At 67.4% G+C, this 54,965-nt stretch carries 65 protein-coding genes (2 of these 65 only partly in view); 12 read left to right on the forward strand and 53 right to left on the reverse strand.

Annotated elements, in window-relative coordinates; translation table 11 throughout:
• From rplO to rpsJ, 24 genes are all read right to left on the reverse strand, one after another.
• A protein-coding gene (gene rplO, locus DMB80_RS02830; protein ID WP_111508466.1) for a 50S ribosomal protein L15 crosses the window boundary here: on the reverse strand, positions 1-268 show its 5' portion. Its footprint begins 176 nt before the window's first position; only the first 268 of its 444 coding nucleotides appear in the window; its start codon is at positions 266-268; its stop codon lies beyond the left edge, outside the window.
• A 3-nt stretch (positions 269-271) separates the two neighbouring features.
• On the reverse strand, positions 272-451 hold the full coding sequence (rpmD, locus tag DMB80_RS02835) for a 50S ribosomal protein L30 (RefSeq protein WP_046362692.1): 180 nt from the start codon (positions 449-451) through the stop codon (positions 272-274).
• Between the two features lie 4 nt (positions 452-455).
• On the reverse strand, positions 456-1,118 hold the full coding sequence (gene rpsE / locus DMB80_RS02840) for a 30S ribosomal protein S5 (protein ID WP_048425044.1): 663 nt from the start codon (positions 1,116-1,118) through the stop codon (positions 456-458).
• 25 nt (positions 1,119-1,143) lie between these two features.
• Positions 1,144-1,557 carry a 50S ribosomal protein L18 gene (rplR, locus tag DMB80_RS02845; protein WP_046362690.1) on the reverse strand — a complete coding sequence of 138 codons (414 nt, stop codon included), beginning with the start codon at positions 1,555-1,557 and terminating at the stop codon, positions 1,144-1,146.
• Between the two features lie 3 nt (positions 1,558-1,560).
• On the reverse strand, positions 1,561-2,100 hold the full coding sequence (gene rplF / locus DMB80_RS02850; RefSeq protein WP_046362689.1) for a 50S ribosomal protein L6: 540 nt from the start codon (positions 2,098-2,100) through the stop codon (positions 1,561-1,563).
• Between the two features lie 15 nt (positions 2,101-2,115).
• On the reverse strand, positions 2,116-2,514 hold the full coding sequence (gene rpsH / locus DMB80_RS02855) for a 30S ribosomal protein S8 (RefSeq protein ID WP_011895861.1): 399 nt from the start codon (positions 2,512-2,514) through the stop codon (positions 2,116-2,118).
• A 108-nt stretch (positions 2,515-2,622) separates the two neighbouring features.
• Positions 2,623-2,808: a type Z 30S ribosomal protein S14 gene (locus tag DMB80_RS02860; RefSeq protein WP_011778599.1), complete on the reverse strand. Its 186-nt coding sequence runs from the start codon at positions 2,806-2,808 to the stop codon at positions 2,623-2,625.
• A gap of 3 nt (positions 2,809-2,811) precedes the next feature.
• Positions 2,812-3,378 carry a 50S ribosomal protein L5 gene (rplE, locus tag DMB80_RS02865; protein WP_043405794.1) on the reverse strand — a complete coding sequence of 189 codons (567 nt, stop codon included), beginning with the start codon at positions 3,376-3,378 and terminating at the stop codon, positions 2,812-2,814.
• Between the two features lies 1 nt (position 3,379).
• The gene (rplX, locus tag DMB80_RS02870; protein ID WP_111508467.1) at positions 3,380-3,697 is read right to left on the reverse strand and encodes a 50S ribosomal protein L24; all 318 of its coding nucleotides are present in this window, start codon (positions 3,695-3,697) and stop codon (positions 3,380-3,382) included.
• The gene (rplN, locus tag DMB80_RS02875; protein WP_024440402.1) at positions 3,697-4,065 is read right to left on the reverse strand and encodes a 50S ribosomal protein L14; all 369 of its coding nucleotides are present in this window, start codon (positions 4,063-4,065) and stop codon (positions 3,697-3,699) included. The genes rplX and rplN overlap by 1 nt, the downstream gene beginning before the upstream one ends.
• Before the next feature lie 180 nt (positions 4,066-4,245).
• Positions 4,246-5,130, reverse strand: coding sequence for a formylglycine-generating enzyme family protein (locus DMB80_RS02880; RefSeq protein ID WP_111508468.1), 885 nt, complete (start codon positions 5,128-5,130; stop codon positions 4,246-4,248).
• A 5-nt stretch (positions 5,131-5,135) separates the two neighbouring features.
• A complete protein-coding gene (locus DMB80_RS02885; RefSeq protein WP_111508469.1) occupies positions 5,136-5,750 on the reverse strand; it encodes a hypothetical protein in 615 nt (204 codons plus the stop codon).
• A 1-nt stretch (position 5,751) separates the two neighbouring features.
• The gene (locus DMB80_RS02890) at positions 5,752-8,109 is read right to left on the reverse strand and encodes an arylsulfatase (protein ID WP_111508470.1); all 2,358 of its coding nucleotides are present in this window, start codon (positions 8,107-8,109) and stop codon (positions 5,752-5,754) included.
• A 94-nt stretch (positions 8,110-8,203) separates the two neighbouring features.
• Positions 8,204-8,500, reverse strand: a complete 297-nt coding sequence (rpsQ, locus tag DMB80_RS02895) for a 30S ribosomal protein S17 (protein WP_046362684.1) — start codon at positions 8,498-8,500, stop codon at positions 8,204-8,206.
• A complete protein-coding gene (gene rpmC, locus DMB80_RS02900; protein ID WP_046362683.1) occupies positions 8,500-8,733 on the reverse strand; it encodes a 50S ribosomal protein L29 in 234 nt (77 codons plus the stop codon). Before rpmC ends, rpsQ begins: the two co-directional genes overlap by 1 nt.
• A complete protein-coding gene (gene rplP / locus DMB80_RS02905; RefSeq protein ID WP_046362682.1) occupies positions 8,733-9,149 on the reverse strand; it encodes a 50S ribosomal protein L16 in 417 nt (138 codons plus the stop codon). Before rplP ends, rpmC begins: the two co-directional genes overlap by 1 nt.
• Before the next feature lie 2 nt (positions 9,150-9,151).
• A complete protein-coding gene (gene rpsC, locus DMB80_RS02910) occupies positions 9,152-9,988 on the reverse strand; it encodes a 30S ribosomal protein S3 (RefSeq protein WP_111508471.1) in 837 nt (278 codons plus the stop codon).
• The gene (gene rplV, locus DMB80_RS02915) at positions 9,988-10,437 is read right to left on the reverse strand and encodes a 50S ribosomal protein L22 (RefSeq protein ID WP_111508472.1); all 450 of its coding nucleotides are present in this window, start codon (positions 10,435-10,437) and stop codon (positions 9,988-9,990) included. The genes rpsC and rplV overlap by 1 nt, the downstream gene beginning before the upstream one ends.
• Positions 10,437-10,718 (reverse strand): 30S ribosomal protein S19, encoded by a 282-nt coding sequence (gene rpsS / locus DMB80_RS02920; RefSeq protein ID WP_011739061.1) that lies wholly within the window; start codon positions 10,716-10,718, stop codon positions 10,437-10,439. The genes rplV and rpsS overlap by 1 nt, the downstream gene beginning before the upstream one ends.
• 11 nt (positions 10,719-10,729) lie before the next feature.
• Positions 10,730-11,569 (reverse strand): 50S ribosomal protein L2, encoded by an 840-nt coding sequence (gene rplB, locus DMB80_RS02925; protein WP_046362679.1) that lies wholly within the window; start codon positions 11,567-11,569, stop codon positions 10,730-10,732.
• A gap of 21 nt (positions 11,570-11,590) precedes the next feature.
• The gene (rplW, locus tag DMB80_RS02930) at positions 11,591-11,893 is read right to left on the reverse strand and encodes a 50S ribosomal protein L23 (RefSeq protein WP_046362678.1); all 303 of its coding nucleotides are present in this window, start codon (positions 11,891-11,893) and stop codon (positions 11,591-11,593) included.
• Positions 11,893-12,549 carry a 50S ribosomal protein L4 gene (gene rplD / locus DMB80_RS02935; RefSeq protein WP_046362677.1) on the reverse strand — a complete coding sequence of 219 codons (657 nt, stop codon included), beginning with the start codon at positions 12,547-12,549 and terminating at the stop codon, positions 11,893-11,895. Before rplD ends, rplW begins: the two co-directional genes overlap by 1 nt.
• Positions 12,546-13,202, reverse strand: coding sequence for a 50S ribosomal protein L3 (rplC, locus tag DMB80_RS02940; RefSeq protein ID WP_043405756.1), 657 nt, complete (start codon positions 13,200-13,202; stop codon positions 12,546-12,548). Before rplC ends, rplD begins: the two co-directional genes overlap by 4 nt.
• Positions 13,203-13,216: 14 nt before the next feature.
• A complete protein-coding gene (rpsJ, locus tag DMB80_RS02945; RefSeq protein WP_003883485.1) occupies positions 13,217-13,522 on the reverse strand; it encodes a 30S ribosomal protein S10 in 306 nt (101 codons plus the stop codon).
• 262 nt (positions 13,523-13,784) lie between these two features.
• Here rpsJ and DMB80_RS02950 point away from each other — a divergent pair, with 262 nt between their 5' ends.
• Positions 13,785-14,255 carry a hotdog fold domain-containing protein gene (locus DMB80_RS02950; protein ID WP_205538495.1) on the forward strand — a complete coding sequence of 157 codons (471 nt, stop codon included), beginning with the start codon at positions 13,785-13,787 and terminating at the stop codon, positions 14,253-14,255.
• 1 nt (position 14,256) lies between these two features.
• On the opposite strand, the gene DMB80_RS02955 is transcribed toward DMB80_RS02950, so the two are convergent.
• Positions 14,257-15,849, reverse strand: a complete 1,593-nt coding sequence (locus DMB80_RS02955) for a carboxylesterase/lipase family protein (RefSeq protein WP_420812111.1) — start codon at positions 15,847-15,849, stop codon at positions 14,257-14,259.
• Between the two features lie 14 nt (positions 15,850-15,863).
• Here DMB80_RS02955 and DMB80_RS02960 point away from each other — a divergent pair, with 14 nt between their 5' ends.
• From DMB80_RS02960 to DMB80_RS02965, 3 genes are all read left to right on the forward strand, one after another.
• Positions 15,864-16,841, forward strand: coding sequence for a dihydrolipoyl dehydrogenase family protein (locus DMB80_RS02960; protein WP_240430975.1), 978 nt, complete (start codon positions 15,864-15,866; stop codon positions 16,839-16,841).
• 30 nt (positions 16,842-16,871) lie between these two features.
• A complete protein-coding gene (locus tag DMB80_RS28480; protein WP_240430976.1) occupies positions 16,872-17,282 on the forward strand; it encodes a hypothetical protein in 411 nt (136 codons plus the stop codon).
• Positions 17,283-17,355: 73 nt separating this feature from the next.
• A complete protein-coding gene (locus DMB80_RS02965) occupies positions 17,356-18,609 on the forward strand; it encodes a cytochrome P450 (RefSeq protein ID WP_111508474.1) in 1,254 nt (417 codons plus the stop codon).
• On the opposite strand, the gene DMB80_RS02970 is transcribed toward DMB80_RS02965, so the two are convergent.
• Positions 18,575-19,192 (reverse strand): TetR/AcrR family transcriptional regulator, encoded by a 618-nt coding sequence (locus DMB80_RS02970; protein WP_111508475.1) that lies wholly within the window; start codon positions 19,190-19,192, stop codon positions 18,575-18,577. The two genes, DMB80_RS02965 and DMB80_RS02970, sit on opposite strands and share 35 nt — an antisense overlap.
• Positions 19,193-19,291: 99 nt before the next feature.
• Here DMB80_RS02970 and DMB80_RS02975 point away from each other — a divergent pair, with 99 nt between their 5' ends.
• The gene (locus tag DMB80_RS02975; RefSeq protein ID WP_111508476.1) at positions 19,292-20,848 is read left to right on the forward strand and encodes an MFS transporter; all 1,557 of its coding nucleotides are present in this window, start codon (positions 19,292-19,294) and stop codon (positions 20,846-20,848) included.
• Here the strand turns inward: DMB80_RS02975 and mftG are convergent.
• From mftG to mftA, 7 genes are all read right to left on the reverse strand, one after another.
• On the reverse strand, positions 20,838-22,262 hold the full coding sequence (gene mftG / locus DMB80_RS02980) for a mycofactocin dehydrogenase MftG (RefSeq protein WP_111508546.1): 1,425 nt from the start codon (positions 22,260-22,262) through the stop codon (positions 20,838-20,840). The genes DMB80_RS02975 and mftG overlap by 11 nt on opposite strands.
• Positions 22,263-22,270: 8 nt before the next feature.
• A complete protein-coding gene (mftF, locus tag DMB80_RS02985) occupies positions 22,271-23,686 on the reverse strand; it encodes a mycofactocin biosynthesis glycosyltransferase MftF (protein ID WP_073682529.1) in 1,416 nt (471 codons plus the stop codon).
• Positions 23,683-24,414: a mycofactocin biosynthesis peptidyl-dipeptidase MftE gene (mftE, locus tag DMB80_RS02990; protein WP_111508477.1), complete on the reverse strand. Its 732-nt coding sequence runs from the start codon at positions 24,412-24,414 to the stop codon at positions 23,683-23,685. Before mftE ends, mftF begins: the two co-directional genes overlap by 4 nt.
• A gap of 79 nt (positions 24,415-24,493) precedes the next feature.
• Positions 24,494-25,669, reverse strand: a complete 1,176-nt coding sequence (gene mftD, locus DMB80_RS02995; RefSeq protein WP_111508478.1) for a pre-mycofactocin synthase MftD — start codon at positions 25,667-25,669, stop codon at positions 24,494-24,496.
• A 6-nt stretch (positions 25,670-25,675) separates the two neighbouring features.
• Positions 25,676-26,863, reverse strand: coding sequence for a mycofactocin radical SAM maturase (gene mftC, locus DMB80_RS03000; protein WP_111508479.1), 1,188 nt, complete (start codon positions 26,861-26,863; stop codon positions 25,676-25,678).
• The gene (mftB, locus tag DMB80_RS03005) at positions 26,860-27,144 is read right to left on the reverse strand and encodes a mycofactocin biosynthesis chaperone MftB (RefSeq protein WP_111508480.1); all 285 of its coding nucleotides are present in this window, start codon (positions 27,142-27,144) and stop codon (positions 26,860-26,862) included. Before mftB ends, mftC begins: the two co-directional genes overlap by 4 nt.
• A 2-nt stretch (positions 27,145-27,146) precedes the next feature.
• The gene (mftA, locus tag DMB80_RS03010) at positions 27,147-27,239 is read right to left on the reverse strand and encodes a mycofactocin precursor MftA (RefSeq protein ID WP_073682527.1); all 93 of its coding nucleotides are present in this window, start codon (positions 27,237-27,239) and stop codon (positions 27,147-27,149) included.
• Positions 27,240-27,329: 90 nt separating this feature from the next.
• On the opposite strand from mftA, the gene mftR reads away from it, so the two are divergent.
• The gene (gene mftR, locus DMB80_RS03015) at positions 27,330-27,935 is read left to right on the forward strand and encodes a mycofactocin system transcriptional regulator (RefSeq protein WP_111508481.1); all 606 of its coding nucleotides are present in this window, start codon (positions 27,330-27,332) and stop codon (positions 27,933-27,935) included.
• On the opposite strand, the gene DMB80_RS28485 is transcribed toward mftR, so the two are convergent.
• A complete protein-coding gene (locus DMB80_RS28485) occupies positions 27,920-29,764 on the reverse strand; it encodes an HNH endonuclease signature motif containing protein (protein WP_240430977.1) in 1,845 nt (614 codons plus the stop codon). The two genes, mftR and DMB80_RS28485, sit on opposite strands and share 16 nt — an antisense overlap.
• A 138-nt stretch (positions 29,765-29,902) precedes the next feature.
• Here DMB80_RS28485 and DMB80_RS03030 point away from each other — a divergent pair, with 138 nt between their 5' ends.
• Complete coding sequence (locus tag DMB80_RS03030) at positions 29,903-30,568, forward strand: hypothetical protein (RefSeq protein ID WP_111508482.1); 666 nt, start codon at positions 29,903-29,905, stop codon at positions 30,566-30,568.
• Between the two features lie 4 nt (positions 30,569-30,572).
• On the opposite strand, the gene DMB80_RS03035 is transcribed toward DMB80_RS03030, so the two are convergent.
• A complete protein-coding gene (locus tag DMB80_RS03035) occupies positions 30,573-31,766 on the reverse strand; it encodes an NAD(P)/FAD-dependent oxidoreductase (protein ID WP_111508483.1) in 1,194 nt (397 codons plus the stop codon).
• Between the two features lie 43 nt (positions 31,767-31,809).
• Entirely contained in the window at positions 31,810-32,259 is a 450-nt protein-coding gene (locus DMB80_RS03040) for an Rv2324 family transcriptional regulator (RefSeq protein ID WP_046361142.1), read from the reverse strand.
• Positions 32,260-32,383: 124 nt separating this feature from the next.
• On the opposite strand from DMB80_RS03040, the gene ddaH reads away from it, so the two are divergent.
• Entirely contained in the window at positions 32,384-33,256 is an 873-nt protein-coding gene (ddaH, locus tag DMB80_RS03045) for a dimethylargininase (RefSeq protein ID WP_111508547.1), read from the forward strand.
• Complete coding sequence (rocD, locus tag DMB80_RS03050; protein WP_111508484.1) at positions 33,253-34,470, forward strand: ornithine--oxo-acid transaminase; 1,218 nt, start codon at positions 33,253-33,255, stop codon at positions 34,468-34,470. The genes ddaH and rocD overlap by 4 nt, the downstream gene beginning before the upstream one ends.
• On the opposite strand, the gene DMB80_RS03055 is transcribed toward rocD, so the two are convergent.
• The 10 genes from DMB80_RS03055 to DMB80_RS03100 all read right to left on the reverse strand — a co-directional run bounded on the left by DMB80_RS03055 (position 34,467) and on the right by DMB80_RS03100 (position 43,500).
• Positions 34,467-35,300, reverse strand: a complete 834-nt coding sequence (locus tag DMB80_RS03055) for a mycofactocin-coupled SDR family oxidoreductase (protein WP_046361140.1) — start codon at positions 35,298-35,300, stop codon at positions 34,467-34,469. The two genes, rocD and DMB80_RS03055, sit on opposite strands and share 4 nt — an antisense overlap.
• A 49-nt stretch (positions 35,301-35,349) precedes the next feature.
• Positions 35,350-36,177 carry an SHOCT domain-containing protein gene (locus tag DMB80_RS03060; protein ID WP_111508485.1) on the reverse strand — a complete coding sequence of 276 codons (828 nt, stop codon included), beginning with the start codon at positions 36,175-36,177 and terminating at the stop codon, positions 35,350-35,352.
• A gap of 23 nt (positions 36,178-36,200) precedes the next feature.
• A complete protein-coding gene (locus tag DMB80_RS03065; protein ID WP_046361139.1) occupies positions 36,201-36,989 on the reverse strand; it encodes a cutinase family protein in 789 nt (262 codons plus the stop codon).
• Between the two features lie 221 nt (positions 36,990-37,210).
• Complete coding sequence (gene tuf, locus DMB80_RS03070; protein ID WP_046361109.1) at positions 37,211-38,401, reverse strand: elongation factor Tu; 1,191 nt, start codon at positions 38,399-38,401, stop codon at positions 37,211-37,213.
• 83 nt (positions 38,402-38,484) lie between these two features.
• Positions 38,485-40,587, reverse strand: coding sequence for an elongation factor G (gene fusA / locus DMB80_RS03075; RefSeq protein WP_111508486.1), 2,103 nt, complete (start codon positions 40,585-40,587; stop codon positions 38,485-38,487).
• A gap of 78 nt (positions 40,588-40,665) precedes the next feature.
• Positions 40,666-41,136, reverse strand: coding sequence for a 30S ribosomal protein S7 (gene rpsG / locus DMB80_RS03080; protein ID WP_011895901.1), 471 nt, complete (start codon positions 41,134-41,136; stop codon positions 40,666-40,668).
• Positions 41,136-41,510, reverse strand: coding sequence for a 30S ribosomal protein S12 (rpsL, locus tag DMB80_RS03085; RefSeq protein ID WP_046361107.1), 375 nt, complete (start codon positions 41,508-41,510; stop codon positions 41,136-41,138). Before rpsL ends, rpsG begins: the two co-directional genes overlap by 1 nt.
• Positions 41,511-41,775: 265 nt before the next feature.
• A complete protein-coding gene (locus DMB80_RS03090) occupies positions 41,776-42,351 on the reverse strand; it encodes a TetR/AcrR family transcriptional regulator (protein ID WP_046361106.1) in 576 nt (191 codons plus the stop codon).
• A gap of 47 nt (positions 42,352-42,398) precedes the next feature.
• Entirely contained in the window at positions 42,399-42,929 is a 531-nt protein-coding gene (locus DMB80_RS03095; RefSeq protein WP_420812112.1) for a DUF3558 family protein, read from the reverse strand.
• 13 nt (positions 42,930-42,942) lie between these two features.
• Entirely contained in the window at positions 42,943-43,500 is a 558-nt protein-coding gene (locus DMB80_RS03100; RefSeq protein ID WP_111508487.1) for a DUF3558 domain-containing protein, read from the reverse strand.
• Positions 43,501-43,563: 63 nt separating this feature from the next.
• Between DMB80_RS03100 and DMB80_RS03105 the strand changes: the two genes are divergently transcribed.
• Together DMB80_RS03105 and DMB80_RS03110 are read left to right on the forward strand one after the other, a co-directional pair.
• Complete coding sequence (locus DMB80_RS03105) at positions 43,564-43,932, forward strand: DUF3060 domain-containing protein (RefSeq protein ID WP_046361104.1); 369 nt, start codon at positions 43,564-43,566, stop codon at positions 43,930-43,932.
• A 2-nt stretch (positions 43,933-43,934) separates the two neighbouring features.
• A complete protein-coding gene (locus DMB80_RS03110) occupies positions 43,935-44,336 on the forward strand; it encodes a DUF3060 domain-containing protein (protein WP_111508488.1) in 402 nt (133 codons plus the stop codon).
• 16 nt (positions 44,337-44,352) lie between these two features.
• Here DMB80_RS03110 and DMB80_RS03115 read toward each other — a convergent pair whose 3' ends face one another.
• From DMB80_RS03115 to DMB80_RS03140, 6 genes are all read right to left on the reverse strand, one after another.
• Positions 44,353-45,126: a crotonase/enoyl-CoA hydratase family protein gene (locus tag DMB80_RS03115; protein ID WP_111508489.1), complete on the reverse strand. Its 774-nt coding sequence runs from the start codon at positions 45,124-45,126 to the stop codon at positions 44,353-44,355.
• A complete protein-coding gene (locus DMB80_RS03120; RefSeq protein ID WP_111508490.1) occupies positions 45,123-45,833 on the reverse strand; it encodes a PaaX family transcriptional regulator C-terminal domain-containing protein in 711 nt (236 codons plus the stop codon). Before DMB80_RS03120 ends, DMB80_RS03115 begins: the two co-directional genes overlap by 4 nt.
• Positions 45,834-45,854: 21 nt before the next feature.
• Positions 45,855-46,793 carry a crotonase/enoyl-CoA hydratase family protein gene (locus DMB80_RS03125; protein ID WP_046361100.1) on the reverse strand — a complete coding sequence of 313 codons (939 nt, stop codon included), beginning with the start codon at positions 46,791-46,793 and terminating at the stop codon, positions 45,855-45,857.
• Complete coding sequence (locus DMB80_RS03130) at positions 46,790-48,415, reverse strand: acyl-CoA dehydrogenase family protein (protein ID WP_111508491.1); 1,626 nt, start codon at positions 48,413-48,415, stop codon at positions 46,790-46,792. Before DMB80_RS03130 ends, DMB80_RS03125 begins: the two co-directional genes overlap by 4 nt.
• A gap of 27 nt (positions 48,416-48,442) precedes the next feature.
• Complete coding sequence (locus tag DMB80_RS03135; protein WP_162938395.1) at positions 48,443-49,516, reverse strand: phosphatase PAP2 family protein; 1,074 nt, start codon at positions 49,514-49,516, stop codon at positions 48,443-48,445.
• Between the two features lie 113 nt (positions 49,517-49,629).
• On the reverse strand, positions 49,630-50,379 hold the full coding sequence (locus DMB80_RS03140) for a deoxyribonuclease IV (protein ID WP_111508493.1): 750 nt from the start codon (positions 50,377-50,379) through the stop codon (positions 49,630-49,632).
• A 65-nt stretch (positions 50,380-50,444) separates the two neighbouring features.
• On the opposite strand from DMB80_RS03140, the gene sthA reads away from it, so the two are divergent.
• Positions 50,445-51,860, forward strand: a complete 1,416-nt coding sequence (sthA, locus tag DMB80_RS03145; protein WP_111508494.1) for a Si-specific NAD(P)(+) transhydrogenase — start codon at positions 50,445-50,447, stop codon at positions 51,858-51,860.
• A gap of 53 nt (positions 51,861-51,913) precedes the next feature.
• Here the strand turns inward: sthA and DMB80_RS03150 are convergent, their stop codons facing one another.
• Positions 51,914-54,965, reverse strand: the 3' portion of a protein-coding gene (locus tag DMB80_RS03150) for a DNA-directed RNA polymerase subunit beta' (RefSeq protein ID WP_111508495.1). The gene runs 902 nt beyond the window's last position; 3,052 of the gene's 3,954 nt are visible here — the last part of the coding sequence; its start codon lies beyond the right edge, outside the window; it ends in the stop codon at positions 51,914-51,916.

Below are 54,965 nucleotides of genomic sequence, written 5' to 3' on the forward strand. Positions count from 1 at the left end.
CCTCGGTGAACGCCTTGGCGATGTCGCCGACATTGACGACGCCGTACTCGGTGCGGAACCGGTTACGGAAGCCCTTGAGCTTCGGCAGGCGCATGTGGATCGGCATCTGGCCGCCCTCGAAGCCCACCGGGACGTTCTTGCGGGCGCCGGTGCCCTTGGTGCCGCGGCCCGCCGTCTTGCCCTTCGAGCCTTCACCGCGACCCACGCGGGTCTTCGGCGTCTTCTCCCCGGGAGCCGGCCGCAGGTCGTGCAGCTTGATCGGAGCCATGGGTTAAACCTCCTCCACCGTGACGAGGTGGTGCACGGTCTTGATCAGTCCGCGTGTCTGCGCGTTGTCCTCGCGCACCACGGACTGGCGGATCTTGCGCAACCCGAGGGTGCGCAGGGTTTCCCGCTGCTTCCAGCGCGAACCGATGGTGCTGCGCACCTGGGTGATCTTGAGTTCTGCCATGTTCTTAAGCCGTTCCCTCACGGGCGGCGCCTGCAGCTGCAGCCTCGGCCTCACGACGAGCCCGGAGCATGCCGGCGGGCGCCACATCTTCGATCGGCAGGCCGCGGCGAGCCGCGACCTCTTCGGGGCGCTGCAACAGCTTCAGCGCGGCGACGGTCGCGTGCACCACGTTGATCGCATTGTCGCTGCCCAGCGACTTGGCCAGCACGTCGTGCACGCCGGCGCATTCCAGCACCGCGCGGCACGCGCCACCGGCGATGACGCCGGTACCGGGGCTGGCCGGACGCAGCATCACGACACCGGCCGCAGCCTCACCCTGCACGGGATGGGTCACGGTGCCGCCGATCAGCGGGACGCGGAAGAAGTTCTTGCGCGCTTCCTCGACACCCTTGGCGATCGCGGCAGGAACCTCTTTGGCCTTGCCGTAGCCGACACCCACCATGCCCTTGCCGTCGCCGACGATCACCAGCGCGGTGAAGCTGAACCGGCGACCACCCTTGACGACCTTCGAGACGCGGTTGATCGCGACGACGCGCTCCAGGTACTGGCTCTTCTCACGGTCGTCACGTCCGCCCCGGCCACCGCGATCATCGCGGCGGCCCCGGCCACCGTCACGGCCACCGCCGCGATTGTCCTGCGCCGAACCGGCGCCAGCCTGCTCGGCCATCATGCAGTCCTCTCGTTGTACGTCATCAGAACTTCAACCCGCCTTCGCGCGCCGCGTCGGCCAGTGCCGCGATCCGTCCGCCATAGGTGTTGCCACCGCGGTCGAACACGACCTGATCGATGCCGGCGGCCTTGGCGCGCTCGGCGATCAGCTGGCCCACCCGCGTGCTGGCGGCCTTCTTGTCACCCTCGAGGGCACGCACGTCGGCCTCGATGGAGGAGGCCGCCGCCAACGTGACGCCCTGGGCGTCGTCGACCAGCTGCACATGGATGTGCCGCGACGAGCGGTTGACCACCAGACGCGGCCGCTCAGCGGTGCCGGCGACCTTCTTGCGCAGCCGCGCATGCCGGCGCGTCCGCGCCGTCCGGCGGATCTGAGACACGTTCTTGCCGACCGGGGTGTGCCCGGTCGCTGCTGGGGTTTTGGTGTTGGTAGCCATCTACTACTTACCTGTCTTTCCGACCTTGCGGCGGATCTGCTCACCTTCGTAGCGGATGCCCTTGCCCTTGTAGGGATCGCTCTTACGGAGGCGACGGATGTTCGCCGCGATCTGGCCGACGGCCTGCTTGTCGATACCGGAGATCGAGAACTTCGTCGGCGTCTCGACCGCGAAGGTCACGCCCTCGGGCGCGTTGATCAGCACCGGGTGGCTGTAGCCCAGGGCGAACTCGAGGTCGCTGCCCTTGGCCACCACGCGGTAACCGACGCCGAAGATCTCCATCTTGGTGGTGTAGCCCTGCGTCACGCCGGTCACCAGGTTGGCGATCAGCGTGCGGGACAGTCCGTGCAGCGAGCGGTTGCGCCGCTCGTCGTTGGGCCGGGTCACCACGATGGCGCCGTCGTCGCCGCGGGACACCTCGATCGGCTCGGCCACGTCCAGGGTCAGCGTGCCCTTGGGGCCCTTGACCTCGACGTTGCGTCCGTTGATGGTGACGTCGACACCGGCGGGAACCGGGACCGGCTGCTTTCCAATGCGAGACATGTGACTAGTCCTCCCTCACCACACGTAGGCGAGGACTTCGCCGCCGACGCCCTCACGGGAGGCCTGGCGATCGGTCCTCAGACCGGACGACGTGGAAATGATGGCCACACCGAGCCCGCCGAGCACGCGCGGCAGGTTGGTGGACTTGGCGTACACGCGCAGACCGGGCTTGCTCACCCGGCGCAGGCCGGCGATGCTGCGTTCCCGGCTGGGCCCGTACTTGAGCTGCACGACGAGGGACTTGCCCACGCGGGCGTCCTCGGTGCGGTAGTCGCTGATGTACCCCTCGGACTTCAGGATCTCGGCGATGTTGGCCTTGATCTTGCTGTGCGGCAGGGTCACTTCATCGTGGTACGCCGAGTTGGCGTTGCGCAGACGTGTCAGGAAGTCTGCGATCGGATCCGTCATGGTCATGACAGCCGGTTCACCTTTCTCGCGGCGGTTCCCAGGTATTCGGGCCTACCGCAACATGTTTCGTGGGTTCTGATGACGAGGCTCTTCGCGCAAGCGCTCATCGCGGGCTTACCAGCTGGACTTCTGGACGCCGGGCAGTTCGCCGGCGTGCGCCATCTCGCGAAGGCAGATGCGGCACAGGCCGAACTTGCGGAACACCGCGTGCGGGCGACCGCAGCGGTTGCAGCGCGTGTAGCCCCGCACCTTGAACTTGGGCTTCTTGTTGGCCTTGTTGACCAGAGCCTTCTTTGCCATTGCTCAGTTCTCCTTGAACGGGAAGCCCAGCGCCCGCAGCAGCGCCCGACCTTCGTCGTCGTTGGTCGCCGTGGTGACGACGGTGATGTCCATGCCGCGCGGCCGGTCGATGCTGTCCACGTCGATCTCGTGGAACACCGACTGCTCGGTCAGTCCGAAGGTGTAGTTACCGGTGCCGTCGAACTGCTTGCCGTTGAGGCCGCGGAAGTCGCGGATACGGGGCAGGGAGATGGAGATCAGCCGGTCGAGGAACTCCCACATGCGGTCGCCGCGCAGCGTGACGCGGGCGCCGATGGGCATGCCCTCGCGCAGCTTGAACTGGGCGATGGACTTGCGGGCGCGACGGATCTCGGGCTTCTGGCCGGTGATCAGCGCCAGGTCGTTGACCGCGCCGTTGATCAGCTTCGCGTCACGGGCGGCGTCACCGACACCCATGTTGACGACGACCTTGACCACGCCCGGGATCTGCATGACGTTGGCGTAGCCGAATTCCTTCTGCAGCGCGTCGCGGATCTCTTCGCGGTAGCGCTGCTTCAGGCGGGGCAGGGCTTTGGTCTCAACAGTGGTCATGTCAGATGTCCTTGCCGTTGGTCTTGGCGATGCGGACCTTCTTGCCGGTCTCGTCGTCGATGCGGTAGCCGACGCGGGTCGGCTTGCCGTCGGAATCGAGCAGCATCACGTTGGACACCGCGATCGCGGCTTCCTGGGTGACGATGCCGCCCGACGAGGCGCCCCGCTCGTTGGCGGACTGCGCGGTGTGCTTCTTGATCCGGTTCACGCCCTCGACCAGGATCTTGTCGCGCTCGGGGTAGGCAACAAGGACCTTGCCCTTGGCGCCCTTGTCCTTGCCCGAGATGACGAGAACGGTGTCGCCCTTACGAACCTTCATCACAACACCTCCGGGGCGAGCGAAACGATCTTCATGAACTTCTTCTCGCGCAGCTCGCGACCCACGGGGCCGAAGATGCGGGTGCCGCGCGGGTCGTTGTCGGCCTTGATGATGACGGCGGCGTTCTCGTCGAACTTGATGTAGCTGCCGTCGGCGCGGCGGCGTTCCTTGACGGTGCGCACGACGACGGCCTTGACGACGTCGCCACGCTTGACGTTGCCGCCGGGGATGGCGTCTTTGACGGTGGCCACGATGACATCACCGATGCCGGCGTAGCGCCGCGACGAGCCACCGAGAACGCGGATGCACAAGATCTCCTTGGCGCCCGTGTTGTCGGCGACCTTCAGCCGCGATTCCTGCTGAATCACTCGATCTCCTCGACCTGGGTTTTCGTATGCACGCAGGATTACCGACCCTGACGTGCGCGGTCTGTGTCACCTAAAGAGCACGCAGGGTTTTCTCCGCCAGAATGAACGAGAGATAACCGAGGTCTGCCCTAGGCAACCCCTACATACTAGGTGAGCTCGGCGAATGCACCAAATCGCTGGTCAGAGGGGACCTGCGACGCACCGGAACCCGATGTGCGTGGTGGCGCTGTCCTGCGACTGCGGGGAGCGCGCCGTCGGCCGGTAGCGATGACAGTACTCCGGGGCGCACAGGTGGGACCCGCCCTTGAGGGCTTGGTTCACCGCCGGGTCGGGCACAGCATCCGGTCCTGTCGGACCACAACACGACTCCACCCGTCCGCCGAGCTGGTGGTGTCCGGTGAACCGAGTAGTGGTCCATTCCCAGACGTTGCCGATCATGTCGAGCAATCCGTAGGCGTTGGGTGCGTACGTGCCGACCGGGGTCGTGCCGATGCGGCCGGTGTGGCGGTACGGGAAGTCGCCCTGCCAGATGTTGGCCATGTGCTCCCCGCCGGGGGCCGCCTCGTCGCCCCAGGGATAGACGGTGCTCGCACCGCCGCGGGCGGCGAATTCCCACTCCGCCTCGGTGGGTAGCCGTCGGCCGGCCCAGCGGGCGTAGGCCAGCGCGTCGGCGTAACAGACCTGCACCACAGGGTGATCGAGGATGTTCTCGATGGAGCTGCCTGCGCCGTGGGGCTCCCGCCAGTTCGCGCCGGGCACCCACTCCCACCACTGCCGCCAGTCGCGCAGGTCGACCGGACCGCGCGTGGGCCGGAACACGAGCGCGCCGGGCACGAGATCGGCGGGCGTCGCACCGGGATACAGCGCCGCATCGGGGGCGATCTCGGCGACCGTGCGATAGCCGGTGTCGGCGACGAACGCGGCGAACTGGGCGTTGGTGACAGGGTGCCGTTCGATCGCGAACGGGTCGACGGTGACGGTGTGCGCCGGTGCCTCTTCGGGATAGAACTGCGTCGATCCCATCCGGAATCGTGCGCCGTCGAGCGTGACGAGCTCGGTCAGCATGGCGTTCAGGGTAGGCCGATCCTCAGTCCCCCGGTCGGCACCGCCGCCGCCGCATCGAAGTCGGGGGTGCCGGTCGGCGCCTCGGCGTACACCGCGATGAGATAGCCCGGCACGTGCACGATGCGAGCCTCGTAGACCACCTCGTCGAGCTGGCCCATCAGCTTCTGCCCGCTGAACCCGCAGGTTTGCGCGGGCAGGAAGCTCAGCGTGCTCAACTCGCTCTCGGCGGTCAGGTCGTCGGCGTATCGGCGAAACGCCTGCGCCGGACCCATCGGTGTCGCCGTGATCGTCACGGTGCCCGACATCCCTCGGCCCTGCAACGTCATCCCGTCCTGCGCCGGCGTCGTCGTCCACCCGTCAGGCACTCCGACCACGACGGTGGGCGCCTTCGGATCGTCGATGCGCACATCGACCCCGACACCCGCCGGCGCACAGTCCTCGTCGCTCGTCGCCGCAGGGGTCGGAGCGACACCCGGCACGTCGTCGGTCACCGCCGAAGATGCGGCGGCCGTTGAGGATTCGGCGAGCCGCATGGTCGGCGAGCCGTCACTGCTGTGGGCACACGACGGGGACAGCAGCGCCGTTCCCGCCACCAGCAGCGCCAGCGCACCGCGTACCACGTCAGTCCCTGGCGAAGGCCCGCGCGAAATCGCGCTCGAGATCGGCGTACGGGGCACCGGAGACGTCGATCTTCACCTGGGCGATGGTGCCGCCGGTGAACGGGAACGGCGCGGCGTACGCGCGCGTCACCGGTGAGCCGTTGTTGGCCCCCACACTCAGACTGGCGGCGGCCAGACCGAAGGTGCCTGGGTGCACGCGCATGTCGCGGTAGTCGGCCACCTGGGTGTCGTCGACGTAGAGGGCGCCGTCACCGATCGGGGTGTGGCTGCCTTGCGCGGTCCCGGTCCGCGTGAACGCGAAACCCAGCACGTGCTGCCCGGGAGTCAGCGGATCGGATGACGACAGGGTCTGCTCCTGTTCGCCGAGGAAGTTGTAGCAGAAGTGCAGCCGATGCCCCTGCACGTACATCACGTAACCGCCATGTGCTCCACCGTGTTTGACGACGACACCATCGGCATCGACATCGTCGGTATCGACGGTGACCTCCGCCATCACCGCGAACGATCGTCCGCGCAACTCCACGACGGCACCCATCCCGACGTCGGCGGTCCCGGGGTAGTAGACGTAGGAATCCCGTTCACCGGCGATGTACGGCCGCCACCGCGTCATGGTCTCGAGCATGTTGAGATCGCTGAGCGGCAGCCCGTTGTACTTGGCCGCCTCGGCAAACCACAGATCGACCATCTCCGAGAGCTTCTCGGGGTGCTCGGCGGCCAGATCCCGACATTGGCTCCGGTCGGCCTCGATGTGGAACAACTCCCAGCGGTCGGCGTCGAAGTGCGACCAGCCCGCGGGCGACGCGGCGTGCACGGTGTTGGCGAACCAGCCCCTGTGCCAGACGCCACGCGTGCCGAGCATCGTGTAGAACTGCGTTTCCTTACCCGTCGGCGCGTGCGGATTGTCCAGCGCCACTTTGAAACTCACGCCGTCGAGCGGCTTCTGCGGCACCCCGCGCACGATTGCCGGCGGAGTGATCTCCAGCAGGTCGTACACGGTGGGCGTGATGTCGGCGACGTTGACGTAGTTGTCCCTCACCTCGCCGTGCGCGGCGATTCCCTTGGGCCAGGACAGGATTGCGGTGTCGGCGATGCCGCCCTCGTGAGAGGCGTAGCGCTTGTAGAGCTTGTAGGGGGTGTTGAACGCCATCGCCCAGCCGATCGGGTAATGGTTGTAGGTCTCCGGCCCGCCGAGATCGTCGAAGTGCTTGAGGCTTTCCTCGACCGAATCGATGTACCCGTTGAAGAACTTGACCTCGTTGACCGATCCGTTCGGTCCGCCTTCCCCGCTGGCGCCGTTGTCGGAGATGACGACGATGATCGTGTTGTCCAGCTGACCCGATTCCTCGAGATAGTCCAGGACGCGGTTGATCTGGTCGTCGGTGTAGGACAGGAAGCCGGCGAACACCTCGGCCATCCTGCTGAACAACCGCTTCTCGTCGTCGTCGAGGTCGTCCCACGGCCGCACGGTGTCCTGCGCCGGCCACGGCTCACCGTTCGGACCCGTGACATCCGAATACGGGTTCATCGGGGAGAGTTCGGTGTCGGGTGGTACGATGCCGAGCCTCTTCTGGTTCTCCAGCACGATCTCGCGGTACCGCTCGTAACCCATGTCGAACACCCCGGCGTAGCGGTCGGCCCACTCGGCGAACACGTGGTGCGGCGCATGCCCGGCGCCCGGGCACAGGTAGGTGAACCACGGCTTGTCCGGCGCGATCACCTTGGCGTCCCTGATGAACTCGATCGTCTTGTCGGCCAGATCTTTCGACAGGTGGTAGCCCTCTTCGGGCGTCGCCGGCGGCGGAACCGGATGGTTGTCGTAGACCAGCTCGGGATACCACTGATCGGTCTCCCCGCCCATGAATCCGTAGAACCGTTCGAAGCCCCGCCCCAGCGGCCAATGCCGTTTTGTCGACGCGAGATTGGACTCCTCGAGTGGCGTGAGGTGCCACTTGCCCACGCAGTAGGTGTTGTAACCGTTCTCGGCCAGCACCTCCGACAGCAGTGCGGTGTCGAACGGAATTCGCCCGTTGCAGTTGGGGAAACCGTCGGTGAACTCCTCGATGGTGGCCATTCCGACCGTCGTCGCATTACGTCCGGTCAACAGCGAGGCGCGCGTGGGGCTGCACAGCGCGGTGGTGTGGAATTGGGACAGGCGCACACCCCGTTCGGCGATCCGGCTCATCGCAGGCATGTTCACCAGCCCACCGAAGCAGTCCCACGTCGCGATACCGGTGTCGTCCCACACCAGATACAGGACATTGGGCGCCTCGGGCTGCGCGACGGGCGCCGCGTACGGACCCCAGTCGGGTTCGGAATCCCGGATGTCGAGTTCGATCTTGCCGTTGAAGTCCGAGGTCATAGCGCCGGAGAGTACACCCAGCGAACCCCCCTAGCAGGCAGAAACCCCCGCAGCCAATTGGCGTGCGGGGGTTCTGACAGCTCGTGCCGTGCGGCTACTTGGCCCTCTCGAGGACCTCGACCAGGCGCCAGCGCTTGGTCGCCGACGTCGGCCGGGTCTCCATCAGAGACACGCGGTCGCCGATACCGGCGTCCCCGTTCTCGTCGTGGGCCTTGACCTTCGTCGTGGTCCGGATGATCTTGCCGTACAGCGGGTGCATCTTGCGGGACTCGAGCTCGACCACGATGGTCTTCTGCATCTTGTCCGACACGACGTAACCGATGGCGGTCTTGCGGCGACCGCGCGACTCCTCGGTCCGCGGGGTGTGCTTGTCACCCTTCGTTTCTGCCATTAGGAATCCTCACCTCCGGGTCCGGCGGCCAGACCCAACTCACGTTCGCGCAGCACGGTGTACACCCGTGCGATCTCCTGCCGGACGACACGCAGCCGGCGGTTGTTGGCAAGCTGGCCGGTCGCCATCTGGAAGCGCAGGTTGAACAGCTCTTCCTTCGACTCGCGGAGCTTGTCGGTCAGTTCGTCGTCGGTGAGCTCACGGAGCTCTCCCGTCGAAACTCCTACTGCCATCAGAAGGTCTCCTCTCTGGTGACGATGCGAGCCTTGATCGGCAGCTTGTGGATGGCGCGGGTCAGAGCATCCCGGGCGATCTTCTCGTCGGGGTAGCTCAGCTCGAACAGCACGCGGCCGGGCTTGACGTTGGCCACCCACCACTCCGGCGAACCCTTACCGGAACCCATGCGGGTCTCGGCGGGCTTCTTGGTCAGCGGACGGTCGGGGAAGATGTTGATCCACACCTTGCCGCCACGCTTGATGTGCCGGTTGATGGCGATACGAGCGGACTCGATCTGCCGGTTGGTGATGTAGGCGTGCTCCAGAGCCTGGATGCCGTAGTCACCGAAGCTGACCGTGGTGCCGCCGCTGGCGACGCCGCGCTGCCGCGGGTGGTGCTGCTTGCGGTGCTTGACCTTGCGGGGAATCAGCATGACTAGCTCTCCGTGCTTTCCGGGGCGGGTGCGCCCGCGGTCGCTTCGACGGCTGCGGGTGCTTCTGCTGGTCTCTCGGTGGCGGCCCGGCCGGCGTCGGTGCTCGTCGCCGTGGTGCCCGACGCGCCGCTGCGGCGCGGACGGGTACCCGACGGACGCTCGCGACGCGGGCGGTCCGCGGACGGTGCGGCGGCGGTCAGCTCACGCTTGCCACCGACGATGTCGCCCTTGTAGATCCAGACCTTCACGCCGATCCGGCCGAAGGTGGTCTTTGCCTCGTAGAGGCCGTAGTCGATGTCCGCGCGCAGCGTGTGCAGCGGGACTCGACCTTCGCGGTAGAACTCCGAGCGGCTCATCTCGGCGCCGCCGAGGCGGCCCGAGCACTGCACCCGGATGCCCTTGACGTTGGGCTGGCGCATCGCCGACTGGATCGCCTTGCGCATCGCGCGGCGGAACGCCACGCGGTTGCTCAGCTGCTCGGCCACACCCTGGGCCACCAGCTGGGCCACCGACTCGGGGTTCTTGACCTCGAGGATGTTCAGCTGGACCTGCTTCTTGGTGAGCTTCTCCAGGTCGGCGCGGATGCGGTCGGCCTCGGTGCCGCGGCGGCCGATGACGATGCCGGGGCGGGCGGTGTGGATGTCGACCCGCACGCGGTCACGCGTGCGCTCGATCTCGACGTCGGCGATGCCGGCGCGCTCCAGGCCCGTGGCCAGCAGCTTACGGATCGCGACGTCTTCCTTGATGTAGTCCGCGTACTGCTTGTCCGCGAACCACCGCGACTTCCACTCGGTGGTGATGCCGAGCCGGAAACCGTGCGGATTGATCTTCTGACCCACTACTCCGAGCCTCCCTTGTTGCTGGCGGCCTTGCTGGCCTGCGCGCGGCGTGCACGCGCTGTGGACGCGGACGCGCCGCCTCTGGCGGGCCGGCTCGGACGACTCTCCACGATCACGGTGATGTGGCTGGTGCGCTTGCGAATCCGGTAGGCGCGACCCTGCGCGCGCGGCCGGATGCGCTTGGCCGTCGGGCCCTCGTCGGCGTAGACGGTGGCGACAACCAGCGTGGAGGGATCGAGCCCCTCGTTGTTCTGCGCGTTCGCAGCAGCGCTGGCGATCACCTTGGCGACCGGCTCGCTGGCGGCCTGGGGCGCCCAGCGGAGGATGTCGAGGGCTTCCTCGACGCTCTTGCCGCGGACCAGGTCGATGACGCGCCGTGCCTTGGTCGCCGAGACGCGCACGAAGCGCGCCTTCGCGCTCGCGGACGGGTATTCAATCGCTGTAGTCATTACCGCCTCTTGGACTTCCGGTCGTCCTTGATGTGACCCTTGAAGGTGCGGGTGGGGGCGAACTCGCCCAGCTTGTGCCCGACCATCGACTCGGTGACGAACACCGGCACGTGCTTGCGACCGTCGTGGACGGCGAAGGTGTGGCCGATGAAGTCCGGGATGATGGTGGACCGGCGCGACCAGGTCTTGATGACCTGCTTGGTGTTCTTCTCGTTCTGCACGTCGACCTTCTTGAGCAGATGGTCGTCGACGAACGGGCCCTTCTTCAGGCTGCGTGGCATCGCTTTACTCCCTAGCGCTTATTCTTGCCGGTGCGCCGGCGACGGACGATGAGCTTGTCGCTCGCCTTGTTCGGCTTGCGGGTGCGGCCCTCGGGCTTACCCCACGGGCTGACCGGGTGGCGGCCGCCGGAGGTCTTGCCTTCACCACCGCCGTGCGGGTGGTCGACCGGGTTCATCACGACACCACGGACGGTGGGGCGCTTGCCCTTCCACCGCATACGGCCGGCCTTGCCCCAGTTGATGTTCGCCTGCTCGGCGTTGCCGACCTCGCCGACGGTGGCGCGGCAGCGCACGTCGACGCGGCGGATCTCACCGCTGGGCATACGCAGCGAGGCGTAGGTGCCTTCCTTACCGAGCAGCTGGATGCTGACACCGGCCGAGCGGGCGAGCTTCGCGCCGCCGCCGGGCCGCAGCTCCACAGCGTGGATCACGGTGCCGGCGGGGATGTTGCGCAGCGGCAGGTTGTTGCCCGGCTTGATGTCGGCGTTGGCGCCCGACTCGATGATCGTGCCCTGCTTGAGGCCCTGCGGCGCGATGATGTAGCGCTTCTCGCCGTCCAGGTAGTGCAGCAGTGCGATGTTCGCGGTGCGGTTCGGGTCGTACTCGATGTGTGCGACCTTGGCGTTGACGCCGTCCTTGTCGTGGCGACGGAAGTCGATGACGCGGTAGGCGCGCTTGTGGCCGCCACCCTTGTGCCGGGTGGTGATGCGGCCGTGTGCGTTGCGGCCGCCCTTGCCGTGCAGCGGACGAACCAGCGACTTCTCCGGATGGTCACGCGTGATCTCGGCGAAATCGGAGACGCTCGAGCCGCGGCGACCCGGAGTCGTCGGCTTGTACTTACGAATAGCCATCTTGTGTATCTCCCTGCCGGACTAGGCCGGCGCTCCGAACAGATCGATGGATTTGCTGCCCGCGGCGAGCGTCACGATCGCGCGCTTGGTGTCCTTGCGCTTGCCGAAACCGGTGCGGGTGCGCTTGCGCTTGCCCTGCCGGTTGGCGGTGTTCACCGAGGCGACCTTGACGTTGAAGATCTTCTCGACGGCGATCTTGATCTGCGTCTTGTTCGAGTCCGGGTGCACGACGAACGTGTACACGTTGTCCTCGATGAGCCCGTAGGACTTCTCCGAGATCACCGGGGCCAGGATGATGTCGCGGGGATCGGTCACGGTAGCCATCAGGCCGACACCTCACTATCCGTCTTCTTGGTTGCGCCTGCGATGTACGCGTTGAGCGCCTCGACGCTGAAGATCACGTCGTCGGCCTTGAGCACGTCGTAGGTGTTCAGCTGGTCCGGCGAGATCACATGCACGCCAGGCAGATTGCGCACGCTCAGTGCACTGGTCTCGTCGGTGCGGCCGATCACGACCAGAACCTGCTTGCGATCGGTCAGCGTCGCCAGGAACGACTTCGCGCTCTTGGTCGACGGCGCCTGGCCCTCGACGATCTCGGTGATCGCGTGGATGCGGTCGTTGCGCGCCCGGTCCGACAGCGCGCTGCGCAGGGCAGCGGCGATCATCTTCTTGGGCGTGCGCTGGCTGTAGTCGCGCGGCTGCGGGCCGTGCACCACGCCACCACCGGTGAACTGCGGCGCGCGGGTCGAGCCCTGGCGGGCGCGGCCGGTGCCCTTCTGGCGGTAGGGCTTCTTGCCACCACCGGAGACCTGGCCACGCGTCTTGGTCGCGTGCGTGCCCTGGCGCTTGGCGGCGAGCTGAGCCGTCACCACCTGGTGCATCAGCGCGATGTTGGGCTCGACGTCGAACAGCTCGGCGGGCAGCTCGATCGAGCCGTCCTTCGTGCCGGCCGGGGTCTGAACATCAATGTTGAGTGTCATGCCTTCTCGCCTCGCTTGATTGCGCTGCGGACAACGACCAGTCCACCATTACGACCGGGGACGGCGCCTTTGATCAGCAGCACGCCGTTCTCGGCGTCCACCTTGTGCACCTTCAGGTTCTGCGTGGTCACACGGTCACTGCCCATGCGGCCCGACATGCGCGTGCCCTTGAACACGCGGCCCGGGGTGGCGCAGCCACCGATCGAGCCCGGCCGGCGGTGCACTGCCTGCGCACCGTGGCTGGCGCCCTGCCCCTTGAAGCCGTGGCGCTTCATGGTGCCCGCGAAGCCCTTGCCCTTGCTGGTGCCGGTCACGTCGACGTACGCGCCGTCGGCGAAGATCTCGGCGGTCAGCTCCTGGCCGACCTCGTACTCGGCGGCCGCGGCTTCGTTCTCCAAGCGCAGCTCGGCGAGATGCCGGCGCGGGTTGATCCCGGCGGCGGCGAACTGACCGGTCACCGGCTTGGTGACCTTGCGGGGGCTGATCTCGCCGTAGGCGAGCTGCACCGCGCTGTAGCCGTCGCGCTCCGGGGTGCGGATGCGCGTCACGACGTTGGGCCCGGCCTTGACGACCGTCACCGGCACGACCTTGTTGTTCTCGTCGAACACCTGCGTCATGCCCAGCTTGGTGCCCAAAATGCCTTGTCTAGCCATTTTCCTGGGTTCTCCTACTGGATGTTGACGTCGACGCTGGCCGGCAGGTCGATGCGCATCAGCGCGTCGACCGTCTTCGGCGTGGGGTCGAGAATGTCGATCAACCGCTTGTGGGTGCGCATCTCGAAATGTTCCCGCGAGTCCTTGTACTTGTGCGGGGACCGAATGACGCAGTACACGTTCTTCTCGGTCGGCAGCGGCACCGGGCCGACCACACTCGCTCCCGTCCGGGTGACCGTCTCGACGATCTTGCGCGCAGAGGCGTCAATCGCCTCATGGTCGTAGGCCTTGAGCCTGATGCGGATCTTTTGTCCCGCCACGCTTCTCCTACCTCACTACTAACGGGCCCTCGAAGGGCCTGGCTGTGCCGCCGCTGTTTACCTGTCTGTGGTTCACCGGCCCCCGCGGTCGGGTGTGTCGCCCGTACACGGATGGGGGACCGGACGCGCCCCGCGAGGGGCGCCAGTCGCATGCCAGGGCCAGGCGAACCCGGCTCAAGGCAACCCGAACAGTATGCCTCAGATCGGCGCGTGCTCCAAATCCCTGGTCAGACCGAACTTACCCGAGAGTAAGGTCGCGGTCGTGACGAGTTCTCCGACCTATCGCGCATGGCAGCAGCTCGACCGGGTGCCCGGCGGATCCCGGCTGTTCTCGCTGGCCGCCATGGCCCGAGTGCCCTACTTCGCCTCCATCCTCCCCCACGTCCGACGGATGGAGCCGGGCGTGGCCGAGGTGTCGGTGCCCAAGTGGTTCTTCCTCCACAACCACCTGGGAACGGTGCACGCGATCGCGTCGTGCAACGCGGCAGAGGCCGCGATGGGGATGTTGATGGAGGCGACGGTGCCGACGACGCACCGATGGATCCCGAAGTCGATGACCGTCGCCTATCTGCAGAAGGCGACGACGTCACTGCGCGCGACGGCGCGACTGGATCCGCTGGATTTCACCCAGATCACCGAGGGTGTCGAGCTCGTGATCCCGGTGAGCGTCGTCGACGACGACGGCGTCGAGGTGGTGCACGCCGACATCACCTGCTGGGTCACTCCCGCCTGAGCTAGGAGATGCCGTCCCAGAAGTCGCACTGGTGGGTGGCACGGAACGTGTCGGTCATGCGGCTGCCGTCGGGTTGCAGCGACATCACCCGGTTGCCGTCACCGAACGCGTCCCACCGCGGCTGACCGTCGGTGTCGGGCGACGCCTTCTTCACGAACGAGGCCCAGTAGTCGATCATCTGGTCGGCCAGCTTCTGCTGTGCGGGATCGAGCGGCAGCGCGGGCCCCACGTCGAAGAGATATCGCAGTTCCAGAGAGTGGCTCGCGCCAACGGGGAACGGCAGGGTCTTCAGCGGTTCGGGGGCAGGGGCGGCGCGGTCGTTGAACTCGTAGAAGTAGACCGGGTCGTCGCGGATCGCGCGCGCCAACCGGTCACCGAGACACGAGAAGACGCCGTCGGTGACGGCCGCGGAGTACGCGAGCGGAACGTCCGGGTAGGCCGACAACGGATAGCGCTCCTCGACGGCGCGGGCGTTGCGCCCGAACGCGCCGGTCAGCAGCCGCGGGTAATCCTGCGGCCCGTAGCGCACCCCGTCACGGAGGTACTGCATGCCGACGAACAGGGTGAACTCGTCGCGGGTGGTGCCGATCAGCACCGGAACCCGCTGCGCGTCGGGACCGCCGATCGCCCGCACGGGGTCCACCGGCAGTGCGGCCGAACCGGTGACCGGGCCACTGAGCTGGTCGTCCCCTATGCCGTAGAGCCACACCGGCTCACGCAGCGCGTCGGCGGGCAGCGACCTCAGGCATTGCGCGGCCGCGGCGGGGGCGGCGCACCCGCGATCGGCCGCGTAGGCGAGCGACCGGTCCTGCCCGGCCGGCAGCACCGCCTGCGCCTGGCACGGCCCGCTCTGGATGATGGCCGCGGAGAACAGGCCCCGCGAGCCGGGTGCGACGAGGTGATCGCAGACCGACATTCCGCCTGCGGACTCCCCCGCGATCGTCACGCGGTCGGGGTCACCGCCGAACGCGGCGATGTTGTCGCGGACCCATCGCAGCGCCGCTTGTTGATCGGCGAGGCCGTAGTTGCCGACCTGACCGGGCGGGCCCAACGCGGGGTGGGCCAGGAAGCCCAGGGCGCCGAGCCGGTAGTTGAGGGTGACGACGATGATGTCGCCGCGGGCGGCCAGCCGGTGTGCGTCGTAGATGCGGCCGCTGCCGTTGACGAATGCCCCGCCGTGAATCCACACCATCACCGGTCGCGGCTGTGACGCCGGCGCGGGCGGCGTCCAGACGTTGAGGCTCAGGCAGTCCTCGTCGGTTTGGCGGCCGAGCTCGAGGTCCCCGCCCAGGCTCTGCATGCAGCGCGGACCGAACGTCGTGGCGTTGCGGATGCCCGGCCACGGGGCCGGGGGTTGCGGATCGGCGAACCGCAGCGGCCCGACGGGCGGGGCGGCGTACGGGATGTCGGCGACCAGCCGGTGGTCCGGGGCGACGACGCCGCGCAGGGTGCCTGACGCGATCTGCACCACGGCCGGGTCGGCGGGTGGAGGGGGCGCGGCCTCGCTCTGTCCGTCACTGCGGACGCAGCCGGCCAGCAGCACCACCACCGACAGAAGGGCTGTGATGCCGGCGAGCAGCCGCGTCCATCGCACAGCCGCGAGCCTAGATGGCGACGATGATGGACAACTCGACGAGAGGACCCGACATGGCGATACGGCGGTTGGAGGCCGACCTGGTGACGATCGGCTTCGGCAAGGGGGCCAAGACGCTCGCGGCCGCACTCGGGGCCCGGGGTCGACGCGTCGTGATGATCGAACGGTCAGCCCAGATGTACGGCGGCACCTGCATCAACATCGGCTGCGTGCCCACCAAGTCGCTGGTGTTCCAGGCCGAGCACCTTCAGCAGACGGGGGCGGGCGACCCGCCCGATCCGGGGATCTACACCCACGCGGTGCGCGTGACGGCCGAACTGACCGCCGATCTGCGCGCCAAGAACTTCGCGATGCTGGACAGCCTGCCGACCGTCGACGTGCTCACCGGCTCCGCCTCGTTCGTCGACGCCCACACCGTGTCCATACAGACCTCCGACGGGGAGGTCATCGTGACCGGTGAGCACATCGTCATCGGCACCGGATCGGAACCCGTCGTGCCCGACATCCCCGGACTGAGCGGCAACGAGCGCGTCGTGACGAGCACGGACCTGCTCGTGACCGAGGATCTCCCCCGGCGGCTCGTGGTCCTCGGCGGCGGATACGTCGGCCTGGAGTTCGCGGCGATGTACGCCAGGTACGGCGCGGAAGTGACTGTCCTGGAACGACATTCGGCCATCCTGGGCCAGGAGGACGACGATGTCGTAGCCACGGCCGCCGACCTGCTGGCAGACGCCGGGGTGAAGATCGTCACCTCGGCGGCCGTGACGGCAGTCGACGGTGCGACCGTGCACTACGAGGTGGACGGGGTCTCGGCCCGTGCCGACGGTGACCGGATTCTCGTCGCACTCGGCCGCCGCCCGGTCACCACCGAACTCGGGCTGGACCGGGCCGGGGTCGACACCCGCGCCGACGGGTCCGTCGTCGTCGACGAACACCTGCGCACGAACCAGACCCACATCTTCGCCGTCGGCGACGTCAACGGCGGGCCTTAGTTCACCTACGTCTCACTCGACGACTACCGCGTGGTCCTCGACCAACTCGACGGGACGGGTCGGCGTAGCACCGCCGATCGGGTGGCGGTGCCCTACGTGTTGTTCATGACTCCGCCGCTCGCGCGTGTCGGACTGACCGAGCGCGCGGCCCGCGCCGACGGCCACCGCGTGAAGGTCGCTGCGCTGCCGGTGGCGGAGATGGCCACCGTGCCGCGCGCACGGATCGTCGGACAGCCCGAGGGCATGATGAAGGTCGTCGTCGACGCGGACACCGACCAGCTCCTGGGCGCCGCACTGCTCAGCCACGATTCGCACGAGGTCATCAACGTCGTCGCGCTCGCCATCCGCCACCGCATCACGGCGAGCCAACTGCGCGATGAGATCTACACGCACCCCTCGATGACCGAGGCGTTCAACCAGCTTCTCGGCGCGCTCACCTGATGTGCCGTGGTGAGTGGCGCCCGTCACATAGAATGCTGAATTGACAGGCGTCAAGCACCCCGAGGAGATGCGAATGAGCGACCCACGCACGATGGACGACGCAGCGAAAGTCCTGGCCGACCCGACGGCGTACGCCGACGACGCCCGGTTGCATGCGGCACTCGCTCATCTGCGCGCCAACGAGCCCGTGGCCTGGGTCGACAACCATCCCTACCGCCCGTTCTGGGCGATCACCAAGCACGCCGACATCATGGCCATCGAGCGCGCGAACGATCTGTGGCTCTCCGAGCCCCGCCCGCTGCTGGCCACCGCTGCCGCCGACGACTACATGGCCCAGCAGATGGAAGCCGGCATGGGTCTGCGCACGCTGATCCACATGGATGATCCGCACCATCGCAAGGTGCGCTCCATCGGCGCCGACTGGTTCCGCCCCAAGGCGATGCGCGATCTGAAGATCCGCGTCGACGAGTTGGCCAAGCGCTATGTCGACCGGATGCGCGACATCGGTCCCGAATGCGATTTCGTCACCGACATCGCGGTGCAATTCCCGCTGTACGTGATCATGTCCCTGCTCGGGTTACCCGAGGAGGACTACGGCCGCATGCACGCGCTGACCCAGGAGATGTTCGGCGGCGACGACGACGAGTACAAGCGCGGCGTCAGCCCCGAAGAGCAGATGGCGGTTCTGCTCGATTTCTTCACCTACTTCTCGACGCTGACCGCCTCGCGTCGGGAGACCCCGACCGACGACCTCGCCTCGGCGATCGCCAACGGCCGCATCGACGGCGAGCCCCTCTCCGACATCGACACCGCGTCCTACTACGTGATCGTCGCCAGCGCCGGCCACGACACCACCAAGGACGCGATCTCCGGCGGACTGCTCGCGCTGATCGAGAACCCGGGCGAGCTGGATCGGCTACGGAAGAACATGGATCTGATGCCGACGGCGGTCGAGGAGATGATCCGCTGGACCACGCCGGTCAAGGAGTTCATGCGGACCGCCGCCGAGGACACCACGGTGCGCGGGGTGCCGATCGCCCAGGGCGAATCGGTCTATCTGGCCTACGTCTCGGGCAACCGGGACGAGGAGATCTTCGACGAACCGTTCCGGTTCGACATCGCCCGCGACCCCAACCGGCACGTGTCCTTCGGCTACGGCGTGCACTTCTGTCTGGGCGCCGCCCTGGCCCGCATGGAGATGAACAGCCTGTTCACCGAGCTGGTCCCCCGGCTCGAGTCGATCGAACTCACCGGGGAGCCCGAGCTCGCCGCGACCACGTTCGTCGGCGGCCTCAAGCACCTGCCGATCCGCTACTCCGTGCGCTGACCGCGAGAAAGCCGTCGACTGCCGCGACAGCCGTTGCGCGGTAGTCGAATTCGGCGAGTGTGCTGATCCGGCCGAAGACCAGCGGACCGATCAGCAGCGCGAATGCGGTGGTCCGGTCGACGCGCCCGAGACGCTGCACGGCGTCGGGGCTGTCGAAGATCGCATCGAACGGCGCCGAGTACTGCTCGGCGATGCGCTCCCGCAACGAGCCCACCGCGCCGCCGGCGGTGGGCACCTCGGTGATGTCGGGCCCCAGCGACAGCCACGCCATGGCCGTCAGCAGCGTCGGCGCCTCCGCGATCGCATCGGCCCACTCCCCGACGACGGCGATCAGCCGCTCCCGCAGCGAGCCCTCGGCCGGCGGCATGGGCGGCGTCGGGATCAGGGTCATGAACGCCGCTGCGACAAGATCATTCGAGCTCGGGAAGTGCCGGTACAGGGTGGCGCGCGCGACGTTGGCATGCCGGGTGACCGCGTCGATCGTCACTGCGCTCGGGCCTCCCGAGCGCAGCAGGGCCGTCGCGGCCTCCATCAATCGCGCGCGCGAGCGGGCCGGCCTCGGGTCACCACCGCCGGCCGTCATGGCATGTCCTTCCGCTTCGATGGGTATGGGGGATGGATACAGAGACTATCGGTCTTCCACCGAGACTGTTAGTCTCGAAATCCCGGCGAGAGAGAATCCATGACAGATACGAGCACGCCGCCCGACCAGGATATCGACGCCGGGATCGCCGCCCTGTCTTCGTGGGGACGACGCTGGCTGCTCACCGTGACCAGCCTGGCCCTGCTGCTCGTGATGGGCTCGATGGTCGCCCTCAACGCCGCCCTGCCCGACATCGCCGTCGAGACTGCGGCCAATCAGGCGCAGCTGACATGGATCGTCGACAGCTACACCCTGGCGCTGGCCTGCCTGCTTCTGCCCGCCGGAGCCCTCGGCGATCGCTACGGCAGGCGCGGCGCGCTGCTGCTGGGCGTGGTGATCTTCGGACTCGCCTCGGCTGCACCGACAGTCTTCGACACCCCCGTTGCGCTGATCGCTGCGCGGGCCGCCGCCGGCGTCGGCGCGGCCTTCGTCATGCCCGCGACACTGTCGCTCCTGACGGCCGCGTTCCCGAAATCGGAACGAACCAAGGCTGTCGGGATCTGGGCCGGAGTGGCCGGATCCGGTGCTGTCGTGGGCTTTCTGGGCACCGGCCTTCTGCTGCGGCACTTCTCGTGGCAGTCCGTGTTCGTCGCACTCACCATCGCCGCAGCGGCGACTTTCGTTCTCGCGCTGACCATCGGCAGCTCCCGCGATCAGACGGCGACCCCGATCGACTGGGTGGGCGCCGCGCTGATCGGCGGTGCACTCGCGGTGTTCGTCGTGGCGGTGGTCGAGGCTCCGATACGGGGCTGGACCGACCCGCTGGTGCTCGGCGGGTTCGCCCTGGGAATCGTGCTGGCCGTCGCCTTCGCTGTCGTCCAGCTGCGCCGTCGCCACCCTCTTCTCGACGTCCGATTGTTCGCCAGGCCCGATTTCGCGACCGGCGCCTTCGGTATCACGTTCATGTTCCTCGCCATGTTCGGCTTCTTCTACCTCGCCATGCAGTTCCTGCAACTGGTGATGGGCTACTCCCCGCTGTCCACCGCATTCGCGCTGTCGCCACTGGTGGCGCCCGTCCTGGTGCTGAGTGCGACAGCGCATCTGTACCTGCCGAAGTTGGGCCTGCGGTGGACGGTCACGATCGGCCTGCTGCTGATCGCGGTCGGGTTGCTCTGCATGCGGTTGGCCGGTGCCGATGCGGTCTATCTCGACGTGATGTGGCCCATGCTGGTGATCGCCTCCGGCGTCGGCCTGTGTACCGCCCCCACGACGACGGCGATCATGAATGCCGTTCCCGACGACAAGCAGGGCGTGGCGTCGGCAGTCAACGACGCGACTCGCGAGGTCGGCGCCGCCGTGGGCATCGCCGTTGCCGGATCGATTCTGGCCGCCTCCTACCGCAACGCACTCGCCCCGCAGCTGTCGGCATTCCCGCCACAGGTCCGCGACACCGCCACCGACTCGCTGGCCTACGCGCTCACCCTGTCGGATCGCCTGGGCCCGCAGGGCGCCGCGCTGCGGGAGGCGGCACGCTCGGCGTTCGTGCAGGCCTCTGACCACGCACTGCTGGCACTCGCCGGGGTCATCGTCTTCGCCGCCGTTGTCGTCGCGGCGTGGGCGCCGGGTCGCGACGGCAGGCAGTTGTTCAGGAGATGAACTCGGCCGCGCGGTGCGCGGCCATCACGATCGTCGCGTGGGGTCCGCGGCTGGGGATGGCGGGCAGGATGGAACCGTCGACCACCCAGAGTCCGTCGACGCCGAGGACGCGGCACCGACTGTCGAGCACCGCGGCGGGATCTCCGTCGCGGCCCATTTTGGCGGTACCGCACAGATGCTGCGACGTGGCCCACGACGGCTCGGATTGCACTGTGCCACCGGCGATCTCGGTGGCAAGATCAGCACCCCGGCGCAGCAGCTCGACATCGGCGGGCGCGGTGTCGTACCTCTGCTCGATGCGCGGATCGACGAACGGGTCCGCCGACATCAGCGTCACGCGGCCCCGCGAAGCCGGCCTCATGAGGGTCACTCCCAGGTGGGGGTGGTCGGTCGGGTCGTCACGCCCATCGCTGGTCATTGCACCGAAACCCGCTGTGTAGGGCCGGATCTCGATACCGTCCTCGGTGGTCAGCACCGCCTCCAGCGGTGGTACGCCATGGGTGGCGGACCAACTGACGGGGAGCACCCACTCCGGGTGGTCGACCGTGTCGACGCCCACCGGGAGGTCGGCCACGACCCGCACCCCGACCGCACTCAGCGGGGCCGCGGGTCCGATGCCGGAGAGCATCAGCAGGTGCGCCGATCCGAGCGCGCCGGCGCTGACCACCACCCGGTCCGCATCGAGCACCGCCGGACCGTCCGGCCCGATGCACTCGGCACCGATCGCGCGAGGTCCGTCGAAGCGCAGGCGCAGCACCCGGGTGTCGGTGAGCACCGTCAGGTTGGGCCGGCCCATCGCCGGTTCGAGAAATGCGCCGCCGGGCCCGACCCGGGTGCCCCGGTCGATGTTCAGCGGCACGGCGCCCACGCCGGGTGGCACCGGCGCCTGCGGGCTCGATCCGTTCAGATCCTCCACCCAGGCGTATCCCGCGTCCTGCGCGGACCGGACGAACGACGCTGTGCACCCGTCGAACTCAGCGACCCGGCGAACGGTGATCGGGCCGCGGTCACCGTGCAGACCGCCGGGGAAATCGAGATCTCGCTCGATCGCGGTGAAATGCGGGAGTGCGTCGCGCCAACTCCAACCCGGCAGCGCCCAGCCGTCGAGGTCGGCCGGCAACGCCCGGCAGAAGTAACCGCCGTTGACAGCGCCGGATCCCCCCACGACGGCACCGCGCATGATCTGCGCCAGGCGGCGCGGCTCCTCGGTGAGCACCGCCGTGTACCGCCGCACCACCCCGCTCGCCTCGCCGAGCGGCAGGCGCAGCGCATCGGTGATCTGCCGCCGCACCCGGGGATCGGTCGGCGCCGGACCGGTCTCGACCACGGTGACCGTGGTGCGTTCGTCGGCCGAGAGCCGTTCCGCCAGTACGGAACCGGCGCTGCCTGCCCCGATGATCAGAACGTCGGCCAACGCGGACGTCAGGTTCTGATCTGCGGCTTGAGCGCGCCGGCGTGGCGCTCCCGGATCACCCCGGTCCACAGGCCGAGGCCATAGGCGATGTCGTCGAGTCGCTTGAGCAACAGGAAGGTCAGAATGCCGACCCGCTTGACGTCGTCGTCGGTGCCACTGTGTCCGCGGGTGGCCCAGTCGAAGACGCCGTCGAGGACCGCGGCCACCACGACCACCTGGCGGCAGCGCCGCGAGCACACCGCGGCCAGCATGGCCACCGGCCAGTAGTGCCGGCAGATCGCAGAGGCCAGCTGCAGCGCCGCCGACCACAGACCGTGAGCCGCCACGACGGCCACCTCCATGGGTTCGGTGCGAACACTGGCCAGCGACCTGGCGATTCGCCGGCCCGTGAACACGGCCACCGCCACCGACCCCAGGTACCCGAGCCGCGATCCCAGAGCGATCAGGAGCCAGACCACCAGGGTCCACCCCGAGATCACCAGCGGCGCCGTCTTACCCGGATGGCGAATCGACAGCGGTGCCGCCGACCCGCCGTAGAAAGACTTGCGCGCGAACCACTTTCGTAGTTCCACCCGGTGGTCGTGGGCCACCAGCGCGATCGGCTCGTAGCGCAGCCGGGCGCCGGCCTCGTTGAGCCGCCAGCACAGGTCGACGTCCTCACCGGAGGTCAACGTCTCGTCGAAGCCGCCGACGTCGAGCAGCGCGCTGCGCCGGCAGATGATCGCGGCGCTGGGCACGTAGGACACCGTGCCGAACGGCACCACCGGCGCCTCGCGCAAGCCGAGGTCCAGCGATGACCGGACGGCCTCGTACCGCGCGACGGCGCTGTCGGATGGTTGCAGCGCGACGATGCGCGGTGCGGCCAGCGCGACCGCGGGATCGCAGAAATGCCCGAGCAGTGCTTCGAGCCAGCCGCGTCGCGGCACGACATCGGAATCCAGGAAGGCCACGAAGTCGGTGTCACATGCCATCAGGCCGGCGTTGCGGGCCGCGGCGGGCCCGCGGTTGCGGTCCAGCCGCAGCAGTCGGACGTCACAGTGGGCGTCCCGGAAGTCGTTCTCGTGCAGAGGAACTGCCGATCCGTCGTCGACCACGACGACTTTCAGACCGCGCAGTGCGCTGAGAAGGCGCAGAAGTCCGGACGGGTTGTCCCGCACCGGGATCACGACGGTGACATCGCGGTGAGACGGACCGCTCAGCGGGCGCGGATGAGCGACCGTGGCGTCGAGCAGGGTGCGCGCCAGCTGAGCACTGACCGCGTCGTGCACCTCGAGCCGGCCACCGTTGAGCATGGTCTGTGCGGCAGGCGCCAGCCGCAACAAGCGAGTCGGCGAGCCACCCAGGAGCGCCGCGCCCTCCCCCAGCACGCGCACGCGCCGATCGACTTGGACAGCGAAACCGTCGGGCAATCGCTGTCCCGTCACCTCAACATCCCCTCGCCGTCAGGTGCCCAGCGAGTGATCCGGTCAACCCCGGCGTCGACCATTCCAGCAAAGATCCTGCCCCCTTCTTCCGCCGTCGCCGTCGTCGGATCACCCAAGATACCCAGCGAACTGACGGCGGCCACCCCCCCTTGGCGCATCTGCGGCATCAACTCTGCCAGCGATGCCCGGTTTCCCGGTACCCGCAGATCCTCTCGCACTAAACCAGGTGAAATATGTAGCAATACAGATGTTTCCGTGTGGCCGGCGTGCGCGTCGCCGCCGGGCGTCACACACGCGCACCACGCGACGTCGCGGCCCTCGTAACGCAGCAGTGCGACGGCTTCCCGGAGTGCGGTGACGTTGCCCCCGTGACCGTTGACGAACACGACACGCGGAGTCCACCGACACGCCGATCGGGCGAACTCGACGAGAAGTTTTGTCAGAGCCGGTGTGCCAATGGAGACCGTTCCGGCGAATCCCTCGTGCTCACCGCTGGCGCCGTAGGCGATCGCGGGAGCAACCAGCCATGGTCCGGGTAACCGGTTGACGAGCGCGTCAGCCACGGCGGCCGCAATGCGGGTATCGGTGTCGAGCGGCAGATGAGGGCCGTGCTGCTCGGTGGATCCGACGGGGACGACGAGCGCGGACGCGGACTCCTGCAGTTGTCTCGACGTCGAGTTCCCGAGCTCGTGGGGTGAAGCCACGCGAGCATGGTAGGCCGAATTCACCTGCCGTGCGCCAGTTGTTGGCGCATGCGTGGCAAGAGATTTCCGCGATCGATCAGGGCATCACCTCGCGCCCCGTCCGTCACACCCCCAGTGTGCGAGTGAAACCCTCGGGAATCAGTACGTCGTCGCGGGTCAGGTCGTGGATCGACGACTTCCCCAGGCCCATCAACGCGGAGTCGATGCCGCCGCGCATGATGTCGAGGACGTTCTCCACACCGGCCTGCCCGTTGGCCGCCAGACCCCACAGATAGGCCCGCCCGATCATGACGGCCCGAGCCCCCAGAGCAACGGCCTTGACGACGTCGCTACCCCGCCGGATCCCGCCGTCCAGCAAAACCTCGACCTGGTCACCGACAGCGTCGGCGATCGCGGGGAGGCAGCGGATCGCGGCGGGCGTGCCGTCGAGGTTGTTGCCGCCGTGGTTGGACACCGTGAGAGCCGAAACGCCCGCATCGACAGCACGTTTGGCGTCGTCGACGCGCACGGTGCCCTTGAGCAGGAAGGGCCCGCCCCACTGTTCGCGCAGCCAGGCGACGTCCTCCCAGGTGGGGGGCGGGGTGCCCATCCACTGTCCGTAGGCCTCGAAGAACGTCGGGCCGGTCTCGCCGCGGCGGCCCTGGTTGGGAACGCGCAGGTCAGGGGGCCGCAGATGCTTGGCGAAGCTGTAGAACCAACGCGGCTTGGTCATGACCTCCGGAGACATCCGGATCATGGTCTTCAGGTCCATCCGCTCCGGGATCTTGGGGCTGCCCCAGTCCCGGCCGTGGGCGAAACTCCAGTCAGTGGTCAAGATGAGGCCCTTGGCGCCGGCGGCGCGGGCCCGCTCCATGCGGGCGAGGATCTCGTCGCGGCTGCCGAGCCAGTAGATCTGGAAGAAGATCTTGTCGTTGACCGCCGTCACCTCTTCCATGGGCTTGCTCGCGAAAGACGACAGACCCATGGCGGTGCCCCGGGCAGCGGCGGCGCGTGCGACGGCCACCTCACCGTCGGGATCGATCGCCTGCACCCCGGTCGGCGAGATGATCACCGGCAGCGAAATGTCCTGTCCCATCACGGTTGTCGCCATGTCGCGCTTCTCGGTGGCGCCGATGACGTGCGGCGCGAAGCCGAGTTCGGAGAAGGATTCGACGTTGGCGCCGACCGTCACCCCCTTCTCACTGGCGGAGATCAGCGACGAGTAAGCCGATTTCGGCAGACGCTTCTTGGCCCGCTGCTGGGCGATGGCGACAGTTTCGAACCAGGTATCACGAGCCATGATGAGCTAGACCGGACTTTCGTTGCAGAACTTCTTCGGAGGGGCGCTCAGCAGGGTGAGCGGAATGGGGCCCTTGGGGGTGCGGCCGCCGCTGCGGGAGTGGTCGACGCTGGACTTCGGCTTGGTCCGATCCGCGGCGAGGGCGGGTTCGCCGTAGCCCTGCACGCATTCGGGGTCGGGGCCGTCCAGAGGAAGACCGGTGAAGAACTTCGCGGCCATGCAGCCGCCGCGGCAGGCGTCGTAGTGCCCGCAGCTGCCACACGCGCCGGCCGACTGCGGCTCCCGGAGCTCACGGAAGAGCTCGGAGTTCTGCCACACACTCTGGAAACCGTTGCCGGTCAGGATGTTTCCGGCCAGGAACTGGTCGTGGATGGCGAACGGGCAGGCGTAGACGTCGCCGACCGGATCGATCAGGCAGACCACGCGGCCGGCACCGCAGAGGTTCAGCCCGGCAAGCGCGCCGGGCTCGCCGAGCCCGGACAGGTGGAAGAACGAATCGCCGGTGAGCACGCGTTCGCCGTGAGCGACCAGCCAGTCGTAGAGCTGGACCTGCTGCGCGGCGGTGGGGTGCAGCTCGTCCCAGACGTCGGCCCCGCGGCCCGACGGACGCAGCCGGGTGATGCGCAGCGTGGCGCCGTAGGAGTCGGCCAGAGCTTTGAACTCGTCGAGCTGGTCGACGTTGTGACGGGTCACGACGACGGAGATCTTGGCGTCGGTGAAGCCTGCCGCACGCAGGTTCTCCAGCGCGCGGGTAGCCATGGCGAAGCTGCCTGGGCCGCGGACCGCGTCGTTGACCTCGGCGGTCGCGCCGTCCAGCGAGATCTGCACGTCGACGTAGTCGCTGGCAGCCAGCTTCGCGGCCACCTCTTCGGTGATGCGCACGCCGTTGGTGGAAAACTTGACCCCGACATGGTGGGCGGTGGCGTAGTCGACGAGCTCCCAGAAATCCGACCGCACCGTCGGCTCACCGCCACCGATGTTGACGTAGAAGACCTGCATGCGCTCGAGCTCGTCGATGATGTCCTTGCACTGCTGGGTGGTCAGCTCGCGGGGATCGCGCTTGCCCGACGAGGACAGGCAGTGCACGCAGGACAGGTTGCAGGCGTAGGTGAGTTCCCACGTCAGGCAGATCGGGGCGTCGAGGCCACGTTCGAACTGGTCGACGAGCCGGGGCACGGGTGCGGTGACGGTCATCGGTCTTCTCCTGCGATGAGCATGTTCGACGAGACCAGCACACCCATGGCGTGCAGGTACGGCGTCAGTTGGTTGTCTTCGAGTCCTGCTGCGCGACAAGCGGATCGAACGTCGGGGTGATCAGACAGCGAGTTGATCACCTCGACGATCGTCCGGTTCTTCAGGAACGACAGCTTGCGGGTCCCGAAGTGGTAGAGCAGCGCGCCGAACGGCTCGGGCCGGACGGCCACCTGCGGATGCAGCCGCCAGCGCTGGTCCGGATCGAAAGTCGGCGCGGTCATGATCAGTAGACCCCGCACATCCCGTCGATGGAGACCTCTTCGACCAGGCTCTCGGTGACCAGTTCGTCGTTCTCGGTGTGCTGACTCGGCTCCATGGCGCTGCCTTTCTGTTCGGTGGGGCTCGACTTTTGTGACGCAGATCGCAACAATAAGGCACCGGGTGCCGAAATGGAAGAGGGGTGCCGATGCCAACCGAGAAGGCACGTGTCGGCCGTCGCCGGTCGACCAGCTGGGAGCACATCAGTGCGGTCGCGATCGACCTGTTCACCGAGCGTGGTTTCGACGACGTCAGCGTCGACGACGTCGCGACGGCCGCGGGGATCGCCCGCCGGACCCTGTTCCGGTACTACCCGTCGAAGAACGCCCTGCCGTGGGGTGACTTCGACGCTCACCTCGGTCTGATGCAGGGACTGCTGGCCGCCACCGATCCCGCCGCCCCGATTCACGAGGCGCTGCGCGAGGCACTCCTGGCGTTCAACGACTTCGACGATGCGGACCGACATCGGCAACGAATGCGGTTGATTCTGGAAACCGAAGCGCTGCAGGCGTATTCGATGACGATGTATGCGGGCTGGCGGGCGGTGGTCGCCTCGTATGTCGCGCGGCGCCTGCAGGTGTCCCCGACTGACCTCGTCCCGCAGACGGTGGCCTGGACGATGCTGGCAGTGGCGCTGACGGCTTACGAACAGTGGCTCGCCGACGAGTCGGTGTCACTTGCCGCCGCGCTGGGCGGCGCCTTCGACCTGTTGGCCGGCGGTCTCGCGGGCCTGGACGCTCAGAACGGGGGCTGACCCTCGCTGCCGTACCGCGGAGTCGCCATTGCTGCACGAATCTTGCGGTTCTGCGCGCGTTCGGCTTTCACGCGTGCGGCAACCTCGGCGCTGCGTGGGCGGCGCCGGGTGGGCATCTTGGCGGTTCGCGCCGCATCGTCCGGCGGCACGGGCGGAGGCGGTGGAAGCTCGGCCGTTGCCGCCGGGAACTGCGGGAAGAACAGCGTGCTGCCGGGATTGGTCGTGTGAGTGCGACCGCCGGGCGCGGTGAACGTCACTGCACCGTCGGCTGTTTGTACCTCGGTCCAGCCGTCGGGGCCGAAGCAGAACGTCTTCATGAGGTGATGCGTTCGGCACTTGCAATTTAGGTTCGACGGGTGCGTCGGCCCGTACGGCCACGGCACACAATGATCGATGTCGCACCGATCGGCGGGCACGTCGCAGCCGGGGAAGCGGCAGAACATGTCGCGGAGTCGGATGAACTGAGCGAGCCGGGCAGAGGGACGATAGTTCGGTTCAGGATCTGGCCCAGGTATCCACAGCGGCCGTACCTTCGCGCCGCCGCTGATGGCGTCGGCCAGCGCAACAGCCGGCATGACCTTCAGTCCGGGCAGCAGCGCCACTCCGGTGTCGCTCAAAGAGCGAGGCGCACAATCTGTTTCGCTTTCGCGAGCATGGTCTACCGACTCGTCGAACTCCGCGGCGGCCGGTTTTCCGGAGGCCTGCTCCTCTGAGGCGGGCTTTGTCGCGGCGTCGACCGTCGCATCGAGACCAACGTCTACCGACTCGTCGAACTCTGCGGCGCCGGATTTCCTGGGAGCCTGCTCCGTTGAGGCGGGCTTTGTCGCGGCGTCGACCGTCGCATCGAGACCAACGTCTACCGACTCGTCGAACTCTGCGGCGCCGGATTTCCCGGAGGCCTGCTCCGTTAAGGCGGGCTTTGTCGCGGCGTCGACCGTCGCATCGAGACCAACGTCTGACTGCTCCCCGGCGGCCTGCTGCGGTGACGCCGAGTGCTGCGGCGAGTCCTCCTTGGTCGCGGCGTCGACCGCCGCCTGATCAGCGATCACGTGAACCACTACATGCGATGCCGGCGCGGGTGCGTCAGCCTTCGGGCACGCCGGCGACCCGCAGCGGCAGGGCAGATGCTGTCGGCCGTTGAGCAGCGCGCCCGCGGCATCGGAACGGCGCTCCCCCACGCTGCGCGGATCGTTCTCGCAGACGCCGTTGATCATCGCGATGATGCGCCGCTCGGCCGCAATACCATCGGCAGCCATCAAACGGCCCCACGCCGACATGGTCTCCGCGCCGTCCTCGTGCGCCCCGACCTTGAAGTCACGCTCCTGCACAACATCTTTGGCCAACCGCACCGCGTCGGGGTCATAGCGTTCGATCAGAGCGTTGACGGCCCCGGTCAGCTTCTCCTCCGACAAGGCCCCCCACGACACCGCGCGCTCGGCGAGCGCCGCATCGATCTCGGCCAGCACCCGGTCGTCGTCGACCAGGTGCGTCCGCCACGTCAGTTCGCTGATCACGCGGATACTGATCCGCCCCTGGCAGAACAGCTCCGCGACCCGGGGCAGGCGGTCCCGCAACGCCATCGCGATGCGCATCTGGCTCGATGCGCGCCGCTGCCCGATGGTGAGAGCAGCGCCGATCCGCGCCGCGGTCAGAGCCCACAGATCGAACGTCCAGCGCGCGCGGTCGTCGTCGTCACCGACACTGCGGCGCGTCAATTCGGCGATGGCGGCCAACCGCCGCGCGCACGCCTGGCCCTCCTCGACCGCCGCCTGTTCGATCGCGCCCACCAGCGCCTCATCGGCGACATCGGCGAACATGTGTTCGAACATGACTCGAGTATGGCCCCTCACGCCGACGACCGAGCACGCCGAGAGCGCCCAGGACCGCCGCCTGTGGATGAATCTCGATGTGGGGATAACTCCGGCAAAACTGAGGCCCACCGAACAATCATGTGCTATTCCAAAACCATGGTGACGCGACTGCACCATGGGCGTCGAACGTGGCTGGTCACTCTCGCGCTGCTCGCCGTCGTCCCGGTGCTCTACTGCTCGATGTTCCTGCCCCGCGACGTGAACACCTGGCTCATTCGCGAGGAGCGCCCCATCGAACTCCTCGGCGTGGTCGGGCTTCTCGCCTGTTGCGTGGCCTGCGTGGCGCTGTGGCGCGCCACCCGCGGCGACCCGCAATGGCCGCGGCTGCGACGGGTGGCACTGCTCGGATTCGCGGCACTGCTGTTCTTCGGCGCCGGCGAAGAAGAGAGCTGGGGTCAACGCCTGCTCGGTATCGAGACGCCGAGCTCATACAAACAGATCAACGAGCAGGGCGAGACCAACCTGCACAACCTCTCGCTGTTCGACCACATCAACTCCGAGACTCTGTTCTCGCTGCTGTGGTTCACCCTCGGCGTGCTCGTGCCGGTACTGGCTCTGCTACCCGGACCCCGGCGGGTCTGCGAGCGCATCCTGCCGATCCTGCCGGTGCCCCTGGCGTGTGTCTTCGTCACCAATCAGGTGGTCTTCTGGGGGTTCGACGCTCTGTTCGCCCACAACCCCACGTGGTACGACTCGGAGTATCCCGCGGTCTACACCCTGGTCGAGATCAAGGAGACCGTCGCCGAGCTCGCCCTGGGATGAGGATTCAGCCTTCTCGCACTGCACTATCGCCGAGCAGATCGCTGATCGGTGCGCCCGCAGCGATCTTCGCCCGCACCTTCATGACCTTTCCGGGCATGCCGCCGCCGACGACGCCCACGACGACACCGTCGCGCTCGTAGTAGGCCAGGAACTTGCGGCCATCGTCCTCGACCACGTGCACGACATCGGTGGCCTCGGGCTCACCCAGGGCCTGGATCTTCACGTCGTACTGGTCGCTCCAGAAGTACGGGACGGAGACCGCGGCGGGCGCGTCCTCACCCAGCAGTGCGGGTACCAGAGCCCGCGCCTGATCGGCGACATTGCTCCAATGCTCGACTCGCACTTGACCTTTGGTCTCATCACGCCAGGACGCGACGTCTCCGATGGCCCAGACGTGCGGCGCACTGGCGCGGCCGACGTGATCGCACACCACGCCGTTGTCCACCGTGATGCCGCTGCCCTCGAGCCAGTCGGTGGCCGGATGGGAGCCGATGCCCACGACCACGAGGTCGGCGTCGATCTGCTGACCGTCCGACAGGGTCACCGAGCGCACCCGGGCATCCCCGGCCACGGAATCGACCCCGACGCCGCACCGCACGTCCACGCCCTCGGCCTTGTGCAACCGCGTCACCAGGGCGCCGATCTGCTCGCCCAGCACCGACGCCAGCGGGGCCGGTTGAGGTTCGACGAGTACCACGTCGACACCCAGCTTGCGCAGGCTCGCCGCGACCTCACAGCCGATGAAGCCCGCACCGATGACCACCGCGCGACGCGCGTCCGCCGCCTCACGCCGCAACGCGAGGCTCTCGTCGACATTGCGCAGCACATGGATGCCGGCCAGGTCAGGGAACGACCGAATCCGCCTGGGCACCAGACCCGTCGCGATCACCAGCTCGTCGTAGCCGAGCTGTGAACCGTCGGCCAGCGTCACCGTCTGCGCCGCAGTGTCCACCGAGCGTGCACCGTTGCGGAGAACGAGCGTGATGTCCTTCTCCGCGTAGAAGTCGGCAGGCTTCAGCGTCGTCTCGTCGAGCTCGGCCCGCAGCACCTCCTTGGACAGAGGCGGCCGGTCGTAGGGCAGGTGCTCCTCGTCGCTGACGATGGTCACCGGCCCCGCATACTCCGCCCGGCGCAGCTGCTCAGCCGTGCGAGCGGCAGCCAGACCGCCTCCGACGATCACGACACCAGAAGTGCTCATCAGGGTTTTCTACCGCATCATCGACAGCAGGTGAGCGCCACCCTCAGCTCAGGGCCCGCTCGATGATGTTCGACAGGACGACGATGCTCTCGCTGCGTTCGATGTCGGCACTGGACCGGATGCGCTCGAGCGCCTCTTCGAGATGACGCATGTCGCGGGCCAGAACGTGCAGCATGGCGTCGGCCGTGCCCGTGACCGTGGCCGCACTGACCACCTCGGGGATGTCCTGCCACGCGGCGCGCAGCTGGTCCGGCGCGATCGTGCCGTGGCAGAACACCTGCACGTAGGCCTCGGTCGTCCAGCCGAGCGCGGTGCGATCGACGACGGTGGTGAAGGTGCGGATCACCCCGCTGTCCAGCATGCGGTCGACACGTCGTTTGACCGCGGGCGCCGAGAGGTTCACACGCTGACCGATCTCGGCGAACGTCGCACGGGCATTGTCGGCCAGCTCCGCGAGGATCTGTTCGTCGGTCTCGTCCAACCGCTCAGCCACCGATTCACCTCCTCACGCAACAAAACGCCGCCGATACGAGTTTGGCACAACAGACAGCGCATAGACACGCAACATCTGAAGATTGATTGCGTCAGCCACCGCGAAATATCGTGCAGTCATGACGATGGACATCGCCGACAGTGCGATCCCACGGGCCCAGACCCGGCCTCACACCCGGCCTCACGAGAAGGCCGACCGCACCGCCCGGCACCGCCGCTTCGTGATGATCCGCCCCACCCACTTCGCCGTCGACTACGTCATCAACCCATGGATGGACCTGTCCACGCCCGTCGACACCGCACGCGCCGTTGCGCAGTGGGAAACGTTGCGGCAGGCCTACATAGACCTCGGTCACACCGTCGACGAGGTCCATCCGGCGCCCGGCCTCCCCGACATGGTCTACGCCGCCAACGGCGCCATGGCGGTCGGCGGGCGCGCTGTCGTGGCGCGCTTCGCCCACGCCGAACGCGCCGGCGAGGCACCGGCACACGCGGCCTGGATGCTCGATCACGGCTTCGTCAGCGTCCAGACCCGGCACACCAACGAAGGCCAGGGCGATCTGCTGCTCGTCGGGTCGACGATCCTCGCCGGCTACGGATTCCGCACCGATCGACGGGCCCACCAAGAGGTTGCCGACCATCTGCAGGTCCCGCTCGTCAGCCTGGAACTGGTCGACCCGCGGTTCTACCATCTCGACACCGCGCTGGCCGTTCTCGATGACACGAGCATCGCGTACTACCCGCCCGCGTTCGCCGACCACTCGCTGGCCACGCTGCGCAGGCTCTACCCCCACGCCATCGAAGTCGCCAGCGCCGACGCCTACGCGCTGGGCCTCAACGTCGTCTCAGACGGCCTCAACGTCGTGATGCCCGCCGCCGCGACCGGCTTCGCCGACCAATTGCGCCAGCACGGATTCCGGCCGGTGGGCGTCGATCTGTCCGAGTTGCTCAAGGGCGGCGGCTCGGTGAAATGCTGCACGCTGGAGGTTCATTCATGACCGCGATGCATGCCCCCACCCGCACCGAGGACGCCATTGCGCTCGACAGCCGCAATGTCGCGCACAATTACGCGCCGCTACCCGTCGTTGCCGCACACGCTGACGGCGCCTGGATCACCGATGTCGAGGGCAGGCGCTACCTGGACTGTCTGGCTGCGTACTCGGCGGTGAACTTCGGCCACCGCCACCCTGACATCATCGCCGCCGCACACGCCCAACTGGACCGGGTGACGCTGGTGAGCCGCGCTTTTCACGCCGAGCCTCTCGCGCCGTTCTGCGCCGCGCTGGCCGGACTGTGCGGCAAGGACATGGTGCTGCCGATGAACAGCGGCGCCGAAGCCGTCGAAAGCGGCATCAAAGTCGCCCGCAAATGGGGCCACGACGTCAAAGGCGTACCCGCGGACACGTCGAACATCATCGTCGCGCACAACAACTTCCACGGTCGCACCACGACGATCATCAGCTTCTCCGACGACGAGACGGCGCGGCGCGGGTTCGGTCCGTACACCCCCGGCTTCCGGTCCGTCCCGTTCGGTGACGCCGACGCCCTGGCCGCGGCGATCGACGACCACACCGTCGCTGTTCTGCTCGAGCCGATTCAAGGCGAGGCCGGCATCATCGTGCCGCCCGACGACTACCTGCCGCGGGTACGAGCGCTGTGCACCGAACGTGGCGTGCTGATGATCGCCGACGAGATCCAGTCCGGCCTGGCCCGCACCGGCGCGACGTTCGCCTGCGACCACTGGGGAGTCGCGCCCGACGTCTACCTGCTGGGCAAGGCACTCGGCGGCGGGGTGGTGCCGCTGTCGGCTGTGGTCGCCGACCGTGACGTGCTGGGTGTGCTGCACCCGGGCGAGCACGGGTCGACGTTCGGAGGCAACCCGTTGGCCGCCGCGATCGGCCACACCGTGGTGAAGCTGCTCGCGACCGGCGAATTCCAGCGTCGCGCAGCCGAACTCGGCGCAGTGCTGCATGCCCGGCTGGACGACCTGCTCGGCCGCGGCGTGCTGAGCGTGCGTGGCAAGGGGCTGTGGGCCGGGGTGGACATCGACCCGGTGCACGGCACCGGAAAGCAGATCAGCCTGCGGCTGGCCGAGCGCGGCGTGCTGGTCAAGGACACCCACGGTTCGACGCTGCGCTTCGCGCCACCGATCGTCGTCACCGAGGACGAGATCGCCTGGGCCATACAACAATTGGCCGAGGTGCTGGCCTAGTACTTGGCCGTGCCCCGGTCGACGGCGATCTGCGAGCCGGAGATGGTCGCCGACCCGTCGCCGGCCAGCCACGCGACCACGTCGGACACCTCCTCGGGAGTCATGAACTCCTTGAGACCCTTCTTGCCGTCGTGGTTCACCGGGTGATACGGCATCGGCGAAAAGCTGTGCAGGAAGGCGGGATATTTCCCGAAGATCTCCATCATCGCCTCCGGCTGCACCATCGGCGTGTCGATCGAATACGGATGGATCGAGTTCACCCGGATGCCGAACTCACCGGCTTCGATCGCGAGCGCGTTCGTCAGCGCCACCAGACCGTGCTTGGACGCCGCATAGTGGGCATTGCCCGGGGTCGCCTTCGTGCCGGCCGACGAGCTGACGACGATGATCGACCCGCCGTTGCCCGCCTCGATCATCGCCGGCACCGCAGCCTTGATGGTGCGCCACGTCCCATTGAGGTTGACGTCGATGACGGTGTCCCACTGCTCTTCCGACATCTCCCAGATCCGGCCCCAGCTGAGAATGCCCGCATTGGCCACCACGATGTCGAGCCTGCCGAACTGCTCGATACCGTCAGCGACCAGCTGCTGTTGCGCGGCGAGATCCCGGATGTCGACCTCGCGGGTCAGCACCTTGCGGCCGGCCTCTTCCACCAGCCGCGCGGTCTCGGCGAGATCCTCGGCAGTGGGCATCGGGTAGGTGACGGTGTCGGTGACCGCCTTGCAGACGTCGATCGCGATGATGTCGGCGCCCTCAGCGGCCAACCTGACGGCATGCGCACGGCCCTGCCCACGCGCGGCCCCGGTGATGAGCGCAACGCGCCCTTCCAGTGATGTCACCGGCTCAGGCTAACAGCAGAACTAGAACGCGTTCTAGTCCCTAGAGCTCGGCGATGATCTGCTGCCGTTTGGCGGTGTACTCGGCCTCGCTGATGGCGCCGGTCGCACGCAACGTCTCGAGTTCCTGGAGCCGCTGCGCGACGGTAGGCGCGGCGGGCGCCATGGGTTGAGCGGCCGGGGTGACCGGCACGGGCGGCGGCGCCTGCTGCGCGGCCGCCCGCCTCACGATGGCCTGCACCTGCTGACGCGCGGCAGGATTGGACCGCAGGTCGACCATGCTGTCGGTGCCGATCCCGTTGGCCTTGAGTACCTGCATGATCTCCATCAGCGGCTCTACCTGGCCGGTCAGGTCATAGGTCCGGTTGTCTTCGGCGATCGAGAACGTCGCCGGCATCAGGCCACTGATCAGGGCGCTTCGCTCCCAGTCGATCTGGTAATCGTTGGTGACCGGATCGACCAGCACCACGAGGTGGCGACTCATGATCATCGGCTGCCGACCCATCGACGCGACCACCTTGTCCTGGGTGGAGAACGGCGTGATCCCCGGCCCGGAGACCCGCAGATCCAGCTTGACCAGGGGCTGTTCGTTGATGCGGGTGTTCGTCTCGTGAATCCCGACGACCTGCGCCAGCGCCAGTACCCCGCTGGCCTCAAGCTCCTGGGTCTTGGCCGCAGCCCGAGCGCCGAAGCCGGTGATACCCAGCGCGATCAGAATGTCGACCGCGGTGATGAGCAGGCCTCCCCAGAACATCCAGCTCATCATCGGGTCGCGGCCCGAGACGAAATAGATCACCAGGAAGATCGGCCCGACGATGCCGCAGAGCAGCACGAATGCCTGGACCTTCAGATAGCGCCAGAATGTCGACACGGGTCAGATTATGACCCGATCGTTCACGCTCCGGGCGGGACCTGAACAGGATTGGCGTCGGGAACCGGGACGGGACGCTGCTGCACCAGCCGGTACAGCGGCGCCACCCAGGCGTCGACCGACGACTGCGAACGCGCGTAGCTCGTGTGGACCGCCACCGCGGCCGGGTTCTCGGCGTCCTCGGCGTCGGGGTCATAGTCGCAGACCGCATCCCCGAGATCGCAGACGCTGATCGTGCGGGCACCCATCACCGGGGTCAGCGGAGCCGGCGCATGGGCCAGGATCGGCCAGTCCTGCGCGACACCCTTGCCACGTCCCGGTATCGAGCTGACCGAACCCAGGTTCAGCGTCGGATCCGCAGGCAGGCGATCGCCGTCGGCGACCAGCAGGGCGGCGGCGAGGTTGGGGCTGGGTTCCAGTGCGGCCAGATTGCGGTGCACGACCATCGCGCCCTGCGAATAGCCGGCGAGCACCACCTGCGTCGTCGGGCACTGTGCGACGAACGCGGCGTACTGCGCGCCGAGCGCGGTCGCGCCGGTGTCGACGCTGCCCATGAAGCCAAGCCACTCCATCGCACCGCCATCGGCGGGCACGGGAACAGCCGGGTAGTTGACGGCCTCGGCGGTGATCGTGCGACCGCTCTGCTGGACGAGCTGGGCGAAGTCACGGTACGAGGAGTTCACGACGCGGCCCATGCCGTCGTCGGCGGCGATGTCGGCGGGAGTGCGCTCACCGGACCCGGCGGCACCAATCCAGTGCACGTCAGGACATCCCGGCTGCGCCGAGGCAGTGCCGGCGGACAGACCGATCATCGCGGCGCCGCCGACGAGCGCGGCGGCGGCTGCTGCAGCAACAGAACGAATACTCAAGAAACCGATCCCAACCTTCGACCAGAAAGTGAAGGCGGCGGACCCCTCGACCGCCGCCGTGAAGTACATCGTCACCGGGCGTCGAAGCGTTACGGCTGGTGGAGACACAAAAGTGGCGCCCACCCTTTCGGGTGAGCGCCACCTTCGAAGCTAGTGAACCTAGATCACTTGATGATCTTGGACACGCGGCCGGCGCCGACGGTACGGCCGCCCTCGCGGATCGCGAAGCGCAGGCCCTCGTCCATGGCGACGGGCTGGATCAGCTTGACGGAGATGTCGGTGTTGTCACCGGGCATCACCATCTCGGTGCCCTCGGGCAGGGTCACCACGCCGGTCACGTCCGTGGTCCGGAAGTAGAACTGCGGACGGTAGTTGTTGAAGAACGGCGTGTGGCGGCCACCCTCGTCCTTGGACAGGATGTAGACGCTGCCCTCGAACTCGGTGTGCGGGGTGGTCGTGCCGGGCTTGACGATGACCTGGCCGCGCTCGACGTCCTCGCGCTTGATGCCACGAACCAGCAGACCGACGTTGTCGCCGGCCTGGCCCTGGTCGAGCAGCTTGCGGAACATCTCGACACCGGTGACGGTGGTCTTGGTGACGCCCGGGCGAATGCCGACGATCTCGACTTCCTCGTTCACGTTGATCACGCCGCGCTCCACACGACCGGTGACCACGGTGCCGCGGCCGGTGATGGTGAAGACGTCCTCGACGGGCATCAGGAACGGCTTGTCGGTCTCGCGGACCGGGTCCGGGATCGACTCGTCGACGGCCTCCATGAGCTCCTGGACCGACTTGACCCACTTCTCGTCACCCTCGAGCGCCTTGAGCGCCGAGACGCGCACGACCGGGGCGTCCTCGTCGAAGTCCTGGGCGGCCAGCAGTTCGCGGACCTCCATCTCGACGAGCTCGAGGAGTTCCTCGTCGTCGACCATATCGGACTTGTTCAGCGCGACCAGGATGTAGGGCACGCCGACCTGACGGGCGAGCAGCACGTGCTCGCGAGTCTGCGGCATCGGGCCGTCGGTGGCGGCGACCACGAGGATGGCGCCGTCCATCTGCGCGGCACCGGTGATCATGTTCTTGATGTAGTCAGCGTGACCGGGGGCGTCGACGTGCGCGTAGTGACGCTTCTCGGTCTGGTACTCCACGTGGGAGATGTTGATCGTGATACCGCGCTGACGCTCCTCGGGCGCATTGTCGATCTGGTCGAATGCGCGCGACTCGTTCAAATCGGGGTACTGGTCGTGCAGCACCTTGGTGATTGCTGCGGTCAGCGTGGTCTTGCCGTGGTCAACGTGACCGATGGTCCCGATGTTGACGTGCGGCTTCGTCCGCTCGAACTTCGCCTTCGCCACTTCTGTGTCCTCCTGGACTTGTTGGTGCTCTTACTTAAGCAGTTGATGTGTTCAGTTGTGCGGTCCTCGCGAGAGGCTACCGGTTACTGCCCGGTGGCCTTCGCGATGATCTCCTTCGACACGGCCGCCGGAACTTCAGCGTACGAATCGAACACCATGGAATAGTTCGCCCGGCCCTGGGTCTTCGACCGCAGGTCTCCGACGTAGCCGAACATCTCCGACAGCGGCACGTGCGCCTTGACGACGCGTGCACCGCTTCGCTCCTCCATGGCCTGGATCTGACCACGGCGAGAGTTGAGGTCGCCGATCACTTCACCCATGTAGTCCTCGGGTGTCGTGACCTCGACGGCCATCACGGGTTCCAGGATGACCGGCTGCGCCTGCGCGGCGGCCTTCTTCATGACCTGGGAACCGGCGACCTTGAACGCCATTTCCGACGAGTCGACCTCGTGGTAGGCGCCGTCGAGCAGCGTCAGCTTGACGTTGACCAACGGGTAACCGGCGAGCACGCCGTACTGCATGGCGTCCTGTGCACCGGCGTCCACCGAAGGGATGTATTCGCGGGGAATGCGTCCGCCGGTGACCTTGCTCTCGAACTCGTACGTTGCGCCGTCTTCGCCGACGAAGGGCTCGATGCTGACCAGCACCTTCGCGAACTGGCCGGAGCCACCCGTCTGCTTCTTGTGGGTGAACTCGACCTTTTCGACTGCGCGCTTGATGGTCTCCTTGTAGGCCACCTGCGGCTTGCCGACGTTGGCTTCGACCTTGAACTCACGACGCATCCGGTCCACCAGGATGTCCAGGTGGAGCTCGCCCATGCCGCCGATGACGGTCTGGCCGGTCTCCTGGTCCAGGTGCACCTTGAAGGTCGGATCCTCTTCGGCGAGCTTCTGGATCGCAGTGCCCAGCTTCTCCTGGTCGCTCTTGGTCTTGGGCTCGATGGCGACCTCGATGACCGGATCCGGGAACGTCATCGACTCCAGGACGATCTGATGGTTCGGGTCGCTCAGCGTGTCACCGGTGGTGGTGTCCTTCAGCCCGATGACCGCGTAGATGTGGCCGGCAGACGCCGTCTCGACCGGGTTCTCCTTGTTGGAGTGCATCTGGAACAGCTTGCCCAGACGTTCCTTCTTGCCCTTGGTCGAGTTGACGACCTGCGAACCCGAATCGACCTTTCCGGAGTAGACCCGGACGTAGGTCAGCTTGCCGAAGAACGGGTGCGTGGCCACCTTGAACGCGAGACCCGAGAACGGCTCGTCGGCCGACGGCTTGCGCGAGATGATCTCGTCTTCCTTGCCCGGTGCGTGGCCCTCAGCGGCCGCGACGTCCAGCGGGGTCGGCAGGTAGTCGATGACGGCGTCGAGCATGGGCTGAACGCCCTTGTTCTTGAACGCCGAACCACAGAGCACCGGGTAGCCGGCGCTGGTGACGGTCAGCTTCCGGAGGCCACCCTTGATCTCCTCCATGGACAGCTCTTCGCCGCCCAGGTACTTCTCCATGAGATCGTCGTCGGTCTCCGCGATCGCCTCGATCATGGCGGTGCGGTACTCCTCGGCCTTCTCCTGAAGGTCCGCCGGGATGTCGACGACGTCGTACTTCTCGCCGAGCTTCGTCTCGCCGCGCCACACCTTGGCCTTCATCTCGACCAGGTCGACGACGCCCTCGAAGTCACCTTCGGAGCCGATCGGCAGCTGGATCGGGACGACGTTCGCGCCGAGGCGGTCCTTCATCGTCTGCACCGAGAAGTAGAAGTCGGCGCCCAGCTTGTCCATCTTGTTGACGAAGCAGATACGCGGGACGTCGTACTTGTCGGCCTGGCGCCACACCTGCTCGGACTGGGGCTCCACGCCCTCCTTGCCGTCGAACACGGCAACGGCACCGTCGAGCACGCGCAGCGAACGCTCCACCTCGACGGTGAAGTCGACGTGGCCGGGGGTGTCGATGATGTTGATCTGGTTGTCGTTCCAGAAGCAGGTGGTGGCAGCCGAGGTGATCGTGATACCCCGCTCCTGCTCCTGCTCCATCCAGTCCATCGTGGCCGCGCCGTCGTGCACCTCACCGATCTTGTAGCTGATGCCGGTGTAGAAGAGGATGCGCTCGGTCGTCGTCGTCTTGCCGGCATCGATGTGCGCCATGATGCCGATGTTGCGGACCTTCGTGAGGTCGGTCAGCACGTCCTGTGCCACGGCTAAATTCCCACTCTTTCGCTTGCTTGGTTGCTGTCGTCTTGCACCACCCTCGGCAGCACTGCCGGGGGTGCTAAATCACCAGCGGTAATGCGCGAAGGCGCGGTTGGCCTCAGCCATCTTGTGGGTGTCCTCGCGGCGCTTGACCGCGGCACCCAGACCGTTACTGGCGTCGAGGATCTCGTTGGCCAGACGCTCGATCATGGTCTTCTCACGGCGAGCCTTGGAGAAGCTGACCAGCCAACGCAGTGCCAGCGTCACCGAGCGGTCCGGACGGACCTCGACGGGAACCTGGTAGGTGGCACCGCCGACTCGGCGGCTACGCACCTCGAGCGAGGGCTTGACGTTGTCCATGGCCCGCTTGAGCGTGACCACCGGATCGGTGCCGGTCTTCTCGCGAGCCTGTTCGAGCGCACCATAAACAATGCGTTCGGCCAGCGATTTCTTCCCGTCCAGCAGGACTTTGTTGACCAGCTGGGTGACCAGCTGCGACCCGTAGACCGGGTCGTTGACCAACGGACGCTTGGGCGCGGGTCCCTTGCGCGGCATCAGCTCTTCTCCTTCTTCGCGCCGTAGCGGCTGCGGGCCTGCTTGCGGTTCTTGACGCCCTGGGTGTCCAGCGACCCACGGATGATCTTGTAACGCACACCCGGGAGGTCCTTCACACGACCACCACGCACCAGCACCATCGAGTGCTCCTGCAGGTTGTGGCCCTCACCGGGGATGTAAGCGGTGACCTCGACCGAGCTGGTCAGCCGGACACGCGCGACCTTGCGCAGCGCGGAGTTCGGCTTCTTGGGGGTCGTGGTGTAGACGCGGGTGCACACGCCGCGACGCTGCGGGCTCCCCTTCAGCGCCGCGGTCTTGACCTTGGCGACCTTGTCGTGGCGACCCTTGCGGACCAGCTGGTTGATGGTTGGCATGTACCGGCTTCCTCAGTTGCTTTCGTCTTCTACAAGTTCGTGTTGCGGGCTACCCCGCATCCGGGCGTGTCGCATGCGGCCGCCGCGTATTCTCGGAGTATTTTCCAAGGCACCGCGGCGCTAGACATGCGAAGTTGCCCAGCGTGCAGGCGTGCTCGAGACCTGAAAAAGCCTCAAGCGCCTAGTCTGCCAGGCACGACGGTCCACGATACCAGGGCCCGCGACCTCGACAAAACCCGCTGACCTGCGCACCTGCGATGATGGGTCACCGATGCCGCATGCCGGCGGCCAACCGCATGACCATATCGCTGAACACCGCGTCGGTGTCGATGCCGGTCATCACCCCGGTCATCTCCAGGAGCACGAACCCGTGCATCGCCGACCAGAACTCCAGCGCCGCGTAGAACGCCGACTCCTCGGTCAGCCCGTAGGTCGACAGCACGGAGATGACGGGCGCCGCGGCGTCATGGGTGGCAGCGGTGAACTCCGGATCGTCGCCGCCGAGCGGCATCCGCGTGAACGCCGAATAGCGGCCCGGGTGATGGTGGGCGTAGCTGCGGTAGGCGCCGGCCATCACCATCACCGCGTCGTCGGGGGTCCGGCCCTGCCCCACCGTGTTGAGCATCTCGATGATGTCGCCGACCACCCGCATCCGGACCGACCGGCGCAGATCGTCGAGGCTGTGCACGTGGTTGTAGAGCGACGGGCCCTTGGTGCCGAGCTGATTGGCCAGCGCATTGATGGTCAGCGCGTCCCAGCCCTCGCGATCGAGGAACGTCAACGCGGCGTTGACGATGGCTTCACGGCTCAGCCTCGCCGTACGCGGCGGCCGAGTAGCCATCTCGTCGTTCCCCCTTCGCGCCCGTGCACCCGGGTCGACGAGAGACTCTAGTTCACGCGGTCCTGGCTGAGCTGGGCAAGCTGCCCCACGATCGTGCACAGATCCGGCAGGGTCTCGGAGTTCAGGGTCTGGATGGACCAGGTGATGACATCGCCTCCCTTGGCCACGTAGATGCTGCACGCCGAATCGTCGTACGCCTTGAACCCCTTGTTGCCGTCCAGCGACAACTCCGTCAGGGTGCGGCCGGCCTGCTGCTCGAGTTGCCGCTCGGTGTCCATGTCACTGCCGCGGTACCACCAGGTCGAGATGCCCATGCCGGCGCCGACGTCGCCGATCATCGAGTTCTCCTGCCAGAAGCATCCGGTGTCGCTGACCACGGCGCGGGTGAACAGGTTCCCCCCGGCCGCGGCGGCGACGTCAGAATCCGAGATGCCGTTGCAGTCGGCGCTGCGGAATCCGCCGCCCGACGACGAGCCGGCGTCCGCGGACGGCTCCGAGGGACCGGCCGATCCGCCACAGGCGGTCAGCGAGACGCTCAGAGCCATGCCCAGCCCGGCGATCATGCGCACAGTGCCCATCCCGGTGCCCATCTCACATGTCCGAGCGCAGCGTTGCCGTCAACAGCTTCACCGCATCGACGCACGGATCGCCGGTCTTGCGGCCGCGGTACTGCACCCACCAGCTCAGCACGCCGGTGCCCGCTGCCGCGGTCGCCGCGCACGCCGCACCCGTGACGTCGCGGCGCGCCGAGAACGCCTGATGCCGTTCCAGCACAGTGTCTTTCACGACGGCGCCGCGCGCAGCGGCCACCTCGCGCTCGCGGGCGAGCGAGCCGGTGTCGAACCAGGAGAACGTCACGTCCACCGTGACCGCCCCCGGCCGGGACAGGATGTACTGGCACACCGCCCCGCTGAACGGTCGGATCACGTCGTCGGCACCGAGGGTCGCCTGCACCGTGCTGTCGTCGAGCAGACCGCAGCGATCGTCGACGTATCCGTACGAACGATCCGGGTCGGGGACCGATCCCTCCTCGCGCTGAGCGACACCGCCCACCGTGTGCGCGCAACCACCTGCTGTCGCCGTCACGAGGACACCGGCGACAGCAACGGTGAGGGCACTCACCACACGTCGGCTCACACGCTGGCACATCGCAGCTCACGGTACCCAGCGCAACTCGCTGTGGCGACTCGCTCGACGTCGTAGGCTGCCGGTGTGACCACAACGGGACGAGTGTTGGCCGCGGGCGTGCTCACGGTGTCGGCCGTGCTGATCGCCGCGCCGAGCGCGCAGGCAGAGAACGGTGACACCCACATCACCGGCCAGGGCGTGACACGCACCATGGACTGCAACAACGCGACGCTGATCGTGGTGGGCACGGGAAATTACATCAACGCGCTCGGAACCTGCTGGGCGGTGACGGTGCAGGGGTCGAGCAACGTCATCGTCGCCGACAACGTCATCAACGACATCACCGTGTACGGATACGACCAGGCGGTGTTCTACAAGAACGGGTCGCCGGTGGTGTGGGATCGCGGCCGCGAACTGGGGATGACAAATCGCGTCGATCGGGTACCCGCGTAGCCGTGAAGCGACTTCTCCTCGGCGGGGCCACGCTCTGCGCGGCCACCCTCGGTCTCTCGGCGTGCGGTTCCACCAGCTCCGACACCGATCAGCCCACGGCGACAGCCGGTTCATCGGGCGCGCAGATCGAGATCGGTAACACGATCAACTACGGCTCGTTGGGGACGACGGCCGACCTGGACTGCGCCGACGGCAAGTCCCTCAACGTCGGCGGATCGAACAACACGCTGAAGGTCACGGGGACCTGCGCGAACGTGAACATCGGCGGGGCCGACAACAAGATCACCTTCGATCGGGTGGACAAGGAACTGTCCGTGGTGGGGATCAACAACACGGTCACCTACCGCGACGGGGACCCGAAGGTCAACGACACCGGTAGCAACAACACCGTCAGCAAGGGCTGATCCAGCGTCGGTGCGGCTAGGCGCTGGCCCCGTGCCTACCCGCGCCCGCCGCGAAACGCGCTGCCCCGTCCAGGGATTCCGCGGCGACCCGCGACATGCTGCCGAACTCGACGTCCATGGCGTCGGCCTCCGAGAGTCCCCACTGGCGCAGCGCCGAGAGCCGGTCGTTGCGCATGCACTGCTGCGGAAGGCGGGCCAGCTGCGCAGCGAGTTCCTCTGCCGCAGCGCGGGCCTGCCCCGTCGGGACGACCCGATTGGCCAGCCCGATGGCCAGCGCCTCGTCGGCATCGACCGCCCGTCCGGTCAGAATCAGGTCCATTGCCCGGCTCTGGCCGATCAGCCGGGGCAGGCGCACCGTGCCGCCGTCGATCAGCGGCACCCCCCACCGCCGGCAGAACACGCCCATCACGGCGTCCTGTTCGACCACCCGTAGATCGCACCACAGCGCGAGCTCCAAGCCGCCGGCCACCGCGTGGCCGCTCACCGCGGCGATCACCGGCTTGGACAGCACCATGCGGCTCGGACCCATCGGGCCCGGGCCGCTGCGATGCACCGCGTTGGCCTCGGGTGTCCCGAACGCCTTGAGATCTGCTCCGGCACAGAAGGTTCCGTTGTCGCCCCACAGCACGGCCACCGCGGCGGTGTCGTCGCGGTCGAACTCGTCGAAGGCCGTGTACAGCGCCGCCGCCGCGGGGCCGTTGACCGCGTTACGGGCGTGCGGGCGGTTCATGATGACCGTGGTGACCGGGCCGTTCTTCTCGACCCGCACTCCTGCAGTCGTGTCACTCATGTTGCCTCCATGATCTCCTCGTGACGCCGGGCGGCCAGTTCCGCGGCGAAGTCCTGATAGGCGGCCCGCAGCGCCGCGCCCGGCCAGCCCGCCGGCACGAGGTCTGCGGGCAGCACAGGGTCGGTGCGCAGGTGCCGGACGATGCCCGCGGCCGCCGTGAAGCGAGCCGGAACATCAGGGGCGGCGGCCATCTCGGCGAGCAGCTCGTCGGCGTCGGCCATCCACCCCGGGAGATCCCACAGCGCCGCCGCGAGCCCCGCCGGATCGTCGTCGTGCACGCGCAGCACCCGGGTGTGCGGCCGCACATCCTCCGGTAGCTCGACATCGAGATTGGCCGGCCGCAACCACAACCCCTCACGCAGTTCACCGAACCTGCTGTCGTGCAACGCTGTTCGCATCGTCGACCGGGTGCGGGCGTCATTGCCGACGCTGGTCACCACCACCCCGATCCAGGAGCCGTCCCAAGGCCGGGTGCGCGGATCGATCGCGTCATCCTGTCGGCGCTGCCGTGCCAGCAGCCGGTCGGACAGGCGGTAGCCGTCATCGGAGCGCACCAGGTCACCCGCGCTGACCATCCTGGTCAGCGCCACCCGCACCGTCGGCTCCCTCAGATCGAAATCGGCTGTCAGGCGCAGCAATTCACTCGCCGTCGCCCACGCCGGATGCGCCCCCAGCAGCACGCTCAGCACCACCGAGCGCGCCGTCATCCGCCTCACCGGCTGCGGCATTCACACCCCCGACGTGGCGCGCCCGTGATCACCGTACGGTTCGTCGCGGCGGCGCACCGCCTCCCGGAAGCCGTGCTCGCGGGCCTGCGCGACGAACGCGTGCCCCTCCGGAGTGTGCCGGGCGATGCCGTCGAACACCGTGGAGATCATCGCGCTGGTGTCGACACCCTGGCTGTAGAGGGCGCTGTTCATCGCGAGCTTGACCATGATGAGCTGGTTCACCGGCATCGCCGCGATGCGCTCGACGAGGCGCTCGGTGCGCTCGTCGAGATCCTCGGGTGCGGGCGCCTCGACCGCCAGCCCCCACTCCGCGGCCTGCGCGCCGGTGATGCAATCCCCGGTCAGCAGAAGCCTTTTCGCACGCTGATCACCGAGGCGATGCGCCCACAGGCCCGCCGCGGGCACACCCCAGACTCGGGTGGGCGGATATCCGATCTTCGCGTCGGCAGCGGCGATCACCTGGTCGGCGTGCAGCGCGATGTCGGTGCCGCCTGCCACGCAGTACCCGTGGATCTTCACCACTGTCGGCTTGTCGGCGCGCATCAGGCTGCCGAAGCCGCGCACGAACCGGCTCATCATCTGATAGTCGATCATCGGATCCCACGGCTGATCGGGCAGATGGTTGATCGCCTGCGTCTTACCCGACAGCACGGTGTCGCGATACGGACTGCCGCCACCGGCCGACGACGATCCCTCGGCGTAGGCCGAGAGGTCGAACCCGGCGCAGAACCCCTCGCCCCGGCCGGAGATCAGGATGACGTGCACGTTCGGATCGAGATCGGCCCGCTCGACCAGGGCCGACAACTCCAGCGGAGTGTCGGCGACGATCGCGTTGCCCTTCTCGGGCCGGTTGAACGTGATCCGGGCGACGCGATCGGTGACCTCGTAGGTCATCGTCTTCAGGTCGTCGAAGTCCACGGGCCTGATGGCGTGTGTCATGCCTTGACCATCGCGCGTTCGAGGATCGGCGCGAGATCGAGTCCGGTCGGCAGGGTGCCGAACGCGCCGCCCCACTGCCCACCCATCCGGGTGGCCAGGAACGCTTCGGCGACCGCCGGGTGCCCGTGCCGGACCAGCAGCGCGCCCTGCAGCGCGAGCGCGATGTTCTCGGCGACCTGGCGGGCTCGGTACTGGATCGTGTCGAAGTCGTCGAGCTGAGGCTTCAAGGCTCCGACGTGGGCGTCCAGCCGCGGATCGTGGCCAGCCGTCGCAGCCAGTTCGTCGAACAGCACGTCGATGCACTCGGGTCGGGTTGCCATGGCGCGCAACGTATCCAGCGCGCTCACGTTGCCCGAACCCTCCCAGATCCCCATCAATGGCGCCTCACGGTAGAGCCGCGGCATGCCCGAGTCCTCGACGTAGCCGTTGCCGCCCAGGCACTCCATCGCCTCGGCGGCATGCGGCGTCGCCCGCTTGCACACCCAGTACTTGGCGGCGGCCAGTCCGATCCGGCGCAGCAGCGTCTCCCGTTCGTCGCCGCGCACGGCGTGATCGGTGGCACCGGCCATTCGCATCGCGAGCATCGTCGCCGCCTCGGCCTCCACGGCGAGATCGGCCAGCACGTTGCGCATCAGCGGCTGGTCGATCAGATACGCACCGAACGCCTTGCGGTGTTGGGCGTGGTGAATCGCCCGCATCAGGCCGGTCCGCATGCTCGTCGCGCTGCCCAGCGTGCAATCCAGTCGCGTCAGGTTGACCATCTCGATGATGGTCGGCACCCCGCGGCCCTCCTCCCCGACCAGCCAGGCCGTCGCGCCGTCGTACTCGACCTCGCTGGAGGCGTTCGCGTGGTTGCCGAGCTTGTCCTTGAGCCGCTGCAGGAACATCCGGTTGCGACGGCCGTCGGGCAGCACCCGCGGCAGCAGGAAGCAGCTCAAACCCTGCGGAGCCTGGGCGAGCACCAGGAAGATGTCGCACATCGGAGCTGAGGTGAACCACTTGTGGCCGCGCAGCGAGTAGGTGCCGTCGCCGTTCGGCGTCGCTTCAGTGGTGCCCGCGCGGACGTCGGAGCCACCTTGCTTCTCCGTCATCGACATTCCCGCGGTGATGCCGGCCTTGGTGGTGGCCACCTTCAGTTCGGGGTCGTAGACGCGGCTGGTGAGCAGAGGCTCGTAGACCGCCGCCAGATCGGAGTTGTGGCGCAGCGCGGGCACCACGGCGTAGGTCATCGAGATCGGGCAGATGTGACCGGGCTCGGGGGTCCACACCGAGGTCTTGGCCGCGCGCACGACATGCGCCCCCGCGCGGTCGTCGGCCCACGGCGCGGCGTGCAGACCGTGGCCGACGGCCACGGTCATCAACTGGTGGTAGGCGGGATCGAACTCGATCTCGTCGACCCGATGGCCCACCCGGTCGTGGGTGTGCAGCACCGGACGGTTGCGGTCGGCGAGCTCACCCCAGCGCTGCGCCTGCGAAGAACCGCCGAGCGCGCCGAGTTCGTGCACCTCGTCGACACCCCACTGGCCGCCCTCCCGGATCAGCGCCTCGGCGAGGACGGGCGAGGCGGCGGGGTTGAAGTCCTCCAGCGGAGGGACCTGATTGGTGACGACGTGCGTGTCCATGCCCACACTGTTACATCTTTGCGACGGTCACACAAGATCTGTAATAGTCGCGCGAGCGCGCCATGCGTCGTAGCGATGCAGCCCGATCAGGACCACCGCCGCCAGCGCCCACCCCAGCAGTAGATCGACCACGTAATGCTCGGCGCTGTAGACCAACGTGAACGCCATGACCAGCGGATAGGCGACCAACAAAGGGCGCCAGCGCCGCTGCACCCGCGTCCACAGGAATGCGGCCAACGCCGCGGACATGCCTGCATGTAGCGACGGGATCGCCGCCACCAGGTTCACGCTGGCCTGCCCCTGGTCCAGCAGCGCGGTCGCCGAATGGAGGTTCAGCTTGCCCCAACCACGGCCCACGATGCGCTCGACCCATCCGTGCGCGTCGTCCTGGGTGAACTGCATCGAGCCGAGCAGACCACCGTCGGGTACGCCGCGCGCCGAGCGGAACATGCAGCCCGGCCCGGACGGCCCACCGGACACGTCACCAGGTGTGCAGCGGGCCGCGGCCCACGGCGGGGCGGCCGGCAGCAGCGCATAGATCAGCAGCGCGATCAGATTCAGCCCGACGAAGAGCCGGACGAACGCCTTCCACTCCTCCCGATCGCGGAGCCACAGCACGCCCGCGATGACATAGGGGAGGATGAAGAACGACATGTAGACCGCGCTGATCACCACCTCCCACCAGGGCGGCGTCGGCATCTTCAGGCGTTCCTGCAGCCACACCGTGGGCATCGCGCCGCCGAACATCGCGCGGTCGGCGTCGGCCTGCCAGTGCCACAGCGTGGGGCGGCCGATCAGCGTGGCCGCTCCCCTGCTCAGGTCGTAGGCGATGAGCACCAGCGCGAACGGCAGCCAATCGCGCACCACGGCGATCATCCGCCGGCCCTGCCCGATACTGGCGGCCAGCAGACCGGTGCAGATGTAGACCAGCAGCAGCTCGCGGTTGAACGCCAGACCGTCGGTCACCGTCCGGTACGCGACGACCGCGGCCCAGACGGCGACGGCGACCCACCGCAGGACGCGCAGCCGGTTCACACCGCGCCGCGGCGGTGCGTCCGGCGCGGGCGCAGGTGCAATCGACGACTGTTCGATTGCGGACACATGAGCCTTTCGACACGGGAAGGGCAAGGATTCCCGGCGTCAGACTAATTAACCTCGCGGCCAGCTGCCGTTCAACATGGGTTCGGCTACGAAGTTGTGACCGTCAAGGTCTGTCAGAGGTTGTCGCGCAAGAACGCGATGTCGTCCTTGCGGCCCTCGTCGGCGGTCTCGCAGATCACCGGCGCGCCGGCGGCGGACACGACCGCGACCAGCAGCTGCGGATCGATCTGCCCGGTGCCGAAATTCGCGTGGCGGTCCGCACCCGAGCCCGCGGCATCGCGCGAGTCGTTGCAGTGCACCAGGTCGATGCGGCCCGTGATGGACTTGATGCGCTCGACCGCGTCGACCAGCGCCTCGCCGGCCGCCCAGGCGTGGCAGGTGTCCAGGCAGAACCCGATGCCCTTGTCCCCGATGTGGTCCCACAGCCGGGCGATGGTGTCGAAGTGACGGGCCATCGCGTGGTCGCCGCCCGCGGTGTTCTCGAGGTAGACCGGAACCTCGGACTCCAGATAGTCGAGCGCCTTCACCCACCGTTCGAAGCCCGCGTCCATGTCGTTGTCGTCGGCGTGGCCGCCGTGCACGATCACCGCGGTGGCGCCGACCTCGGCGGCCGCATCGCAGGTGTCCTGCAGGATCTTGCGCGACGGGATGCGCACCCGGTTGTTCGCCGACGCCACGTTGATCAGGTACGGCGCATGCACGTAGATCGGTGTGCTCGCCGCCCGCAGTACCTCGGCGTCCTCGCGCGGTTTGGGCTTCTTCCAGCTCTGCGGGTTGCCGAGGAAGAACTGGATGACGTCGGCGCCGTCAGCGGCCGCCGCTGCCAGGGGGTCGTCACCGTGGACGTGGGATCCGATCAGCACGCCGCCGAGTCTAAACGCGGCGTCAGACAGGGGTGCGAAGCGGCGAATTGGGGAAAGGTAAGGGCATGGCGTCGCAGACGGAATACGACCTGGTGGTCATCGGCTCGGGCCCTGGCGGGCAGAAAGCGGCGGTGGCCGCAGCGAAACTCGGCAAGTCCGTCGCGGTGATCGAACGCGGCTGGATGCTGGGCGGGGTGTGCGTCAACACCGGGACGATCCCGTCGAAGACGCTGCGCGAGGCCGTCATCTACCTGACGGGGATGAATCAGCGCGAGCTGTACGGCACCAGCTACCGGGTCAAGGAGCACATCACCACCGACGACCTGCATCAGCGCACTCAGCACGTCATCACGCGGGAGGTCGACGTGGTCCGCTCGCAGCTGATCCGCAACCGGATCGACCTGTTCACCGGACACGGTCGCTTCGTCGACCCGCACACCGTCATCGTGGAGAACGACAACGACAGCGAGCACATCACCGTCAGCGCCGAGAACATTGTGATCGCCACCGGCACCAAACCCGCCCGGCCCGACGACATCGAGTTCGACGGCGAGCACGTGCTCGACTCCGACGGCATCCTCGGGCTCAAGAAGGTGCCGCTGTCGATGGTGGTGGTCGGCGCCGGCGTCATCGGGATCGAATACGCCTCGATCTTCGCCGCGCTCGGCACCAAGGTCACCGTCATCGAGAAGCGCCCCTCGATGCTCGACTTCGTCGACTCCGAGATCGTCGAGGCGCTCACGTTCCACCTGCGCGATCTCGCGGTGACGTTCCGGTTCGGCGAAGAAGTCACCGGAGTGGAGATCGGCGAGAACACCACGTTGACGACGCTGGCATCGGGCAAGCGGATCGCCGCCGATACCGTGATGTACTCGGCCGGGCGGCAAGGCCTGACCGAGACGCTGGACCTCGAGGCGGCGGGCCTGGAGGCGGACAAGCGGGGACGCCTGCAGGTCGACGACGACTTCCGCACCTCCGTCGACCACATCTTCGCCGTCGGCGACGTCATCGGGTTCCCCGCGCTTGCCGCGACCTCTATGGACCAGGGGCGCCTCGCGGCCTACCACGCGTTCGACGAGCCGGCCAACGACATGACCGCACTGCAACCGATCGGGATCTACACCATTCCCGAGGTGTCGTTCGTCGGCGCCACCGAGGCCGAACTGACCGAGAAGTCGGTGCCGTACGAATTCGGGGTGGCCCGCTACCGCGAGCTGGCCCGCGGGCAGATCGCCGGCGATTCACACGGCATGCTCAAGCTGCTGGTCTCCACCGAAGACCGGAAGCTGTTGGGAATTCACATCTTCGGCAGCAATGCCACCGAGCTGATCCACATCGGGCAGGCCGTGATGGGCTGTGGCGGCACGGTCGACTACCTCGTCGACGCGGTGCTGAACTATCCGACGTTCTCCGAGGCCTACAAGATCGCCGCGCTCGACGTCACCAACAAGCTGCGCGCCGTCGAAGAGTTCCAGAAATAGAAAGAACCCCCACTCGTGCTGAGTGGGGGTTCTTCCTGTCTGACTCTGACTACCTACCGGTAATCGCTGTAGCCGTAATCGTCCAGCGGCACCGCAGCGCCGGTGGCCTGGCCGAAGTCCGGGCTGTAGTACTGATCCTCGTAGGACGGGATCGTGTACGCCGCAGCACGGGCCTCTTCGGTCGGCTGAACCTGGATGTTGCGGTACCGGTTGATGCCGGTACCGGCCGGGATCAGCTTGCCGATGATCACGTTCTCCTTCAGACCCTGCAGCTTGTCGCTGCGGCAGTTGATCGCCGCATCGGTCAGCACGCGAGTGGTCTCCTGGAACGACGCCGCCGACAGCCACGAATCCGTGGCCAGCGATGCCTTCGTGATGCCCATCAGCACCGGACGGCCCGCCGCGGGCTCGTTGCCCTCGGCGACGACCCGACGGTTCTCCGACTCGAATTCGCCACGCTCGGTCAGCGAGCCGGGCAGGAACTCCGTCGCACCCGAATCGATGATCGTGACGCGACGCAGCATCTGCCGGACGATGACCTCGATGTGCTTGTCGTGGATCGACACACCCTGCGCGCGGTACACCTCCTGGACCTCCTTGACGAGGTGGATCTGCACCTCGCGGGGACCCTGGACGCGCAGCACCTCGTGCGGGTCGGCCGAGCCTTCCATCAGCTGCTGGCCGACCTCGACGTGGTCACCGTCGGTCAGCAGACGCTCGGAGCCGTCGTCGTGCTTGAACACCTTCAGGCGCTGACGACGAGAGAGCTTGTCGTACACGACCTCTTCGCCCCCGTCATCGGGAACGATGGTGATCTTGTAGAACTTGTCGCTCTCCTCCAGGCGAATCCGCCCGGTGACGTCGGCGATCGGGGCGCGGTTGCGGGGCACGCGGGCCTCGAACAGCTCCTGCACGCGGGGCAGACCACCGACGATGTCCTGCCCACCGGTGACACCACCCTGGTGGAAGGTACGCATCGTCAGCTGCGTGCCGGGCTCACCGATCGACTGCGCGGCAACGATGCCGACAGCCTCGCCGATGTCGACCAGCTTGCCGGTCGCCATCGAACGGCCGTAGCACATCGCGCACACACCGGTGCCCGTCGTGCACGTCAGCACCGACCGCACCTTGACCTCGGTGATGCCCGCGGCCAGCAGTGCGTCGATCGCCGGGTCGCCCAGGTCGTGACCACGCTCGACGACGACGTTGCCGTCGGCGTCGACCGCGTCGGTCGCCAGGGTGCGGGCGTAGGCCGACGTCTCGATGTGCTGATCGCGCACCAAGGTGCCGTCGTCCTGCTTCTCGGCCAACGTGACGTTGATGCCACGCTCGGTCTCGCAGTCGTTCTCGCGAACGATGACGTCCTGGCTCACATCGACCAGACGGCGGGTCAGGTAACCCGAGTCGGCGGTACGCAGCGCGGTGTCGGCCAGACCCTTACGAGCACCGTGGGTGTTGATGAAGTACTCCAGCACCGTCAGGCCCTCGCGGAACGAGGACTTGATCGGACGCGGGATGAACTCACCCTTGGGGTTCGTCACCAGGCCCTTCATGCCGGCCAGGGTGCGGGTCTGCGTGAGGTTACCCGTCGCGCCGGACTTCACGATCGTGATGATCGGGTTGTCCTCCGGGTAGTAGTCCTCCAGCGCCTTACCGACCTCTTCGGTCGCGTCCTGCCAGATCTTGACCAGAGCCTCGTTGCGCTCGTCGCGGTTGAGCGCGCCGCGCTGGTACTTCTTCTCGATCCCGTCGGCTTCGCCTTCGTAGCGATCGAGGATGGCCGCCTTCTGCGGCGGCACCAGCACGTCGGCCATCGAGACCGTCACCCCGGAACGCGTGGCCCAGTAGAAGCCGGCGTCCTTGAGCTTGTCGACGGTCTGCGCGACCACGATCATCGGGTAGCGCTCGGCCAGATCGTTGATGATCCGGGCCTGCACCTTCTTGTGCATCTGCTCGTTGACGAACGGATAGCCCTTGGGCAGCAGCTCGTTGAACAGCACGCGACCCAGCGTCGTATCGGCGGTCCAGGCGTCGCCCGGGGTCCAGCCGTTCTCGAACAGTTGCGCCTCCAGACCCGCCGGCGGACGCTGCTGCGTCAACCGGACGCGGATCTTCGCGCGCACCGACAGGGCACCGCGGTCGAGCGCCATGATGGCCTCGGCCGGGCTGCTGTACACACCGGACTCCGGCTGATCCTTGGCGGCAGGCGTGTACTCGCCGGTGTCGCCGTCGATCTCGGTGGTCAGGAAGTACAGGCCGGTCACCATGTCCAGACGCGGCATGGCCAGCGGGCGGCCCGACGCGGGAGACAGGATGTTGTTCGAGGACAGCATCAGGATGCGGGCCTCGGCCTGCGCCTCCGCGCTCAGCGGAAGGTGCACGGCCATCTGGTCACCGTCGAAGTCGGCGTTGAAGGCCTCACACACCAGCGGGTGCAGCTGGATGGCCTTGCCTTCGACCAGTTGCGGCTCGAAGGCCTGGATACCCAGGCGGTGCAGCGTGGGTGCGCGGTTCAGCAGCACCGGGTGCTCGCCGATGACCTCTTCGAGGACGTCCCACACCTGCGGGCGCTGACGCTCCACCATGCGCTTGGCGCTCTTGATGTTCTGCGCGTGGTTCAGGTCGACCAGACGCTTCATCACGAACGGCTTGAACAGCTCGAGGGCCATCAGCTTCGGCAGACCACACTGGTGCAGCTTGAGCTGCGGGCCGACCACGATGACCGAACGGCCCGAGTAGTCGACACGCTTGCCGAGCAGGTTCTGGCGGAACCGGCCCTGCTTGCCCTTGAGCAGGTCGGACAGCGACTTGAGCGGACGGTTGCCCGGTCCCGTGACGGGACGGCCCCGGCGGCCGTTGTCGAACAGCGCGTCGACGGACTCCTGCAGCATCCGCTTCTCGTTGTTGACGATGATCTCGGGCGCACCGAGGTCGATCAGTCGCTTGAGGCGGTTGTTGCGGTTGATCACGCGGCGATACAGGTCGTTGAGGTCCGACGTGGCGAAGCGACCACCGTCGAGCTGGACCATCGGTCGCAGCTCCGGCGGGATCACGGGCACCGCGTCGAGCACCATGCCCATCGGCGAGTTCCGGTTCGTCTGGAAC

Source organism: Mycobacterium kyogaense, from assembly GCF_003254575.1.
Classification (GTDB): Bacteria; Actinomycetota; Actinomycetes; order Mycobacteriales; family Mycobacteriaceae; genus Mycobacterium; species Mycobacterium kyogaense.

Excerpts from the sequence above, each read along its gene's own strand:
- DMB80_RS03030 (WP_111508482.1), top strand. The coding sequence starts at position 29,903 with ATGGTGACGCGACTGCACCATGGGCGTCGAACGTGGCTGGTCACTCTC.
- mftB (WP_111508480.1), bottom strand. The coding sequence starts at position 27,144 with ATGACCGCGCCGACTTTCGATCCGGACCAGCGCTGGCGGCTGCATCCG.
- rplR (WP_046362690.1), bottom strand. The coding sequence starts at position 1,557 with ATGGCTACCAACACCAAAACCCCAGCAGCGACCGGGCACACCCCGGTC.
- rplF (WP_046362689.1), bottom strand. The coding sequence starts at position 2,100 with ATGTCTCGCATTGGAAAGCAGCCGGTCCCGGTTCCCGCCGGTGTCGAC.
- rplV (WP_111508472.1), bottom strand. The coding sequence starts at position 10,437 with ATGACTACAGCGATTGAATACCCGTCCGCGAGCGCGAAGGCGCGCTTC.
- mftD (WP_111508478.1), bottom strand. The coding sequence starts at position 25,669 with ATGGCTCGTGATACCTGGTTCGAAACTGTCGCCATCGCCCAGCAGCGG.
- DMB80_RS03065 (WP_046361139.1), bottom strand. The coding sequence starts at position 36,989 with ATGATCGGTCTGTCCGCCGGCACTGCCTCGGCGCAGCCGGGATGTCCT.
- mftC (WP_111508479.1), bottom strand. The coding sequence starts at position 26,863 with ATGACCGTCACCGCACCCGTGCCCCGGCTCGTCGACCAGTTCGAACGT.
- rplC (WP_043405756.1), bottom strand. The coding sequence starts at position 13,202 with ATGGCTAGACAAGGCATTTTGGGCACCAAGCTGGGCATGACGCAGGTG.
- mftR (WP_111508481.1), top strand. The coding sequence starts at position 27,330 with ATGCCAACCGAGAAGGCACGTGTCGGCCGTCGCCGGTCGACCAGCTGG.
- DMB80_RS03035 (WP_111508483.1), bottom strand. The coding sequence starts at position 31,766 with ATGAGCACTTCTGGTGTCGTGATCGTCGGAGGCGGTCTGGCTGCCGCT.
- DMB80_RS03130 (WP_111508491.1), bottom strand. The coding sequence starts at position 48,415 with ATGGACACGCACGTCGTCACCAATCAGGTCCCTCCGCTGGAGGACTTC.
- rplP (WP_046362682.1), bottom strand. The coding sequence starts at position 9,149 with ATGCTGATTCCCCGCAAGGTCAAGCACCGCAAGCAGCACCACCCGCGG.
- rpsG (WP_011895901.1), bottom strand. The coding sequence starts at position 41,136 with ATGCCGCGCAAGGGACCCGCGCCCAAGCGTCCGTTGGTCAACGACCCG.
- rpsH (WP_011895861.1), bottom strand. The coding sequence starts at position 2,514 with ATGACCATGACGGATCCGATCGCAGACTTCCTGACACGTCTGCGCAAC.
- DMB80_RS02965 (WP_111508474.1), top strand. The coding sequence starts at position 17,356 with ATGAGCGACCCACGCACGATGGACGACGCAGCGAAAGTCCTGGCCGAC.
- DMB80_RS03095 (WP_420812112.1), bottom strand. The coding sequence starts at position 42,929 with ATGGGCACTGTGCGCATGATCGCCGGGCTGGGCATGGCTCTGAGCGTC.
- DMB80_RS03090 (WP_046361106.1), bottom strand. The coding sequence starts at position 42,351 with ATGGCTACTCGGCCGCCGCGTACGGCGAGGCTGAGCCGTGAAGCCATC.
- mftA (WP_073682527.1), bottom strand. The coding sequence starts at position 27,239 with ATGGAGCCGAGTCAGCACACCGAGAACGACGAACTGGTCACCGAGAGC.
- DMB80_RS03120 (WP_111508490.1), bottom strand. The coding sequence starts at position 45,833 with ATGACGGCGCGCTCGGTGGTGCTGAGCGTGCTGCTGGGGGCGCATCCG.
- rpsL (WP_046361107.1), bottom strand. The coding sequence starts at position 41,510 with ATGCCAACCATCAACCAGCTGGTCCGCAAGGGTCGCCACGACAAGGTC.
- ddaH (WP_111508547.1), top strand. The coding sequence starts at position 32,384 with ATGGACATCGCCGACAGTGCGATCCCACGGGCCCAGACCCGGCCTCAC.
- rpmC (WP_046362683.1), bottom strand. The coding sequence starts at position 8,733 with ATGGCAGTAGGAGTTTCGACGGGAGAGCTCCGTGAGCTCACCGACGAC.
- rpsS (WP_011739061.1), bottom strand. The coding sequence starts at position 10,718 with ATGCCACGCAGCCTGAAGAAGGGCCCGTTCGTCGACGACCATCTGCTC.
- rplW (WP_046362678.1), bottom strand. The coding sequence starts at position 11,893 with ATGGCTACCGTGACCGATCCCCGCGACATCATCCTGGCCCCGGTGATC.
- DMB80_RS02860 (WP_011778599.1), bottom strand. The coding sequence starts at position 2,808 with ATGGCAAAGAAGGCTCTGGTCAACAAGGCCAACAAGAAGCCCAAGTTC.
- rplE (WP_043405794.1), bottom strand. The coding sequence starts at position 3,378 with ATGACCACTGTTGAGACCAAAGCCCTGCCCCGCCTGAAGCAGCGCTAC.
- DMB80_RS02890 (WP_111508470.1), bottom strand. The coding sequence starts at position 8,109 with ATGACCTCGGACTTCAACGGCAAGATCGAACTCGACATCCGGGATTCC.
- rocD (WP_111508484.1), top strand. The coding sequence starts at position 33,253 with ATGACCGCGATGCATGCCCCCACCCGCACCGAGGACGCCATTGCGCTC.
- rplD (WP_046362677.1), bottom strand. The coding sequence starts at position 12,549 with ATGACACTCAACATTGATGTTCAGACCCCGGCCGGCACGAAGGACGGC.
- rpmD (WP_046362692.1), bottom strand. The coding sequence starts at position 451 with ATGGCAGAACTCAAGATCACCCAGGTGCGCAGCACCATCGGTTCGCGC.
- DMB80_RS02970 (WP_111508475.1), bottom strand. The coding sequence starts at position 19,192 with ATGACGGCCGGCGGTGGTGACCCGAGGCCGGCCCGCTCGCGCGCGCGA.
- DMB80_RS03125 (WP_046361100.1), bottom strand. The coding sequence starts at position 46,793 with ATGACACACGCCATCAGGCCCGTGGACTTCGACGACCTGAAGACGATG.
- DMB80_RS02880 (WP_111508468.1), bottom strand. The coding sequence starts at position 5,130 with ATGCTGACCGAGCTCGTCACGCTCGACGGCGCACGATTCCGGATGGGA.
- DMB80_RS02975 (WP_111508476.1), top strand. The coding sequence starts at position 19,292 with ATGACAGATACGAGCACGCCGCCCGACCAGGATATCGACGCCGGGATC.
- DMB80_RS03100 (WP_111508487.1), bottom strand. The coding sequence starts at position 43,500 with ATGTGCCAGCGTGTGAGCCGACGTGTGGTGAGTGCCCTCACCGTTGCT.
- rpsE (WP_048425044.1), bottom strand. The coding sequence starts at position 1,118 with ATGGCCGAGCAGGCTGGCGCCGGTTCGGCGCAGGACAATCGCGGCGGT.
- DMB80_RS28485 (WP_240430977.1), bottom strand. The coding sequence starts at position 29,764 with ATGTTCGAACACATGTTCGCCGATGTCGCCGATGAGGCGCTGGTGGGC.
- rplX (WP_111508467.1), bottom strand. The coding sequence starts at position 3,697 with ATGAAGGTTCGTAAGGGCGACACCGTTCTCGTCATCTCGGGCAAGGAC.
- DMB80_RS03115 (WP_111508489.1), bottom strand. The coding sequence starts at position 45,126 with ATGAGTGACACGACTGCAGGAGTGCGGGTCGAGAAGAACGGCCCGGTC.
- rpsQ (WP_046362684.1), bottom strand. The coding sequence starts at position 8,500 with ATGGCAGAAACGAAGGGTGACAAGCACACCCCGCGGACCGAGGAGTCG.
- rplB (WP_046362679.1), bottom strand. The coding sequence starts at position 11,569 with ATGGCTATTCGTAAGTACAAGCCGACGACTCCGGGTCGCCGCGGCTCG.
- sthA (WP_111508494.1), top strand. The coding sequence starts at position 50,445 with ATGGCGTCGCAGACGGAATACGACCTGGTGGTCATCGGCTCGGGCCCT.
- DMB80_RS02960 (WP_240430975.1), top strand. The coding sequence starts at position 15,864 with ATGGCGACGATGATGGACAACTCGACGAGAGGACCCGACATGGCGATA.